The organism is Rhizobium sp. CIAT894 (assembly GCF_000172795.2).
Taxonomy (GTDB): domain Bacteria; phylum Pseudomonadota; class Alphaproteobacteria; order Rhizobiales; family Rhizobiaceae; genus Rhizobium.
In genome coordinates, this window is sequence record NZ_CP020947.1 from 3,620,172 (window position 1) to 3,675,876 (window position 55,705).

Below are 55,705 nucleotides of genomic sequence, written 5' to 3' on the forward strand. Positions count from 1 at the left end.
CCGATGAACGGACCGGCCGAACCGATCGTTGCCAGCGACCCGAGACGGGCGCCGAGAAATTCCGATTCGCGTGACAGCGTCACGTCCATCGCCCGGTCGATACGCATCTGCAGGCCGATCGGCGAACGGGCGCCGCGCTCGAAGGATTTCTTCCATTCACGCATGGCGGCTACGAAGATCGCTGCCAGCCCGGTATTGTTGCGTTCCGACAGCGAGCGGTAGAGCTCCTCCAGCGACTGGCCCGACCAGAAGACCTGCTCGAACTTGTCGAACTGGCGCCGTGCGCGGCCATAGGCCAAGTATTTGTCGATGACGATCGCCCAGGTCCACACCGAGGCCGCGATAAGCCCGAGCATAACGAGCTTGACGACGATGCCGGCCTGCATGAAAAGCGACCAGAGGCTGACGTCCGTCGTTGCTGCTGCCAATCCTACTTGTTCCATTGATCCAAAATCCCCGAATCCAAACGCCCGGTGCTGGACCGGGCGGCACAAAGTGATCTCGCAAGAAGTGTCCGGCGACCGCCGCCCAAAGCCCTGGTCAAGCTTCCAAGCTCATCTTCCGCCTTCTTGCCGTCAAATTTGGTCAAAGGAAGGCGTGCACCGCACAAACTCCGACTTTCCCAGTAAGACACTATTATGGTTAATAGATCGTTAGTGCTGGACTGTGACAGTAAGCCTGTATTTGGAAGATTTCATTCCATGGGTTACTTGACCGGAGCAAGATCCGGCTGCCGAAAGAGCGCTCATCCTGCGGCGCGGGAATTCCTTCACATAAGTTCAAGTTTTGACAAGCCTGAATTCCGGGCGATTCGTCGCTATAGCGGCGTGCTGCCTTCCAGGAATTTCGCCGCCAGTGTTTCCGGCAGCCGCCTCGGCCGCCCCCTGGCGTTGATGACGGCGATGATCACCTTGGCAGTGATCAGCAGCGTTTCGCCCGAACGGATCTGCTGGTTGAGCACCATCTTGGCGCCGCCGGCTTTTTCCGTGTGCGTCAGGATCGTCAGCACATCGTCCATGCGCGCCGGGCTCTTGAAATCGATCTCCATGCGATGGACGACGAAGACGAGACCCTCCTCGTCGGCGCTGACAAGCTCGCGCTGTTCGACGCCGAGGCAGCGCAGATAATCGGTCCGGCCGCGTTCGAGGAAATGCAGGTAGCGAGCGTGATAGACCAGGCCGGAGAAATCCGTGTCTTCATAATAGACCCGCTGGACGAGGCGGTGCCCGGCCTCCGTCAGCTCTCCCGAAATCGAAAAAGGGCGTTCCGTCATAATTTTCTCCAAACTTCGGCGCCCTCTTTGGCGCAACGCTTCCCGCCAGGCAAGCATTGAATGCCCGACCGGCAGGCATTGAATGCGCCGCCGCCAGGCATTGAATGATTGTCATAATTTCTAATTATTCCCGATAACGAACGAACCGATCAGGAGACGATGCGATGAAGATTGCGGTTATGGGCGGAGACGGTTTCATTGGTTGGCCAACATCGCTGCATCTCTCCGATGCCGGTCACGACGTCCATATCCTCGACAATCTGTCGCGCCGCTGGATCGACACGGAGCTTGGCGTTCAATCGCTGACGCCGATGGATTCGATCCAGGAGCGCACCCGCATCTGGCATGCCGAAACCGGACGCCGCATCCACTTCAATCTGATCGATCTCGCCAGAGACTACGAACTCCTGAAGAACTGGCTTTCAGAACACCGCCCGGATGCGATCATCCACTTCGCCGAACAGCGGGCCGCGCCCTATTCGATGAAGAGCGACCGCCACAAGAACTACACTGTTAACAACAATGTCAGCGCCACGCATAACCTGCTGAACGCACTGACCGAGCTCAATCTCGACGCCCATCTCATCCATCTCGGCACCATGGGCGTCTACGGCTATTCGACGGTCGGCGCTGCCATCCCCGAAGGCTACCTGCCGGTCGGCATCGAAACCGCGGCCGGCGAGACGGTCAGCCAGGAGATCCTCTACCCCTCCAATCCCGGCTCGATCTACCACATGACCAAGTGCCTGGATCAGCTTCTCTTCCAGTTCTACGCCAAGAACGATGGATTGAGGATCACCGACCTGCACCAGGGCATCGTCTGGGGCACGCATACCGAGCAGACGCGCCGCCACGCGCAGCTCATCAACCGTTTCGATTACGACGGCGATTACGGCACGGTGCTGAACCGCTTCCTCATCCAGGCGGCGATCGGCTATCCGCTGACGGTGCACGGCACCGGCGGCCAGACCCGCGCCTTCATCCATATCCAGGATTCGGTGCGCTGCATCGAACTGGCGCTGAAAAATCCGCCGGCCCGTGGCGCCCGCGTCGAAATCTTCAACCAGATGACGGAAACCCACCGGGTACGCGACCTTGCCGAGATGATCGCGAGGATCAGCGGCGCCAAGATCGCCTGGCTGCCCAATCCGCGCAAGGAAGCCGCCGAGAACGATCTGATCGTCCGCAACGAAAAGTTCCGCAATCTCGGCCTCGAACCGATCACCCTGGAAGCCGGCCTGCTCGGCGAGATCGTCGACGTGGCAAAGAAATTCGCCTATCGCGTCGACCGCGCCCGCGTGCCGGCCGTCTCCGCCTGGACCAAGGACATTGCCGCGACGATCAATCATGATCCGGAAGGCAAACGGCTGAAGTCGGTGTCGTGAGTGCTGCGCGATGACGAAGGCTAGAAAGGCCGCGGCTTGCTCCCTCTTCTCCCCAACGGGGGTCCGAAGGACGGGTCGAGACCTGTGGCTCGACCCCGGGCGGTGGCCCGAAGGGTCGGATGAGGGGGCCACACGGCACGCCCTTCATTGCCCTTCGCTCGCGCTCAGCGCACTCGCTCCTGTCGGCGCTCGCCCCCTCATCCGCCTGCCGGCACCTTCTCCCCGCAGGGGAGAAGAGACATACAGCAGCGCCTTGCCGTCTCTCCTCCGCCGGAGCAAGACATATCGAGGCAGTCGAAGCCGATGAACCGCTCGTCCGTATTCGCCTACGTCACCCTCGTCACCAACGCCGACTACGCCATGGGCGCCACCGCCCTCGCCCACTCCCTGAGGCGCACCGGCACCACCGCCGACATCGTCGTCCTCCACACCGGCGGCGTCGATGCCGCCGCCCTCGCCCCCCTCACGGCCCTCGGATGCCGGCTGATCGACGTCGAGCACCTGCCGCTGTCTGGCGCCTTCAACGAACGCCACGCCCGCAGCCATCTCCATTCGGCAGCCCCCTTCACCAAGGGCCGCAAGCCGGATTTCCATTCGCCGCTCGACAACTTCTGCAAACTCAGGCTGTGGCAGTTCATCGAATACGAACGCTGCGTCTTCATCGACGCCGACGCCCTCGTGCTGAAAAACATCGACAGGCTGTTCCTCTATCCGGAATTTTCCGCAGCTCCCAATGTCTATGAAAGCCTCGCCGATTTTCGCCGCATGAACTCCGGCGTCTTCGTCGCCACGCCCTCGCATGACACATTCCGACACATGCTCGAAAGGCTCGACAGGCCGGATGCTTTCTGGCGCCGCACCGATCAGACCTTTCTCGAGACGTTCTTCCCAGATTGGCACGGCCTGCCGGTTTATTTCAACATGCTGCAATATGTATGGTTCACCATGCCGGAGCTTTGGGACTGGAAGAGCATTTCAATCCTGCACTACCAGTATGAAAAACCCTGGGAAAAGAATCATCCCAAGGCGGCGCGGCTACAACCGTTGATCGATCTGTGGCACCGTTTCCATGATGGCGGCGATCTGCCCGAGATCGCGGCGCTGGACAATCCGGAAGGGGCAGCATGAAGGTACTGGTATCTGGCGGAACGGGTCTCGTCGGACGGTATATCGTCGAAGAGCTGCTGACTGCCGGCTACCAGGTGATCGTCGGCGGACGCCGTGCGCCGCATCCGCGCCTCTTCTCCCGCCCGGTCGAGTTCGCAGCCCTTTCGCTTGATCCCGACAAGGATCAGATCGACATTTTCGACGACGCCTATTTTTTCGTCCACGCCGCCTTCAACCATGTTCCAGGCAAATATCGCGGCGGCGAGGGCGACGATCCGAAAACCTTCCACAAACTGAATCTCGACGGCACCGTCCGGCTTTTCGAGGCCGCCAAACGCGCCGGCACGCGCCGCTGCATCTTCCTGTCCAGCCGCGCCGCCTACGGCGAACATGCCGGGGGAAGCGAGCTGACGGAGACGATGCTGGCCAAGCCCGAAACGCTCTACGGCCAGGTCAAGCTCGATGCCGAGCGAGCACTTGCCCACCTCTCCACGCCGGGTTTTGCCGGCGTGAGCCTGAGGGCGACCGGCATCTATGGCGATTTCTTTCCGAACAAATGGGACGGACTGATCGCCGATTACCTCGCCGGCCGACCGGTTGCTTCACGTGCGGGAACGGAAGTTCACGGCCGCGACCTCGGGCGGGCGGTACGTCTGATGCTGGAGACGGAAAGCAACCGCATCTCCGGCGAGATTTTCAATGTCTCGGACATCGCCCTCGACACCAGCGATATTCTGTCCTTCATCCGCCGTCAGACGGGCTGTCGGCATTCGCTGCCGAGCCCCGCCGACAAGACAGCGCTCGCTGCAATGAGCGCGGCGAAAATCCGTGCGCTCGGCTGGGTGCCCGGCGGGACTCCTCTGTTCGAGGAAACGATGCAACGGCTGGCCGTTGCGCAGCCGCAATCTTTCGCGCCTATTCCGCATCGGCAATGATGGCGGGTTTCCTAATCCGCACCCGCCACGGCGCGAAGTGGGTGCGGTGCTGTCGCAGCCGGCATTGCATCGAACACTGAGCCGTCTATGCTTGCCCGACCTTTCTGATATCCGGCCGATCGAATGACCGCTAGAGAATTGAAAGCGCAGTTGCGCAATGAACGGCTGTCCGCTCGCGACGCTATTTCCTCCGAGAACCGCGCGGCCAAAAGCGTGGCAATGGCCGATCATGCCGGCGAGGCCGTCGGCTTTGCGCCGGGCACGATCGTCTCCGGCTTCCTGCCGATCCGTTCGGAGGCCGATCTCAGGCCGCTCATGATGCGGTTTGCCGCGCGCGGCGCACGGCTCTGCGTGCCGGCGATCCTCGACAAGCAGACGATCGTCTTTCGCGAATTGGCGGAAGGCGCGCCACTCATCGAGACCGGCTTCGGCACCGTGGGTCCTGGAGCCGATGCCGCCATTCTCGACCCGGAGATCTTGCTGGTGCCGCTTTCGGCCTTCGATGCCAGAGGCCATCGTATCGGCTATGGCGCCGGCTATTACGACCGCGCCATCAGCCGTCTCAGGCAAAAAGGCCTGCATCCGAAGCTGATCGGCATTGCATTCGACTGCCAGGAAGTGGCACATGTGCCCAATGAGCCGCACGACATAAGCCTGGATGCCATCCTGACAGAAAGCGGCCTTCGCTTTTTTGCCTCTTGGATTGGATAGGGAATGCGGCTGCTTTTTCTGGGTGACATGGTCGGCAAGACGGGACGCACGGCGGTCTGGGACCGCCTTCCCGGCCTGATCTCTGACCTCAAGCTCGATTTCGTCGTCGTCAACGGCGAGAATGCCGCCGGCGGCTTCGGCATCACCGAAGACATCTTTCTGGAAACGATCAATGCCGGCGCCGACGTGGTGACGACAGGCAATCACGTCTGGGACCAGAAGGAAGCCGTTGCCTTTGCCGGGCGCCACGATCAATTCCTGCGGCCGGCCAACTATCCGCAAGGCACGCCCGGACGCGGCTCCGGTCTTTTCTATGCCAGGAACGGCGCGCGCGTGCTCGTCGCCAACGTCATGGGCCGGGTCTTCATGCATCCGGAACTCGATGACCCCTTCAAATCAGCGGAAGTGATCCTCGCCGCCTGCCCGCTCAAGGAGCAGGCCGATGCAATCATCTTCGATTTCCACGCGGAGGCGACCAGCGAGAAACAATGCTTCGGCCATTTCGTCGACGGCCGCGCCAGTTTCGTCGTCGGCACCCACACGCATGTTCCGACGGCCGATGCTCAGATCCTGAACGGCGGCACCGCCTATCTGTCGGATGCGGGCATGTGCGGCGACTACGACTCCTCCCTCGGCATGGATAAGGAAGAGCCGCTGAACCGCTTCATCTCCAAAATGCCGAAGGGCCGCATGGAAGCGGCGAACGGCCCCGCGACGATCTGCGGCGTCGGCGTGGAGATTTCCGATAGAACCGGATTGGCCGAAAAGATCGCGCCGCTTCGGCTCGGACCGCGGCTCGCCGAAACGGTGCCGGAATTCTGGCGGTAGAGCCTTTCCGCAACACGCAAATGTGAGCATCCCTGGTCTGGACCACTGCGACCTCATGCCGCATCCTCCCGCCGCCAAGTCAAAGTGATGGAGCGCCGGAGGGTGGCATGAAGCCGCAATATCTTGTTCTCGCTATCGCATGCCTTGCGGCCTTCGCCGCGCCAGCTTCAGCCGGAGCAGAGGAACAGCGAGCACCCGCCAGCCAGTGCCAGGCAATCGCGCAGAATACGCCCAAGGCGACCTTCGCTAGCTTTTCCGGCGCGGCACCGTTGACGCCTGCCGTCTCCGAGGGCGAAGACGTCAAATTGACCTTCCTCGGCCATTCCACCTTCGAGATCGAAACCGCCGGCGGCATCGTCATCGCGACAGACTATAACGGCTGGTACAGGCCAGCGACGATGCCCGATGTCGTGACCATGAACAAGGCGCACACGACCCATTTCACCTTGACGCCCGATCCCGACATCAAACATGTTCTGCATGGCTGGAGCGATGTTCCGGGCGCAAAGGCCGAGATCAAACTCGTCATCGGCGATGCCTATATTCGCAATGTCCCGACGGATATCCGCTTCAGCTATGGCCTTGGCGGCTCGCAGGAGAACGGCAATTCCATCTTCATTTTCGAAATCGCCGGTCTCTGCATCGGCCATCTCGGCCACCTTCACTATGAGCTGACAGACGCCCATTACATCGAGATCGGCCGCCTCGACGTCGTCATGGTCCCGGTCGATGGCGGCCTGACCATGGGCGCCGACAGCATGAGCCGCGTCATCAAGCGGCTACGCTCGTCGTTGATTTTACCGATGCACCGGCGCGGCCCGCCGGTCGAGGCCTTCGTCTCGATGTTCGGCAAGGATTTCGACATCGCCAATGCCCCCGATGACAGCATCACCGTCTCCCTGCGCACGCTGCCGAAAAAGCCTCTGATCTATGTCATGAAGGGTGTGCAGTAAAAGGCCGGCTGCTTTTCCCAGCTCCACACATCAAGCGAACTGCAGGTGACGTCTGATGCCGACATCCGGCATCTTGTCGTCGTCGAGATTGGCCTTGGCGATCTCCCAGCCGAATTTCAGCTTGTTGCCTGTGGAAACCCAGATCTCGGCATCGTCGACATGAAGGGCAAGCATGGTGAGCTTTGGATCCTGCTTGCCGCCGTCATACCAGGCCGCGACGATCGAACTCCAATACTCCTCGATCTTGGCAGGGTCGGGACGCACGTCGATCCTACCGGCAAGGCAGGCGTGATAGTCGTGATCCTTACCGATAACGCAGAAATGCGCCCGGCTGCCAGGCTTTATGGCCCGCACGATATCGGCATCGATCTTGGTATAGAACCAGATCGTGTTGGTGGTGGGATCGGCATGCGGCGCCATCGGCTGCATGTGCATATCAAGCCCGGAAATTCCGAGCATGCCGGCATGAACATCGTTGACCTGATCCCAGAGCTGACGTGCTGGCTGTTCCTGCGCATCGCTGATACTTGCCATGAGCGTTCCTTTCCGTTGGATGGAGTTCTTGAAACGTCATCCCCTCACCTTTGTTCCAAACTGCTTTTTCCTTGAACGGGTGCCGTTTCGCTCTTATAAGGCGGCCCATTCCGAACAATGAGACGTGAACAGGGGTGCCATGGCTGGCCATTCACAGTTTAAAAACATCATGCACCGCAAGGGCCGTCAGGATGCCGTGCGGTCGAAAATGTTCTCCAAGCTTGCGCGCGAAATCACCGTTGCCGCCAAGGCCGGCCTGCCCGACCCGACGATGAATGCCCGTCTTCGCCTGGCGATCCAGAACGCCAAGGCCCAGTCCATGCCGAAGGACAATATCGACCGCGCCATCAAGAAGGCAGCCGGCGCAGACGGCGAAAACTACGACGAAGTCCGCTATGAGGGCTACGGCCCCGGCGGCACCGCGATTATCGTCGAAGCTCTGACCGACAACCGCAACCGCACCGCCTCCAACGTCCGTTCGATCTTCACCAAGGCCGGGGGAGCGCTTGGCGAAACCGGTTCTGTTTCCTTCTCCTTCGACCATGTCGGCGAAATCACCTACAAGCTTTCCGTCGGCGACGCCGACAAGGTAATGGAAGCCGCGATCGAAGCCGGCGCCGACGACGTCGAGACCGACGACGACGGCCACTATATCACCTGCGGTTTTGAGGCCCTCGGCGAAGTGTCGAAGGCGCTGGAAGTAAGCCTCGGCGAAGCCGAAACCGTCAAAGCCGTCTGGCGCGCCCAGAACAACGTGCCGGTGGACGAGGAAAAGGCTCAGTCGCTGATGAAACTCATCGACAGCCTGGAAGATGATGACGACGTGCAGAACGTCTATTCCAACTTCGAGGTTTCGGAAGAAGTTCTGGCGAAGCTCTCGGCCTGATTTTTCCGGACAAGCGCATTAGAAAACCCGGCCATGACGCCGGGTTTTTCTGTTTTCGGGATGCAGTCTGCAATGCTACACGGCGGCCCGCGTGAAGTTTCCCAGCCCCGCAAACAGTTCCACCGATTTCAGCCGCGCCTCGATGTCGTGGATCGGCATCGAGATGATCACCTCATCGGCCTGCGTTTCGTTGAGAAACTCCGTCAGCTTCGCCTCCGCCGTCTTCGGCGACCCCACCACCGCACAACGCAGCGTGTGCTCGACGTTCATCTTCTCCATCGGCGACCAGAAGCCCTCCATATCGGTTACAGGGCGCGGGAATGGCCCGCGGACATTGCGGCGCAGGTTGACGAACTGCTGCTGGGCAGAGGTGAAATTGTATTGCGCCTCCCCGTCCGTTTCCGCCACCGCACCCATGACGCCGACCATCACATAGGGCTTGTCGAGCGTTGCCGAAGGCTGAAAACGGTCGCGGTAGATCGCGATGGCGTCGAGCAACATGTCGGGCGCGAAATGCGAGGCGAAGGCATAGGGAAGCCCGAGCATGGCGGCGAGCTGGGCGCTGTAGAGGCTGGAGCCGAGCAGCCAGATCGGAATATGCGAGCCATTGCCGGGAACCGCGAGGATCGCCTGATTCTCGACCGGCGTGCCGAGCAGTTGCTGCAGTTCGACCACGTCGTTCGGGAAGCTGTTGGCGCCGGCCTCGAGGTTGCGCCGCAGCGCCTGAGCAGTGTGCATGTCCGTTCCCGGCGCTCGCCCGAGGCCGAGATCGACGCGGCCGGGAAAGAGCGCCTCCAGCGTGCCGAACTGCTCGGCGATGACGAGCGGCGAATGATTGGGCAGCATAATGCCGCCGGAGCCGACACGGATGCGCGTTGTCGCGGCCCCGACGTGACCGATGACGACTGATGTGGCAGCACTGGCAACGCCCGGCATGCCGTGATGTTCGGCGAGCCAGAAGCGCTTATAACCGAACTCCTCGGCCTTGCGAGCCATCCGTGCCGAACTATCGAGAGACTGGCGGACGCTGCTGCCTTCGGCAACGGGGGAAAGGTCGAGTATGGAGAAGGGAACCATGGGGAACCTGCCGGGCAGTTTGAAGAATGCCGTCTATGTAGGTTGCCGTCCCTGCCATACCAAACCATGCACGCAACAAAAAGGGCCGCGCGAGCGCGACCCTTTTCAACCGTCGGAAACCACGGCTTAGCGGTGACGGCGCAGCACATGCACCTCGGCGCTTTGCTGGTGATGGCCTTGCGGCAGGGTGAAATTGCCGAGCTGGCGATCCATTTCCAAGGCCTCCGTGGCCAGCCGGTGGATCGCCTCCGTTGTTTCCTCGACCATCGAGGCATTCTGCTGCGTCATCGCGTCGAGTTCGGCGACGGCGCTGTTGATCTCCCGCAGCGTATTGGCCTCCTCGCGGGTCGCACCCATGATCTCGTTGATTTGTCCGTTGATCGCCTCGACATGCGCGCCGATGCCGGTCAGCGCAACGCCGGCCTTTTCCACAAGCGCCACGCCGCTTTCGACCTCATGCGTCGATTTCTGCAGCAGGCTGGAGATTTCCTTCGCCGCACTCGACGAGCGTTGAGCGAGTTCGCGCACTTCCATGGCGACGACAGCGAAGCCCTTGCCGGATTCACCGGCGCGCGCCGCCTCGACGCCGGCATTGAGTGCCAGGAGGTTGGTCTGGAAAGCGATGTCGTCGATGACCGAGATGATCGTGTTGATCTGGCGCGAAGAGGTCTGGATCGCCTCCATCGCTGCGATCGTCTCGCGCATGATCTGGCCGGAGCCGGTCGTCTCCTTCTTGGCATCGCGGGCGATGCGCTCGGCCTGTTCGGCCCGCTCGATCTGCTGGCGGACGGACTGGGTGATGGCGCTGATCGCATTCGCCGTCTCGGTGATCGAGCCGGCCTGGCGCTCGGTGCGCCCGGCAAGCTCATCGGCGCCGGTGCGCATCTCCTCGGAGCCGGCGCGCACCGCCATCGAGTTGCCGCCGATTGCGGTCATGGTTTCGCTCAGCGTCGCGAGCGCTTCGTTGAAATTGATGCGCAGGCTTTCAAGCTCGTTCGGGAAGCGAGTATCGATCTGATAGGCGAGATCGCCGCTGGCAAGATGATGCAGGCCCTCGTCGATCGCCTCGACCACCCGCTGCAGCGTCTTCGCCTCAGCCTCGCGCTCCGCCAGATTCTGCTGGCGGTCCTGCTCGGCCTGCAGACGCGTCTCTTCGCTGGCGGCTTCGAGTTCGCGGCTTTCGATCAGCGACTGGCGGAAACGAGCGAGCGCATTCGCCATCGTGCCGATCTCGTCCTTGCGGTTCAGACTGCCGATCTCGCTGTCGAGCTTGCCGTCGGCGACGTCACGGGTGACGCCGGCAAGCCGCGCAAGCGGTGAAAACAGGAAATTGGTCACGAGGCCGGTAGCAACCGCCATGACGACGAGCACGCCGATGCCGATCATCGTCAGCAAAGTGGCGATCTCGATCGAGCCGGCATTGAGCTCGCTCAGCAGCACGCTCTCGACCGCGAGGAAGCGGTCGCCGCGATAGTCGATGCCGCGGACATAAGCGCGGGCCGGCCCGTCCGCCCTGTCGAAATCGGCAACCGTCATCGCCGAACTGGCAAGCGCGTCCTTGATGAAGCTGAAGGGAGCCGCATCGAGCATCGCAAGCTTGCCGCTCTGGTCGAGACCGACGGCCGAGCCGTCGGCGGAGACGATCGCCGCCCGCGCCGTGCTGCCCTGAACGATGCCCTTGCCAAGGATACCGGTGACAATGTCGTCGCGCACCCTGAATAGGAAGATGCCCTTGGCCGCCCCGAGCTTGACGATCGGCACGGCATAAAAGATCGCCGACTTGCCGCTGGCGGCATCGACACGCAGGCCGGAAAAGCCTGTCGGCGCGGCGTCATCGGTCGCCTTGGCAGTGTTCTCGATTGCCTTGGCGAAAGCGATGCCGGCGCCGGTCGCCTTCCAGGCGTCCGACTTCAGGTTCTCGGCGAAGTCATCCTGCTTCTTGTAGGAATAGAGGACCGTACCGTCGAGATCGGCAATCAACAGATCGCTGAAGGCGGTATCCTCGAGGTCGCGGGCAACTTCGCCCTGTGTCTGCTCATGGTTCGAATAATAGAAACCGCTCGGCCCTTCGGGTTTCATCAGCTTCTCGCGCTGGTCGGCCGGGTTTGGATTGCCCGTGATGAAAACCTTCTTCAGCTCGCCGCGGGCATCGCCGGAAGTTTTCTGGATGGTCTTCCAGCCGCTCTTCAGGCTGGTGATCGACATCTGCAGCGCTTCGATGCGCGCGATGGAATTCGCCTGGTTTTCAAGCTGCGTCAGCTGGTCCTGCAGCATGTCGCCGCGAAAGATCAGCACACTTTCCTTGGCCTTCAGCGCCTGCTCGTCGGAGATCCGGCTGCTGGCGAAATAGGCAAGCACGTCGATCACGGCAATCGACAGCACGGTCAGCAGAATGAATGTGGCAATGACCTTGAAGGACAGGGACTGAAATCTCTGAGCCATGTGCGACGAACCCCTTCTGACACACCTGCCGGCGTGGGCACGCGGCGCATGCCTGATCGACCGATCTTTAAACAGAACATCAGGGGCTTATCTCCTTGCGACATGAGACCCCCTTCGTATTTGACATTAGAATTCAAGCATCTGTTTTAATTCCCGGTAAATGGAGCGACGTAAATCGCGGCATGTTTTTGTTTTGTTCACATATCGATGGCAGTTATTTCGCAATCGCTATAGGTTGAACCATGCAAAATACGATTCGCATCGTCGGCATCGATCCCGGACTTCGCCGCACCGGCTGGGGAATCATCGATACGGTGGGCAATTCCCTGAAATTCGTGGCTTCCGGCACGGTGACGTCAGATGGCGACATGGATCTCGCCTCCCGTCTCTGCCAGTTGCATGACGGCCTGGCTGAGGTCGTCCACGCTTACAAGCCGGATGAAGCCGCCGTCGAACAGACCTTCGTCAACAAGGATGCGGTGGCGACCCTCAAGCTCGGCCAGGCCCGCGGCATCGCCATGCTGGTGCCGGCGCGCGCCGGGCTGCACGTTTCAGAATATGCCCCGAATGCCGTGAAGAAGGCCGTCATCGGCGTCGGCCACGGCGAAAAACATCAGATTCACATGATGTTGAAGATCCTGATGCCAAAAGTCGAATTCAAGGGCGACGACGCCGCCGACGCGCTGGCGATCGCCATCTGCCATGCGCACAATCGCGGCAGCAACCGGATGCGACAGGCGCTGGCCGGCTAGCCTGTTCTTGACTTGTTCCCATTCGATGATAAGTAATACCTGGGAGGTATTACCATGCGCGTGACGGAAAAGGGCCAGGTGACGATTCCCAAGAACATCCGGGACCGCTTGAAGATCGGGCCGGGATCCGAGGTAGATTTCGTTGCCGATGAAAAGGGTGCCCGCTTGGTTGTTCTATCCAGCAGGATGGAGCCGTCGCAGGACGATTTTGAATCCTGGCTCGGCAGCATGAGCGGGACCCTCGACACCGGCGGCATGACGACCGACGAATTCATGGAATGGTTGAGAGGACCACGTGATGACCTCGGTCCTCGTTGATACGAACATTTTCATCGATATATTCGGGCCGGACAATCCTTTCAGGGAATGGTCCGTGCGGGCATTGAGCGCATTGCGTCCAGATTCGCAATTCGTCATGACACCCGTTGTTTGGGCAGAGCTGGCAAGCATGACCCCGCGCGAGGAAGCCCTTGCATTTCTGCTGTCGCGGTTAAATCTGGTCCGCGAGGCCCTGCCGTTTTCCGCCGCTTACCGGGCCGGCATGGCACATGCGCAGTACCGGAGGAGCGGCGGCCTGCGCGAGCGTACTCTGCCGGATTTTTTCATCGGTGCGCACGCCCTCGTTCGATCGCATCGCCTTCTGACGCGCGATGGCGCGCGCTACCGCTCTTATTTCCCGGAATTGGACATCATTTCTCCCGAAACGCACCCTTGAGAGACCACACCCCATGATCGGCAAGCTGAAAGGCACCATAGACGAAATCGGCGAAGACTATGTGCTCGTCGATGTGCACGGCGTCTGCTACGTCGCCCATTGCTCGGCCCGCACCCTGTCCAAGCTGGGCTCGGCCGGCGAAGCCTGCGTGCTGTTCATCGAGACCTATGTGCGCGAGGACCAATTGAAGCTCTTCGGCTTCATGACCGCGCTGGAGCGGGAATGGTTCAACCTGCTGCAGAGCGTCCAGGGGGTCGGCGCCAAGGTGGCGCTTGCCGTTCTCTCGACATTGACGCCGGGCGAACTCGCCAATGCCATCGCTCTGCAGGACCGCACCGCCGTCTCCCGCGCGCCGGGTGTCGGCCCGAAAGTGGCAATGCGCCTCGTCACTGAACTCAAGAACCGGGCGCCGGCCTTTGCCGGGGAGGCGATCAATATCGCTCTCAAACAGGAACTCGGCGAAGGTGTCGCCGCCGCACCCGTTGCCGATGCAGTATCAGCACTGACCAACCTCGGCTACAGCAGAGATCAGGCGGCAAATGCCGTTGCCGCGGCGATGAAAACAGCCGGTGACGGCGCCGATAGCGCCAAGCTGATCCGCTTGGGATTGAAAGAGTTGGCGCGGTGAACGCCGGAAAATCAATGAATGGATGTCGAGGCAGCCGACTTTTGGTGTATTGCTGTAACAGGTTTCAAAACGGAATGAGAGCATGAGTGAACCCGCGCGCCTGATATCGCCGGAAAAGCGGGGCGAAGATCTTGATGTCACGCTGCGCCCGCAATCGCTGGACGAATTCACCGGCCAGGCGGAGGCGCGCGCCAATCTTAAGGTCTTCATCGAGGCGGCGAAGAACCGCGGCGAGGCGCTTGATCATGTGCTTTTCGTCGGCCCGCCCGGCCTTGGCAAAACGACGCTGGCGCAGATCATGGCGAAGGAACTCGGCGTCAACTTCCGCTCGACGTCGGGTCCTGTGATCGCCAAGGCCGGCGATCTCGCCGCACTCCTCACCAATCTCGAAGAGCGCGACGTGCTCTTCATCGACGAGATCCATCGCCTCAATCCGGCCGTCGAGGAAATCCTCTATCCGGCCATGGAAGATTTCCAGCTCGATCTCATCATCGGCGAAGGCCCAGCCGCCCGCTCGGTGAAGATCGACCTGTCGAAATTCACGCTTGTCGCCGCCACCACCCGTCTCGGCCTGTTGACCACACCGCTGCGCGACCGCTTCGGCATCCCGGTGCGCCTGAGCTTCTATACCGTCGAGGAGCTGGAACTGATCGTGCGCCGCGGTGCGCGGCTGATGAATCTGCCGATGACCGAAGAGGGCGCCCGCGAGATCGCCAGGCGCGCCCGCGGCACGCCGCGCATCGCCGGCCGCCTGCTGCGGCGCGTACGCGACTTCGCCGAAGTGGCAAAGGCCGAAGCCGTGACGCGCGAGATCGCCGATGAGGCGCTGACCCGGCTGCTGGTCGACAATGTCGGCTTCGACCAGCTCGACAAACGCTACCTCAACATGATTGCCGTCAATTTCGGCGGCGGCCCGGTCGGCATCGAAACCATCGCCGCCGGCCTTTCCGAGCCGCGCGACGCGATCGAGGACATTATCGAGCCCTACATGATCCAGCAGGGTTTCATTCAGCGCACACCGCGCGGCCGCGTTCTGACCGCAATCGCGTGGAAACATCTCGGAATGCAACCGCCCAAGGAGATGGAGGCTGCGCAGTTCCGGCTGTTCCAGGAGGACGACTGAGTGATCACCCGCCGCGGATTTTTCAAGGTTCTTGGCGGCGGATTCGCAGGCGTCATGGCGCTCGGCGGTTATGCCTTTGCCTATGAACCGCTGGCGCGGCTCGGCATCGCCCGCTACCGGCTGACGCCGCCGGGATGGACGCCGGGGCTGAAGCTTCGCGTCGTCGCGCTCGCCGATATCCATGCCTGCGAACCCTGGATGTCGGCAAGCCGCATTGCCGCGATCTGCCAGCGGGCCAATGAACTCGAAGGCGACGTGACCGTCCTGCTCGGAGACTATGCCGCCGGCATGAACATGGTGACGCAATATGTGCATTCGAGCCAATGGTCGAAGGCCCTGGCCACCCTGCACGCCCCGCTCGGCGTCCATGCAATCATGGGCAACCACGATTGGTGGGAGGACAGGACAGCCCAGAAGAACGGCGGGATGGAAACCTTCGGCCACCGGGCACTCGCCGATGTCGGAATCCCGGTCTATAGCAACCGCGCCGTCCGGCTCGAAAAGGACGGCCGCGGCTTCTGGCTCGCAGGCCTCGAAGATCAGCTGGCGCTGTTGCCCGGCAGGAAGTGGGGCCGCAAGCGCATGCTCGGCCTCGACGACCTCGATGGAACGATGGCGCAGATTAGCGACGACGCGCCCGTCATTCTGCTCGCCCACGAGCCCGATATCTTTCCGCGCGTGCCCGAGCGTGTCTCGCTGACGCTGTCGGGCCACACCCATGGCGGACAGATCCGCTTCCTCGGCCGTTCGCCGATCGTCCCCTCGCGTTACGGCAATCGCTATGCCTATGGCCATATCGTCGAGGAGGGGCGCAACATTATCGTGTCCGGCGGGCTCGGCTGCTCCATTGCACCGGTGCGCTTCGGCGTCCCGCCGGAAATCGTGGTGATCGATCTTGGATAGGAATGACATGGCCAAGCGCACTCTCATCCGCCTGACTGCGGGCGCCGAGCGTTTCAACTATCGCATCGCCGGCCTCGGTTTTCGCGATGGCCACGTGCTCGTTCATCGCGCCGTGCACGAGCCCTTCTGGACCTTTCCGGGCGGCCGGGCGGAAATCGGCGAAACCTCGGAGGAGACGCTGAAACGAGAGATGATGGAGGAACTGGGGGTCGAGGTCACCGTCTCCCGCCTGCTTTGGGTCGTCGAGAACTTTTTCCATTACGAACAGCGCGACTGGCATGAACTCGGCTTCTATTATTTGATGGACATCCCGCCGGAATTCCCCTTCGAGCCACACGAGATCATCCATCGCGTCGAGGACGGCGATAATCATCTCGAATTCAAATGGGTGCTTGCGACGTGCCAGGCCCTGACCGCACTCGACATCCCGCCCTATTTCATCGCTGATGAAATCGAGAACCTGCCGGTAGCACCCCGCCATCTCGTCTGGCGCGACGGCAATCTCGACGACGACTGACGCTAGCTAGCTAGCCTATGGCTTTCTGTTCGAGGAACGGTTCCGTCTCCCGCTGAGGCGGTAGGCGCTGCGTTGCAGCTCGTCGGTGTCTGTGTTGAGGTCGCGGCGTTCAGCAGGCCGCGGACTTGCTTTTCAGAAAGCGGTTTAAACTCAGGCTGGTCTGACGTTTTCCGCTTTCGACTTCCCGGTCTTTTTCGCTCGATGACGCCGATCATCTGGCCCCAAGTGACCATGGGCAAAGTATAGGTGTGGCGGTAAATGCTGTCGATAGACCAAAGCCTGTCGGGCTGATCTCACGCTGTTGCGTAACGATACATTTTATTGTCGCGGCCGTATTGCCAGATTGCCTGAAATGACATTGCCTTCATCAAAATGACCATGGCCAAAGCGATGCCGTAGGGTATGGGATGGCCGTCAGGGATATACCGAAAAAGATAGAGACGCACGCAAACGCAAACAACCAGTAACGCGTAAATAGGATATATGAACGAATAGGTGCGCCACCAGAAGACCGATCCCACCTGGATTCTCGCTGCAAAGAGGCAGACAACTGCGCATTCGGGAAATGACATCAGCCAATCGAACCATTCCGCCATCGAAAGTGGCGAGGGGCTGAGATAAGTTGCATGTACTTTGCACATTTGGCCGATTAATACGGCTAGCGCTAAAATCCACCAAATGATTTGAGACTTCCTGCTCATACTGAATCCGCAGCGTGCGATATCCTTTGATCGTGGGCCACTATTTCATTCAACACGCAAAGGCAGATGAATAAACCAATTAAACCTTTAACGAAAAGCCCAGTTAAATCCGCGTTGGGACAAGACAGGCGCAATTCCGCTGAGGCAGTTGACTATCCCCGTTCGGCATCGTTCGCGGAAGTTCCATAGATATGCTTGAGCTTCAAACTCCATAATGCGGGGTACGCGCCTCAATAGGTGAAATTGTGAGGGGTGCCGATTCTAATCCCATCAAGGCGGTAGAGCTACCGTGGCGTCGATGCTGCTGAAGATCAGCGTAAGGCAGGCAATAAAGGAAGTGACGGCGAAAAGGTCAAAACGGACTGGCAGCGGGTCTTTTTTTAAAGATCCAGCCCCGCTTGCGAGGCCACACGTCAAGAGCACTGCGGCCGACCACGACAGACCGCTCCTCACTCAAGCGCAGGACCATTTCGTTGAGCGTGATGTCTTTCTCGTCATCGATCAGGCCGATGATAAAGGCCTCATGCTCATCCAGTCTGGAGCCTGAGCGTCGACCCTGTTTGCCCGCGGTCAGTTGATCCTGTCGCGCCTTGGCGATCCAGGCAATGGCCGTCGAAATCCCGGTCCCAAACCGCGCAGCCGCCGAACGCGCAGACATCCCGTCCGAAGACGCCGCCAGAACTCGAATGCGAAGATCATCACTGAACGCTCGTGACATTCATACCTCCTGATTCGAAGGCAGGGAATCACGGCAAACAAAGCATGTCACCAAAATTCCGATTCCGCGTTCAATGGACGTGCTCTAGGCTAACATTCCAGCAGCGTGTGAAGAGGAGATGCGCCGATGCCGACCTTCGATCCCGTCAGGTCATTTCGCAAACTCGCCTATAACAACGCCCTTGCCAACCACCGTCTGCTTCAGGCTTGCGCGGCATTGAAGCCCGGTGAATTCGAGGCGCCGCGCACGAGCTTCTTCCCCTCGATCAAGGAGACCTTGAACCACATCATCACGGTCGACTGGTTCTATGTCGATGGCATGGAAGGCGGCACGCTCGGCTTCCAGGCCTTCGAGGTCGACGAACCGTTCGACGACGTTCTATCCCTGGCGCAAGCCCAGGCGAAAGTCGATCAGCGCCTGACGACACTTTGCCAGACCTTGACGCCGGAAAGGCTGGTTTCGACCGTCCGCCTCCATCGCGGCGACCGCATTCAGGAAGAGCGGATGGACGACGTGCTCGCCCACCTTTTCCAGCACCAGACCCATCATCGCGGCCAGGTGCATGCGATGCTCGCCGGCACCAGCATCGCCCCGCCGCAATTGGACGAATTCATCGTCGCCGACGATGCGCGGTTTCGCGGCAGCGAACTCGCCGCTCTCGGCTGGAGCGAAGAAACGCTGATGAATTAATCCTGCAGCCGTCTTTTCAACCCGTCGATGATCGTCTTGGTAAGAAGGTCGTAATTCTCGTCAAAATGGTGGTCGCCGGGCAGTTCGACAACTTCCGCGCCACTCTCCTTCACCGCCGGACAGGCGACATCGTCATCATCGTCCTTACCGTAGACGCATTGCACCAGCTTCGGGTCGATGTTTTTCAGATCGGCGACGGGATCGCCTCCAGCCCCTTCCGTCTTCTGGCCGAGCCAGCCGAGAACGGAGATGACATAGTCGACCTGGTGCGAAAGCGACAGCAGCGACAATTGCGTCACCGCCGACTTTTCGGTTGGCTTAAGCAACTGATAGGTGGCCGGCACGACATCGGCGCCGAAAGAATATCCGACAAGCAGCACATGCTTTACCTTCCACTGCTTTCGGTAAAAATCGATGATCTTCGAAAGATCCGCGGCGGTCTCCTCCGGCTTGCGCTCCGACCAGAAATAGTGAAGCGAATCGACGCCGACGACCGGAATGCCTTCCTTCTGCAGCGTGCCGCCGACCTCCTTGTCGATATCGCGCCAGCCGCCGTCGCCGGAATAGATCACCGCCATCGTATCGAGGGCAGGCGTCGCCTCGAGTATCGCCAGCGGCAGGCCGAGCGGATTGCCGAAGGCGCCGGAGGCGGTGACGAGATCGTCAAGCGTATCGGCAAACACCGTTTGCGCATCGTCGGTGGAATCGCGGATCTCGATCGTCGCATGGATCTTCTTCAGCGCTTCGGCATGGGCCCTGCCATCCTTGTCGGCACTGGGCGAGAAGACGGTGACGATCGGATCCGGCAGGGCGCCGTCGCTGAGGCCATACACGATGCGTTGGCCGACCACCTTCTTGGAAGCCGGCGTGCAGAGCTCCTGGGCAAGCGGAATGCCGGCCTTCGGATCGACGGCGAGCGTCTGGCCGATCGTCGCATCCGGCGTCTGGGCAGCGATTGCCAGCGCCAATGCCCCGCCCTCGCCGATGCCGGCGACAATCGGCAGATGATAGGCGCTATTTCCGGTCGCACGCTGCACCTGCTGGCTCAGCGATTCGATGTCCGAGACCATGTAGACGCAGCCGTCGTTGAGGCTGACGTCGTAGCGGCTCAGCGCCTGGATATAGGAGGGGAAGTCGACGCCGATGACGACCGCGCCCTCGGAAACCAGTCTGTCGGCCTCGGCCTTCTCGAAGTCGCCCCAGCCGGCGGCATCCGATATCAGCATCACCGTGCCTTTCACCTCCCCTTCCGGCAGGAAGATGTGCGGCGACGGGATGAGCCCGGCTTCGAAGCTCTGCGTGGTTTCCTCGGCGGCATAGGCCGGTGCGGTCGCGAGCATGCAGGCGCATGCCGTGGCAAGAAGGATTGTCCTGATCATTTTCTCACTACCCCTTTCAATCCGCCCCCGATCAGAAATGTCGCGTCCATCAACGCGATCATCGGATTGCCCCCTCCGGATACCGCAAGATAGCGCGGTTGCCAGTGCGGATGAAACTTGGATTTGAACGCCCGAAGGCCTTTGAAGTTGTAGAAGCGCTCGCCATGTTCGAAGACGGTGCTGCCGATGCGGTCCCAGACGGGCGCCGCCTCGCGTTTCGACATGCCGGAGAGGGGCGCCATGCCGAGATTGAAGTGGGTGAAACCCTGGCCGCGCAGGTATTCCATGATCTGCACGAAGAGAAAATCCATCGAGCCCTTCGGCGCATCCGGCGAGAAGCGCATGAGATCGATCGTGCCCTCCTCCCTGGACTCCGTGACGAGGATATTGGCGAAGGCGACGATCCTGCCGTCCTTTTTCAGAATGCCGACCGGCTGCGAGGAGACGTAGTCGGGATCGAAGGCGCCGAGCGAAAAGCCCTTTTCCTTGGCGTTGTGATGTTCGAGCCAGGCGGTGGAAACGGCGGCGAGATCATCGATGATCGAGGACACGTGCTCCGGTTCGACGACGGCAAATTCCAGCCCGTCGCGCTGGGCCCGGCTTGCCGTCTGGCGAAGGTTCGCCCATTTGCCGCCCTTCATCTCGAAGGTTCTAAGATCGGCCACCGCCAGCTCACCGAGTTTGAAGGCGCGGAGGCCGGCATCGGCGCAATGGGAAAGCAGGGCCGGCGAGATCTGGTAGAACACGGCGCGGCAGCCGGCGGCACGCGCTGCTTCGACGAACCGCCAGACCAGTTCCTGCACGGCGCGATGTTCGCCGACCGGGTCGAACAGCGCGATCCAGGAACGGCCCTGCCGGCCGTACATGATAAAGGCATCGCCCTTTTCGGAAAACATGATGCTCTTGTCGCCCATGCGCACCAGATTGGCGTCGGCATTGCCCTGTTTGATGACGATATCAACGGCACGCGCCAGCGCCTCGTCCGTCGCCGGTTCCGGTCGAAAGGTCGCCGGCCGAAGCAGGCTGAAGATGGCGATCGCCGACGAGATGATGGTGATACCGAGCACGGCACGCAGTCCGCGCGGCGCTTCGGCGGTGAATTCGAACTGCCACCAGAGCTGGTTGCTGTATTCGACGTCACGATAGACGAAGAGCAGGATGACGACGGAACCGACAACGATGACGGCGATCGCCATCAGCCAGGACGCCGTCAGCGCCTGGTTGAGCAGCGAGGCGTGGCGGGTGAAAAGCCGGCGGCTGACGAAGAGCCCGAAGATGAGGAAGGCGAGAAAGGCAGCTTCGACAAGCGCGATCGCCTTCAAAAGCGACAAGGTCAGCGCCGCGACGGCCGAAAACACGGCCACCCACCAGGCTCCGTCGAGCCGCTGGCCGAGACCGCGGGCGGCGACGACGAGCGCGAGCCCGAGCAGGCTGGAGAGGAAATGCGCCCCTTCCACCATCGGCAGCGGCAGATAGTTGGACAGGAATTCAAGGTTCTGGTCCGGCGTCGGCGTGACGCTCGAAAATATCAGCATGACGCCAAGCAGCAGCGCAAGAGCCGACAGCAGCTGCGGCATCAGCCTTCCGCCGATGCGCCGCACGCTCGAGGCGGCCGGATGGTCGACGAAACGACGCAGCTCCGTCGCCGAAACCGCGAGCACGGCGATCAGCAGCGGCAGCACATGGTAGATCAGCCGGTAAAGCACCAGCGATCCGAGCACGGCATCAATGTTCACTGCGCTGCCGAGCGATGCGATGATCACCGTCTCGAATACGCCGAGCCCGGCCGGAACGTGGCTGAGCACGCCGAGACCGACGGCGATCGCATAGACGGCGAGAAAGACCGGCCAGCCGATCGCCGTCTGCGGCAAGAGCACGTAAAGCACTGACGCCGAGGCGGCGATATCGAAGGCGGTGACGAGGAACTGCCGAGACCAGGTGCGCGAATCAGGCAGGCGGATGGCCACGGGCCCGAGATCGAGTACGCGCCCGTCACGGCCGATGATCATCACCGCGCCCAGAATGGCGACGATCGAACCGGCGATCAACCGCAGCAGGAAGGCGCTGACCCCGATAAGCGGGCCGATCTCATCGGCGATGACGATGAGAGCGATCGCTGCGACCCCCGCAAGCCCGAGACCGAAGGACAGTGTGACGAAGGCGATGATGCGACCGATATCCTCCGGCGAAAGCCCGAGACGGGTATAGGCGCGGTAGCGGATCGCGCCGCCTGAAAGTGCGCCGAAGCCGGCAGTATTGCCAACCGCATAGGCACTGAACGCCGTCAGAGCCACATGCGGAAAGGGCAGCTTCTTGCCGATATAGTCGATAGCGTTGAGATCGTAGAAAATCAGCGAGAGGAAACTTAGCGCGGTGAAAAACAACGCGAGCAGGATCGCGCTCGGTCTGGTCGCCGCCAGCGCATCGACGACGTCGTCGTAGCGCACCTCGTTGGTGAGCTGCATGATCGCATAGCCGACAAGGCAGAAGACCACGAGTGTCGCGGCCGCGGTCAGCGGTGTTCTATAACGTCTGAACAATGCGCGAAAAGAAAATCCGTCCGCGTCTTCGATCTCTTTCAAATTGTCGTGGCCCGACATCTCTTATCCTGCTGCAATTGCCAGCTCGGCGGGAATCATTTTGGAAAGACGTAACATGACAGGCACGTAAGCTCCATGAAGCCATGCCGCCGCTACCCAGCCCCGCCGCTTGGCCTCCATCACCCTCAATTGGGGCGAATTTGCGCAGGCCGAGCTTCCCGCGCATTGCATTTTCGTAAGCTTGCGACGAGCTTTAACGGAACGGCGATTTGAGACGCGGGAGAACGGTTCGATATGCACGATAGCCCGGCCCTGATGATGATCGTTCTCGGCCGTCTGTTGCTGGGCGGCCTCTATGTCGCTGGCGGCATTCATCATTTTTTCGTTATCGTGCCGCTGACCGACGCGATCGAAGCCCGCGGCATCCCTTTTGCGAAATGAGTGCTGCTCTCAGGCAGCCTGTTCCAGATCGTCGCCGGCACAATGCTGACACTGGGTCTCTTCGTCGCGGCAGCGGCATTCGGTCTCATCGTCTTCACCCTTGCCGCCACGATCATGCTGTTGAATTTCTGGGATATGCAGGGAACGGCCCGCGAAAGCGCGATCAATACCTGGAAAACCAATATGGCGGTCATCGGCGGCCTGCTGGTGACAGCCGCCGGCGCGATGTGAAGCGTTTATGCCGCCGGCTCGCCATTCGCCCGCGCATGGGCGGCGTAGCGCGCGACGGCTGCATCGACCTCCGCGTCGCGATCACCCGCCACCTGGACCGTCGGCACGGCGAATTCGATGCCATTTTCCTTAAAGGCATTGCGGATCATCGCCAGCGCATTGCGGCGGATAACGAACTGCTCGCCGGGCTTGGTCATCATCGACAGCCGGATTTCGATCGCGAATTCGCCGAACTGCTCGACACCCTTCATCTTCAGCGTCTCGATGATATGCGGGCCGAATTCCGGATTTTCGAGCAGCGTCTGGCCGATCTGCTTGATCACCTTCTTCGCCTTGACGAGATCGGTGTCGTATTTGACGTTGAGGCTGATCTTGTCGATCGTCCAGTCGCGGTTGAGGTTCTTCACCGCGCCGAGTTCGCCGAACGGCACCGTCGTCAGCGGCCCACGATGATGCCTGAGCTTCACCGAGCGCAGGCTGAAAGCCTCGACCACGCCCTTGTGGCTGCCGCTTTCGATATATTCGCCGATTCGGAAGGCATCGTCCCAGAGGTAAAACATGCCGCTGATGACATCCTTGACGATCGTCTGCGCGCCGAAGCCGACCGCAACGCCGACGACACCGGCACCGGCGATCAGCGGTCCGATCTCGATACCGAGGCCGGAGAGCACCATCAAAACCGCAATGACGGCAATGACCACGGCCAGGATATTGCGAAAGATCGGCAGCAGCGTCTGTATCCGTGCGCGTCTGGCCTTCTCCTCGTCCGTTGTCCCGCCGTCCACGGATGAGTCGAGCAGCTTGCCGTCGATATAGGCCTTGATGACATGCCAGAGCAGATCGGCGGCAAGCAGGATAACAATGCCTCCGATGACGCCGCGGGCGATCTTGTCGACCATGGTATCACCGGCGGCCATCGTATCGGCGCCGACGCCGAGCATATGCCCGAGCCAGATGGCGGCAACCGCAATGATCAGCGCCCGCACACCACGGTCGAGAAGCACGGCCGCAATGCGGCGTGCGGCAAGGAAACTCGCTTCGGTCTGCTGCAGCGATTTCACCGCTAGCGTCGAGACGGCAAGCACGCGCGGCAGCAGCAGCACATAGATGCCGAGCCAGAGCAGCCAGTTGAAACCTGCCACCCACAGGCTCCAGAGCAACAGGAAATAAACGGTGAGCGCCCAGGAGATCCCGTGACCGCGCTTCTCGTCCTTGTGCGGCCGCGACCAGACCGCTTCGATGGCTATCAACAGCAGGCCGATCCCCAGGATATAGCCGATAAGGAGCCGGACGCTTGGGGAATAGCCGAGTGGCTCCATCGACTGGATCATCGCCCAGCCGAAAATGAAATAGATGACGAAGGTGGCGCAACGGCGGTACCAGAAGAGCGCAACGGCGCGCCCCGGCATAAGCGGAGCGCTGATGCCCTGTCGTTCTTCTTCGGTCCGAGCCGCTCCGATCAGATCGACCAGCACGCCGCCGAGGCAGATCGTGAAGCGCTGGACGATGAGCGCGACGACGCAGACGATCGCGATACTCTGGCTGAGGGGCGGCCAGCCGAGGCTGAGAAGCGCAAGCACCGTTGCCGCCGCGAAAATCAGCGCCGGGATGACCCGCGGCGCCAGATGCATGCCGGCCTCAGCCAGCCGACGACGGCGGCGGCGGAAGGCATAGCGGGCAATACTTTCGACGATCCCCCCAACCAGAAAAATCGCCAGAAACTGCCCCACCATGCGCGGCCAGCCGGTGGCAGCGATTTCACCGAAGAACAGCGAGGACGCATTGCCGATCTGAATGGGTAAAATCATCGCGGCATCGGAGACCATGGAGACATGCCGACGGGCGTGCTGCAGCAGACCCGACAGCACCGACATCTGATTTTCAGACGTGGCGTTGGCCGCAGGCGTCGCTGCCATCTGCGTCGACATCCACTGCTTGACTTCGGGCGTCTGCATGAGCTGCATCATCTCACGCACCTGCGCTGGCGGAGCGGCCGCGACCGGCGCTTGCGCCGGCGTCTGGGAAAAGCCAGGCGCAGCCGCAGAAAAAAACGCAATGAATGCCAGTATGCCTGATATGGCGGCCGTCCAGCCTCCTGCCCTGTCACGCCTCATGACCGCCCTCCAATGAAGTGTCGGCGCTTGCACAAAGCAAGGCCGACATTTCCCAATGGATACTCGCGACTGTTGCCGCCAGCAAGCGGTAGGAAAACCATACCGATGGCTAGGAGGATCCGGCGTCACCGCCTGCCGGAAGCGGACCTTCAGCCCACCATTTGCAGGGTGACGATCGCATTCCGCTCGATGAAGACGGTGGCCCGGCCTTCAGGATTTCGGGGCCGGCTTTTCTACATGGCCGCCGAAGCCCGCGCGCATCGCCGACAGCACCTTGTTGGCGAATTCGTCATTATCGCGCGAGGAGAAGCGGCCGTAGAGCGCAGCACTCAGCACCGGCGTCGGCACGCTTTCATCGATCGCCGCCATGATCGTCCAGCGGCCTTCGCCGCTGTCGGAGACGCGGCCGGCATATTTCGACAGCGCCGGATCGGCATACAGCGCATCGGCCGTGAGATCGAGCAGCCAGGAGGTGATGACGCTGCCGCGGCGCCAGACTTCGGCTACATCCTGCAGGTTGAAGTCGTATTGAAAATGTTCGGGATGGGCGAGCGGCGCGGTTTCCGCGTCGGCCACATGCGCGGCAGCGCCGATATTGGCGTGTTTCAGGATGTTGAGGCCTTCGGCATAGGCAGCCATCAGGCCATATTCGATGCCATTATGCACCATCTTGACGAAATGGCCGGCGCCATGCGGGCCGCAATGCAGGTAGCCTTGTTCGGCGGGGCTGGCCGCAGTTGCCTCGGCAGTGCGGTTCGGCGAAGCTTCCGTCGTGCCGGCGCCGGGCGCCAATGTCGCGAAAATCGGCGACAGGTGCTGGACGGTGCCCTTCTCGCCGCCGATCATCAGGCAATAACCGCGCTCCAGGCCGAACACACCGCCGCTGGTGCCGACGTCGACATAGTGGATGCCCTTGGTGATGAGTTCGGCGCCGCGGCGGATATCGTCGTGGTAATAGGAGTTGCCGCCGTCGATGACGATATCGCCGTTCTGCAACAGCGGCACCAGACTGGCCAACACCTTATCGACAATCGCCGCCGGCAACATCAGCCAGATGGCTCTGGGATGGGCAAGCCTCGAGACGAATTCCTCGAGCGAAGCACTGCCAGTCGCACCGAGGCCCGCGAGTTCGGCAACGCTTTCCGGCCTGGCGTCGTAAACGACGCATTCGTGACCGCCTCGCATCAACCGCTGGACCATGTAATTGCCCATGCGGCCCAAACCAATCATGCCAAGCTGCATAATGAATCTCCTGGAAATCGAGATGAAGTATCGAATCCGGAAATTAGCACCGGCAGTGTGACAGGCAAGCGAAGTCTCGTCCGTATCGGCGAATGCGACGATTGTGCCTCCGCCCGCCGGGACCAATGCACGCGTCAGATATCAGGCGCGCTGGCCGGCTCACCCTTCATTTCGCTGAGGAACATGCCCTCGCGCAGATTGATGTCATATTCGACGAAGCCCTTCATGCAGCAAAGCATCTGCGTCCAGCCCTCGCAGTTGAGATAAGTGCCGCGGCGGCCGGCATCGTCGTCGCGCCAGCCGGTCTCGGCGATGGTCACCAGCGTGCCGCCATCGTCCAGCGGCTTGAAGTTCATTTCCACCATCGTCTTATAGGTCGTCTTATCTTCGGCGGTCCCGCCGTCCCAACGCAGCACGATGCGGCTTTCAGGCACGAGCTCGACCACCTCGACCGCCGCATCCTTCCACCAGGTTACCGTCGTACCCTGGACAAGCGGCGCGCTCGCCCCGCCGATCGTGGTGAAATAGCTGCTAAGCTTCTTCGGGTTGACGACAGCGTCGAAGACCTCTGCGACGGGACGGCCGATGCGGCCGGAAACACGGATTCCGAGAGACATGGCACTTCTCCTCTTCTCCAGTGCACTGTTTTTCATTGTACCTGGCACCATTATGTTATAAAAACATAACATGTCAAGCGAATCAAACGACGACCCTGTTTTCAAGGCTCTGGCGCACCATCGCCGTCGCGAAATCCTCGACCTGCTCAAGGATGGCCCGCGGACCACAGGAACGCTTTGCGAGATGTTTCCGCAGACGGACCGCTGTACGGTGATGCAGCACCTGAAAGTGCTGGAGGAAGCCGATCTGGTCATCGCCAGGAAGGAGGGCCGCGAGCGCTGGAACCACCTGAACAGCTTGCCGATCAAACACATCTACGACCGCTGGATCAGCGCCTATGCCGGCCACGCCCTGTCGATCCTCGACCGGTTGAGAAGCAACCTCGAGGGCCAGCCGGAATAATCCCGCGATCAGATCGCCCCCGCCCAATCGACCATCGCGGAGCCCGCAGCTTTCCTGCATCCCCATGCATGATTTACGCGTTGTCCGGGACTACCGGTCTTTATAGCCTTCGCCGCCGAAACACTGAGGAGGCGGCGCGATGACGATATTGGTGACGAGAAGTGCCGGCCATCTCGGCGAGGCGCTGATGCGCACGCTGAGAGCGAAACGCCCGCGGGCGCGCGGCATAGGTCTTTGCCGAAGGGTCCTCTCCCTTGGGATAGAGGAGAAAGCTGGAAGCGGACACGCGAAAATGCAGCATTTTCTCCGCATGGCCTTTTCGCTGCGAAGCGTTACCAGATCTCAAGGAAGGTGCGATCCACGACCACCGATGGATGTTTACGATCCTGGGTGCCTACAAACGTAGGTGGGCACCGTGTGTCCAGGCCCACGGGCCTGGCCAGGGACAGCTCCCTTTGGATCGAGTATGGCCCCAGGGATTGTGGTTCCTGTCGAGAGGCGCAGACCGCATCGCGATATATAAGGACGTTTGCGCTGGCGCGCCAGTGGTGGCGGCAGGTCGTTCTTATTTAATTGAGATCAATTGAGTTCGGGGCCGGGCCGGCCGTTCAGCTTATCGGTGATGCCGCGGATGCGGCTCGAAACCTCACTGAGCGCCGCCGCCAGATTTTCTTCGGTACGGGCGGTGGCCGCAAGCACCGTGTCGCGATTACCGCGCAAAGACTCGAGCTCGGATTCCAGCCCGGCGACGCGACGCGTCAACTCGGCAATCTCGTCCATGATCATGATACCGGCCATAACAGTGATCCTGAGATCGCCGATTTCCCCGAACTGCCCCTTGAGATGACCGACATAGCGGTCGAAACGGGTGGCGAGATCGGTCAGGTGATCCTCCTGCCCTTCCTCGCAGGCCATGCGATAGGCCTTGCCGTCGATCGTTACCGTCACCTGCGCCATGCCAAATTCTCTCTTAATCAGCGATCCAGAACCGCGCGGATCGTTTCCATGGCCGTCACCAGCCGCCGCGACACCTCGCGGTTGACCTCTTCCAGCCGGTTGGCGCGGAATTCAGCCTGGTCGAGCTCCTGTGCCAGCCGGGAGCGGTCGGCGTGCACGCGCCGTACCTCGCCTTCGATCTCGCCCTGCTCGCGCTGTCGCTCGATGCGCATGTCGACGGCGTTTTCGAGGCTCGAAATCGCCTGTCTCAGCTCGTTCAGCGCTGCTTCCATGGTTTTGCCTGTGGGCATCATGCCTTCCCGATTCCCGCGCAGGACCCGCGAATCGACACGCGGCGCCGATCCTGTGATTTCAAAAAGGATATGCAGCTCGCCGACGGCCCGTCAATAAACCCTGTCACCCCTCTGCCGGCCTATCCTGTGGATGAGCATCTAACAGACATCAGTCGCAGCAGATTTGTCATTTGTACAATCGCGCGATCAAATGTCAAAAAACGCCACGCCACGCCCGGATTTGGCGTCCCATTTATTGACTTGCCAGCCCCAACTGCTATGTGTCTGCCGCTTTCACTCGATGGTCTTGGAGGCTCGAGGCCATCCCCCCGACACCCGGAACTTGCGGAAAAGCCATGACCTCTCCCGAACAACATGACCGGATGGCGAATGCGATCCGTTTTCTCGCCATGGACGCCGTCGAAAAGGCGAACTCCGGTCACCCTGGCATGCCGATGGGCATGGCTGACGTGGCGACGGTCCTGTTCACCAAATATCTGAAGTTCGATCCGAAGAAGCCGCACTGGCCGAACCGCGATCGCTTCGTGCTCTCGGCCGGCCACGGCTCGATGCTGCTCTATTCGCTGCTCTATTTGACCGGCTATCCCGACATGACGGTCGAAGACCTGAAGCAGTTCCGTCAGCTCGGTTCGAAGACCGCCGGTCATCCGGAATACGGTCACGCCACCGGCATCGAAACGACGACCGGTCCGCTCGGCCAGGGCATTGCCAATTCCGTCGGCATGGCGATTGCCGAACGCAAGCTGCGTGAGGAGTTCGGCTCCGATCTTCAGGATCACTATACCTATGCCATCTGCGGCGACGGCTGCCTGATGGAGGGCATCAGCCATGAAGCCATCGCGCTCGCCGGCCACCTGAAGCTGAACAAGCTGATCCTGTTCTGGGACAACAACTCGATCACCATCGATGGCGCCGTGTCTCTGTCGGATTCGACCGATCAGATCGCCCGTTTCAAGGCCGTTCATTGGAACACGATCGAGATCGACGGTCACGATCAGGCTGCCATTGCCGCCGCGATCGAAGCGGCCCACAAGTCCGACCGCCCGACCTTCATCGCCTGCAAGACGATCATCGGCTTCGGCGCCCCGAACAAGCAGGGCACCCACAAGGTTCATGGCAACCCGCTCGGCGCCGAGGAAATTGCAGCGACCCGCAAGGCGCTGAACTGGGAATCCGAAGCCTTCGTCATCCCGTCGGACGTCTTGGACAGCTGGCGTGCAGCCGGAGCCCGCTCCGTCGATCTCGTCAAGGCATGGGAAGACGGCCTTGCCAAGGCTCCCGCGAGAGCCGAATTCAGCCGCCGCATGGCGGGCGAGCTGCCTGAAGGCTTCGATGCCGCGATCAGCGCCTACAAGAAGAAGCTCGCCGAGACCAAGCCGACGCTTGCCACCCGCAAGGCTTCGGAGGACGCACTCGAGGTGATCAACGGCTTCCTGCCGGAAACGCTCGGCGGCTCCGCCGACCTGACACCGTCGAACAACACCAAGACCAGCCAGATGCACTCGATCACGCCGACGGATTTCGCCGGTCGTTACATGCATTGGGGCATCCGCGAGCACGGCATGGCCTCTGCCATGAACGGTATTGCGCTGCATGGCGGCCTCATCCCCTACAGCGGCGGCTTCCTGATCTTCTCGGATTATTGCCGCCCGCCGATCCGCCTTGCTGCGCTGATGGGCATCCGCGTCATCCACGTGCTGACGCATGACTCGATCGGCGTCGGCGAAGACGGCCCGACGCACCAGCCCGTCGAACAGCTCGCCGGCTTGCGCGCCATCCCGAACCTGCTGGTCTTCCGTCCGGCCGACGCCACGGAAACGGCCGAATGCTGGCAGATCGCCGTCAAGACGCACAACCGTCCTTCCGGCCTTGCTCTGACGCGCCAGAACCTGACTGCGTCCCGCACCGAATACAGCGAAAAGAACCTCTGCGAACAGGGCGCTTATACGCTCGCCGGCAATGCTAACTCCAAGGTGACGATCTTCGCTTCCGGCTCGGAAGTTGAAATCGCCCTCGCCGCCCGCGCAGCCCTTGAAGCCAAGGGCGTGACCGTCCGCGTCGTATCGGTTCCCTGCACGGAGCTGTTCTTCGAGCAGCCGGACGCCTATCGCAAGGAAATCCTCGGCAACTCGCCGGTCAAGATCGCCGTCGAAGCCGCCGTCCGCGAAGGCTGGGATGCCTTCATCGGGCCGGAAGGCACTTTCATCGGCATGAAGGGCTTCGGCGCTTCCGGTCCGGTGAAAGACGTTTACAAGCATTTCGGCATCACCGCAGACGCCGTCGTTGCAGCCGCGGAAGCAAAGCTTTAATGAGAGCGCCTTGAGGCGCTCTCCATCTCCTCAATTCCAGGCCCGGCCTATCGGGCCCTATTCTATCGGGAGTGAATGAACATGACAGTCAAGGTTGCCATTAACGGTTTCGGTCGCATCGGCCGTAACGTCCTCCGCGCTATCGTCGAATCTGGCCGCACCGACATCGAAGTCGTCGCCATCAACGATCTCGGCCCGGTCGAGACCAACGCCCATCTGCTGCGTTACGACTCGATCCACGGCAAGTTCCCGGCCGACGTGAAGGTCGAAGGCGACACGATCATCGTCGGCGGCGGCAAGCCGATCAAGGTCACGGCAATCAAGGATCCGGCAACGCTTCCGCACCGCGAGCTCGGTGTCGACATCGCCATGGAATGCACGGGCATCTTCACCGCCCGCGACAAGGCCGCCGCCCACCTGACCGCCGGCGCCAAGCGCGTCATCGTCTCGGCTCCCGCCGACGGCGCTGACCTGACGGTCGTTTTCGGCGTCAACCATGACCAGCTGACCAAGGAGCACCTGGTCATCTCCAACGCCTCCTGCACCACCAACTGCCTGGTGCCGGTCGTGAAGGTTCTCGACGACGCGGTCGGTATCGACCACGGCTTCATGACGACGATTCACTCCTACACCGGCGACCAGCCGACGCTCGACACGATGCACAAGGACCTGTATCGCGCCCGCGCCGCCGCCCTTTCGATGATCCCGACCTCGACGGGCGCAGCCAAGGCCGTCGGCCTCGTTCTGCCACACCTGAAGGGCAAGCTCGACGGCACCTCGATCCGCGTTCCCACGCCGAACGTCTCGGTCGTCGACTTCAAGTTCGTCGCCAAGAAGGCGACCACGGTCGGCGAAATCAACGAAGCCATCAAGGCTGCTGCCAACGGCAAGCTGAAGGGCGTCCTCGGCTACACCGACGAGCCGCTCGTCTCGCGCGACTTCAACCACGACAGCCACTCCTCGATCTTCGCAACCGATCAGACAAAGGTCATGGAAGGCAACTTCGTGCGCGTCCTGTCCTGGTACGACAACGAGTGGGGCTTCTCCAGCCGCATGTCCGACACGGCCGTGGCCTTCGCCAAGTTCATCTGAGCGCTGGATCACTGAAATCATGGACGGCCCGGGAAACCGGGCCGTTTTGTTATAGGCGCCTGAAGCCAGTCATGGCATCGTTGATGACCCCCGGAGCCGCATCGCCATCCGGAGGAGATAAAGAGGGACGGATGGATTACTTTACCGTTGAAATCGCTGGCCGCGCCGTCGCCAGCTTTCGCTCGAAAAACCATGAGGAAGCGACGCATTTCTTCGAGGCGGAAGATTTTCGCGACGACCTGACCATTCTCGAGTCCGAAGGCAAGCCGCTTTGGGATCGCAAGGCGACGCTCAGCCTGCGCAAGGCGACCGCTGAGGAAGCCAGCGAAGTCGAGCACGCCTATGAATTCGACGACGATCCCGAACGGACCATCGACGACGAGTTCGTGGTTTTCCTGGTCCCGGTCGAAGATCTGACCGATGAGGACGAGGACACCGAAGACTGAACGGCGATCCGCGTTTTTCCGGTTTCGAAAGCCACATCGAAGCGACGGCTTCGATGTGGCGTTGCCGCTCGCAGGCCAGGATGGCGGTGCAATTTCCCCGTTGCTTCGAGAATTGGCAATCCACTGCCCAAGCGTGATAGATTGAGAAAATACGCAGCGCTGCACACTGGCTGAAATGATCCAAGTGGAGGTGATAAATGGCAGAGGCACAAAAACGCTTGTCCCAGACCACCCTCAAGCGGCGGCAGCGATTTCACCCCAAGCGGGATGTCCGACCTGCTGTGTTGGCAAAGGCCAATCGCCTGGTCATCTGGGTTGCCGCGTTCATCGGCCTCTCGTTTCTAGCCATCCTCATACTTCAGGCAGTGTTGGGATAGCAGAGCACCGGTCGGCCGCTTCTGGCACAAAACGACAGCCGGTTGCCCTCGCCGGGCGGCCGGCATTTTCCCACCCGATATCCTCTCCGCATCCGCCCACGACAAAACGGCAACCGCAATATGGAATGGATTATAGAGATTGGGACTATAAAAGATGTTGAGCCATGGGCGCAGCTTCGTGTTGCGCTATGGCCGCATCACTCGCTTGAAGATCACCGAGCCGAGTTGCGCCGGGCGTTTCTTTCAGGAAGTGGAGATGCCGTCGCGTTCATCGCTCGAAATGCAGCGAATGAAACCGTCGGCTTTGCTGAGGCCACTTTGCGGCATGATTACGTGAATGGCTGCAGTAGCTCGCCCGTTCTATTCCTCGAAGGGATTTATATCAGGCCCGTTGACAGGCGAAAGGGTATCGCAGGATTGCTTTGCAATGCCGTTGCCGATTGGGGGAGGTCGCTTGGGTGTGTTGAGTTTGGCTCTGACGCGCCACTTGAGAATTCGGCAAGCCATGCGCTCCATACCGCTTTAGGATTTCAGGAGACACAGCGCGTCGTGTTCTTCCGAAAGCCACTCTAGAGCATGATGCCGAAAGTGTGAGCGGTTTTCGGACGACATCATGCTCTAACTCTTTAATTGAGAACAGGATGATTTTAGGCCGACCGGGCCTAAAATCATCCTGTTCTAGGGCTGGGCGTGAAAGGAGGAGCGTGTCTGATCCTGTTGCCATTTGCAGAGACCGGCAGGAAAAATTCGAGCCTTTCTCTTTTGCCCTGCTCTCGCCTGATTTTCCTATACATTCTTTATAGAGAATTTTTCCCGTAGCATTCCAATTCGGCTGGCCGTCCGGCAGCCGTCCAGCAGCATGATGCAGCATCGCGACGAGGTTAAGCCGCAAGGCCTACCCTTCTCTGGCGTTTTGCCGTTTACTGTTGGGCCGCCGCGCGCGAGGGAGAGTTTCGAATAAAGCGGATCGGTCCGGGGTGGCTATATTCGCAAAGCAGTCGTTGGAAAGGGGTGGGCATGGAAGCGTTCTATATCGTGGTGCTGGTCTCGACGGCGCTCGTGCTTCTTGCCGCTTTTTCAAGCCTGCTCGCCTTTCGCTTCGGCGCGCCCCTGCTGCTGCTTTTCCTGATGATCGGTCTTGCTGCCGGCGTCGACGGCCTCGGCATCGAGTTCAGCAACAATTACCTCGCCTATATTCTCGGCTCCATCGCGCTGGCCGTCATCCTGTTCGATTCCGGCTTCGGCACGCCGATGCAGGCCTTCCGGCTGGCGGCCGTACCCTCTCTGGCCATGTCTTCGGTCGGCGTGCTGATCACTGCTTCGCTCTTTGCCTTCGCCGCCACATGGCTTTTGAACTTCACCTGGCTGGAAGGCCTGCTGCTCGGTTCGATCGTCGCATCGACCGATGCCGCCGCCGTCTTCTTCCTGCTACGCATCGGTGGCATCAACATCCGCGACAAAGTGCGCTCGACGCTGGAGGTCGAGTCCGGCACCAACGATCCGATGGCGATCTTCCTCACCATCGCTCTTGTCGAAGTGCTGGCGAGCGGCGAGCGCTATGCCGGGATCAATATCGGCATGCTGGCCATGTTCGTGCAGCAGATGGGCCTCGGCGTCATTCTCGGCCTGCTCGGCGGCATGATGATCGTGCTGATCGTCAGCAAGCTCGATACCGATCGCGGTCTGACGCCGATCTTCGTGCTGGCGCTTGCCCTGCTGGTCTTCTCCTTTACCGGTGCTGTCGGCGGCAGCGGTTTCCTCGCCGTCTATGTCGCCGGCATCTATGCCGGAAATCGGAAGATGCAGGCGATCGGCACCATCAAGCGCTTCCAGGACGGGATGACGTGGCTCGCGCAGATCATCATGTTCCTGGTGCTCGGCCTGCTCGCCACACCGTCGCAATTCCCTGCAATCATCGTCCCAGCAATCCTGCTTGCCCTCTTCCTGATCTTCGTCGCCCGGCCGCTGGCGGTCTGGCTGTCGCTGCTTCCCTTCGATTATACGCAGCAGGAAATCGGTTTCGTCGCCTGGGTTGGTCTGCGCGGTGCAGTCTCCATCCTGCTGGCGATCATGCCGATCCTCGGCAAGCTGGAAAACGGCCAGATCTATTTCAACACCGCCTTCATTATCGTGCTCGTCTCCCTGCTCGTCCAGGGCTGGACGATCAAGCCCGTCGCCAAAAAGCTCGGCCTGATCATCCCGCCGCGCATCGGCGCCGTCGACAAGGTCGAGGTCGACCTGCCGGGGGCCGCCAACCACGAACTGCTTTCCTATCGCGTCATCAAGGATAGCCCGGTGCTGCGCGGCGAGCGCATTCCGCGCTGGGCGACACCCTCGCTCGTCATCCGCGACGGCAAGTCGATGCGCTATCAATATGCCGGGCGGCTGCGGGAGCACGATCTCGTCTATCTCTTCATCGTGCCGAGCTATTCCCGCCTGCTCGACCGGCTCTTTGCCAGCCGTGCGCCGGTGGATGAAGACGATGCCGAATTTTTCGGTGCCTTCGCGCTCTCCCCCGCCCGCCCCGCCGCCGACCTCGATGCCGCCTATGGCCCGGGCCTGCTGAACGAATCCGAAAAGGGCCTGACGATCGCCGAGCTGATGCGGCAGCGCCTTGGCGGCAAGGCCGATTATGCCGACCGCATCCGCCTCGGCTCGATCATCCTCATCGTCCGCGATCTCGATGAGCATGACCACATCACCTCCGTCGGCATGTCTCTCGAAGCGGTCGAACCGGCGATCACGCTACCGATCTTCATCAATCTCAAGGACATCATTCAGCGCGTCCGCGACCGGCTGAAGGGACGCCGGAGCCGCGAAACCAAGGCCTCCGAAACCACCCCGAAAGCGTCGGCCGGACGCGACGAAGCCACACGCGAAAACGGCCGCTGAACGCCTTGCGTCTGGAATGATCCTTGCTATGGTCGGCGCAACTTTCGCCAACCAAGACTGGATCTGCCCATGCCTTCTTTCAAGACCCTCGACGATCTCAACGACATCCGCGGCAAGCGCGTTCTCGTCCGCGTCGACCTCAACGTCCCGGTCAAGGACGGCAAGGTCACCGATACGACGCGCATCGAGCGTGTGGCGCCGACGATCCTTGAACTATCAGGCAAGGGCGCCAAGGTCATCCTGCTGGCCCATTTCGGCCGGCCGAAGGATGGCCCCTCGCCGGATCTGTCGCTGTCGCTGATCGCCCCTTCCGTCGAGGAAGTGCTCGATCATGCGGTGCTGACGGCCTCCGACAGCATCGGCGAAGCCACCGCTGCCGCCGTCGCGGCGATGAATGACGGCGACATCCTGCTTCTGGAAAACACCCGCTTCCACAAGGGCGAGGAAAAGAACGATCCCGATTTCACCAAGGCGCTTGCCGCCAACGGCGATATCTATGTCAACGATGCCTTCTCCGCCGCCCATCGCGCCCATGCCTCGACGGAAGGCCTTGCTCATCACCTGCCGGCCTATGCCGGCCGCACCATGCAGGCCGAGCTGGAAGCGCTGGAAAAGGGCCTCGGCGCTCCCGCCCGCCCGGTTGTCGCGATCGTCGGCGGCGCCAAGGTCTCGACCAAGATCGACCTCCTGATGAACCTCGTGAAGAAAGTCGACGCGCTCGTCATCGGCGGCGGCATGGCCAATACCTTCATCGCTGCCCGCGGCACCAATGTCGGCAAGTCGCTCTGCGAACATGATCTCGCCGAAACCGCCCGGCAGATCATGATCGAGGCCGCGACAGCAGGCTGCGCCATCATCCTGCCGGAAGACGGCGTGATTGCCCGCGAGTTCAAGGCAGGTGCGGCCAATGAGACGGTCGATATCAACGCCATTCCGGCCGATGCCATGGTGCTCGATGTCGGGTCGAAATCGGTCGAAGCCATCAACGCCTGGATTGAGCGCGCTTCGACCCTCGTATGGAATGGCCCGCTCGGCGCCTTCGAGATCGAACCTTTCGACGCCGCAACCGTCGCTGCCGCGAAATACGCCGCAGAGCGCACTGCGGCCGGCAAGCTCACCTCCGTTGCCGGCGGCGGCGACACCGTCTCGGCGCTCAACCATGCCGGCGTTGCCGACGATTTCACCTATGTCTCCACAGCCGGCGGCGCTTTCCTCGAATGGATGGAGGGCAAGGAGCTTCCGGGCGTCGCCGTCCTTAACGCCGGCCGATAGCACCAAAACCCGATTTGACAGGTTTTACATGTGGATAGATCGCGGGAGCTAAGGCGCTTCCGCGGTCATTTGCTCAAGAGCCGGAAAAAATCCCATTTTTTCAAACGATTGAATTGATTTCAATCGTTTCAGTGACTTAGCCTTCCATTTTCCTCCCTATAAACTTCTGTTATCGCCGTCCTATATTCTTAAACCGCCGATGTTTCATGCTGTGGAGAGAACGAGATGAGCGAACGACTGGAAGACATTGCAGTGCAGATGGTTGCAGGCGGCCGGGGACTGCTTGCGGCAGATGAATCCACCTCCACCATCAAGAAGCGCTTCGACACGATCAACCTTGAATCGACGGAAACGAGCCGCCGCGACTACCGCGAGATGCTCTTCCGCTCCGACGAGGCAATGAAGAAATATATCTCCGGCGTCATCCTCTACGAAGAGACGCTGTTCCAGAAGGCTGCCGACGGCACGCCCTTCGTCGACATCATCCGCGCTGCCGGCTCCATTCCCGGCATCAAGGTCGATACCGGCGCCAAGCCGATGGCCAAATATCCCGGCGAAACCATCACCGAAGGCCTTGATGGCCTCGGCGAACGCCTTGCCCGCTATTATGAAGCCGGCGCCCGTTTCGCCAAGTGGCGCGGCGTCATCGCCATCTCCTCGACGCTGCCGACCCGCGGCTCGGTCCGCGCCAACGCTCAGGCGCTCGCCCGCTATGCGGCTCTTTGCCAAGAAGCCAAGATCGTTCCGATCGTCGAGCCGGAATGCCTGATGGACGGCAAGCCGGGCGACCACAATATCGACCGCTGCGCCGAAGTCACCGAATCCACGCTGCGCATCGTTTTTGAGGAACTGGCCGATGCCCGCGTCAGCCTCGAAGGCATGATCCTGAAGCCGAACATGGTCATCGACGGCAAGAACGCCCGCAAGGCCTCGGTCGCCGAAGTCGCCGAACGCACCGTGCAGGTGCTGAAGCGCACCGTTCCGTCAGCGGTTCCCGGCATCGCCTTCCTCTCCGGCGGCCAGTCGACCGAAGAAGCGAGCGCGCACCTTTCCGCCATCAATGCCACGGCCGACCTGCCCTGGTTCGTCACCTTCTCCTACGGCCGCGCCCTGCAGGACAGCGCGCTCAAGGCCTGGAACGGCAAGCCGGAAAACGTCGCCGCCGGCCAGCGCGAATTCACCCACCGCGCCGAGATGAACAGCCTTGCCGCCAAGGGCAGCTGGAAGAAGGACCTGGAAAAGGCCGCCTGAGTTTTTGCATTTGAGATTCGGGCGGGGCGGCAACCACAACGTTGCCGCTCTTGCCTAATCCCCTCGCCTCCCTCGCAACTTCTGTGTCCGTGACATTGAGGGAGGAACTCAGCGCCGCCACATACCCCTTCTCCCCAGCGGGGAGAAGATGCCGGCAGGCAGATGAGGGGGCCACACGGCACAGCATTGATTGCCCTGCTCGCTCAGCACAAATAACAAATGTTCTGCCGTGCGGCCCCCTCATCCGACCCTTCGGGCCACCTTCTCCCCGCTGGGGAGAAGGGAGTAACCAACCCAACGCACCAGCTCCCATCTCCTCATTGTCTCGGCGACAAGAAACCGCTTCGTCCCGCGAAAAATCGTGATTATTCATAACGGCCCGCCACAACAGGAGCCGCGATGAACACCCTCCCCTACGTCACCGTCGATGTCTTCACGTCCACCCGTTTCGAGGGCAATCCGCTTGCCGTCATATCGGATGCCCGCGGTCTGAGCGATGCGGCGATGCAGAGGATCGCCACCGAGTTCAACTATTCCGAAGTCACCTTCGTCCTGCCGCCTGAAGACCCAGAGAATTCCGCCCGCGTGCGCATCTTCACTCCGACGATGGAGATCCCCTTTGCCGGCCATCCGAATGTCGGCACTGCCTATGTGCTCGGCCAGCAGGTGGAGATCTTCGGCAAGCCGGTCGGCGACAAGCTGCGCTTCGAGGAAGAAGCCGGCATCGTTGAGGTTGAGCTGAGACGCGGCGAAGGAAGGGTCGCGGCAACAGCCATCCGCGCGCCGCAGCCGCTGACGGTCGGCGATACCATTGCCGAGGAAATCATCGCCCGCTGCATCGGGCTCGAACCCGGCGTCATCGTCAAAACCATCCACGCCCCGGTCTTCGCCTCGGTCGGCCTGAACTTCGCTGTCGCCGAATTGAGCGGGCTCGAGGCGCTCTCCGCCGCCCGCCCGAACCTTGCCGGTTTCCAGGCCGCCGCCGGCCGGCAGACGACGAGCGGCCACGACTTCTCGCTCTTCGTCTATGCCAGGGCACCCGAAAATCCGTGGGCTATCCGCGCCCGCATGTTCGCGCCGCTGGACAACGTGCCCGAAGATCCGGCAACCGGCAGCGCTTCGGCCGCTCTCGGCGCCTATCTCGTCACGCTGGCGCCGGAGGCCGATATGAGTGCCCGCATGACCATCGAACAGGGCGTCGAAATGGGCCGCCGCAGCGTCATCACCCTCGACGTCGCAAAATCCGGCGGCATCGTCACCGATGTCGTGATCTCGGGAAGCTGCGTTTCCGTCATGCGCGGCGAAATCATCCTGCGGGACTGACGGCCGCATAGAGGCTTGAATCCGGGACTTACATCAGGAAATCGCGCGAAAGCAGGGCCAACGCCCAGATGGCGAAAGCGATCAGCGCGATCTTCCAGAAATCCATTCGCCGCCTGAGGCCTGGAAGCCCGAGCGGCTTGATCACCTGTATCGCCATCGCAAGGATGAGCAACAAGGCTATCAGCTTCGTCATGCTTTATTTTTCCGTTTTTTTGGAATGTCACAGGACGGACATTTTTCCGCGCCAACACAGGATATCCACACGCCGTAAAGGCATTCCGGGGCACAATCAATCATCTTGAGGCTGGGCTGACGCGGCTTGCGCCTTATGTCCATGTCAAAATCACTGAGACCGAGTCTGGGGAAATGAAGAGAAACCTGCTGTCCGTCGCCGCTTTGCTCTTTGGCACGCTCTTTCTTTTCATGGGCAATGGTCTGCAGGGCATCCTGCTCCCCGTGCGCGGCAATCTCGAAGGTTATGCAACGACGACGCTCGGTCTGCTCGGCACCTCGTGGGCGGGGGGCTTCGTCATCGGCTGCCTGGTGGCGCCGAAACTGGTGCGCCGCGTCGGCCATGTCAGAGCCTTCTCCGGCTTCATTTCGATCATCGCCATCATCGCGCTGGTCAGCGGCATCATCATCCATCCGGTCTGGTGGGTGGTGCTGCGCGCCGTCACCGGCTTCTCCACCGCCGGCACCTCGATGATCATCGAAAGCTGGCTGAACGAGCGCGCCAGCAATGAGAGCCGCGGCGCGATCTTCTCGCTCTATATCGGCATCACGCTGCTCGGCGTCGTCGGCGGCCAGATGATGATCCCGCTCGAGGATGTGCGCACGCCGGTGCTGTTCATGATCTGCGGCATTTTCTATTGCATCGCCATGCTGCCGACGACGCTTTCGACCGCCGCTTCGCCGCAGCCGCTGAAGGCGGTGCGCCTCGACCTCCCGGCGCTCTATCGCAATTCGCCCGTCTCCTGCCTCGGCATCCTGCTCGTCGGCATCGCCAACGGTGCCTATGGCACGCTCGGCGCCGTCTTCGGCGCCGGCGCCGGCCTCTCCGACACCAGCATCGCCGTCATGATGAGCGCAACCATCTTCGCCGGCGCGTTGATGCAGCTGCCGGCCGGCCGGCTTTCCGATCGCATCGACCGGCGCTACGTGCTCGCCGCCATGTCGGCGATCGCAGCCGTTGCCGGCTTGCTGATCTTCCTGCTCCACCCGACATCTCCAGCCTTGCTGATCGGGCTCGTCGTTCTCTACGGCGCGGTGGCGAACACGCTCTATCCGATCGCCGTCGCCCATGCGAACGACTTCGCTGCGGCGGAGGATTTCGTCAAGGTCTCCGGTGGCCTGCTGCTGCTCTACGGCATCGGCACGGTGATCGGTCCGACGATCGGAGGCCCCGTCATGTCGGTGATCACCCCGCATGCGCTCTTCCTCGTTACCGCCGTCGCCCACGTGCTGATCACCGTTTATGCCATCATCAGGAGCCGCATCCGCGCCGCCGTCCCGGCCGGCGATCGCGACGCCTACACGACGATCCCGACCGGCACCTCGCCGATGCTGACGCCGCAGAGCATGTCGCTTGCCGATCGCGGCCCCAAACCTCCTGAAACCGGCAAGGCTGCTGAAACCGGGAAGTCTCCCGAAAGCGGCGATCCTGCTGTAAAGTTCGGCTAGCTAGAGCAATTCCACGCAAGCGCGAAGCGCTTTTCCCAGGCAAAGCGCGAAGCGCTTTTGCCCCGAATTGCGTGAAAGAACGACAGAGCAGCAAACGGAGGACGAACCATGAGCTTCATCGACGACGACCGGCCGCAGAAAAAACTCGCCCACGAGATCGGCACCGATCTCTCCATGCTTTCGGTGGACGAATTGAAGGCGCGAGTGGAATTGCTGAAGACGGAAATCGCAAGACTCGAAGCCGAGGCCGCGCGCAAAGCTTCCGGGCGGCAGGCGGCGGAAAACTTCTTCCGCTCCTGATCTGCAAAAAAGCCTGAAAACAAGGCTATAGGCTTATAAAATGAGCCCGCCTCAAGTCTTAATCCGGCACAATGTTAATAGAATATTAAGCTTTATAAGATATTACTGTACCCATCCAGATTTTCTCTGGATTTCAGACAGTTTTCCAAGCGGTGAATTGGTCTGATTTTTCTCCCTGTTTTACCTTGAGAGCCGCTTTTGCGGCTCTTCTTTTTCCCATAGCCGGCGCCTTTCCACGAAACTGTGGAGATTAACCCTTTCTTAAGAAACGGCTTGCGCATTTGGGCTAATGATACCATCTTAAAGTCATAAAGACCGGCACAGGAAACTTTTCCGTCTGGGTCGGCGTTACCTGAATTATAAGTAGCTGCGTGCAACAGGGACTATTGCGATGTCGGAAGTTGGATTGAACACGATCAGTTTTGCGGGCCGCGCCGCTGCATCCTCGCAGTTCAAGGCACTTTATGCGGAAGGCATGTCGCTGGTCGAAGAAACTGCCGCCTATCTGGATGGCCAGGGTCGCGCCGCTTCCAAGGTTCTGCCGCGGATGGCCTCGGTTCTCTACGCTGCGGAATCGATGCGTCTCACCACCCGCCTGATGCAGATGGCCTCCTGGCTGCTGCTGCAGCGCGCTGTCAACAATGGCGAAATGTCCCGCGACCAGGTCCTAGCCGAAAAGAACAAGGTCCGCCTCGACGGCTTCAACGTCGACCGCGCCGCGCCCGGCTGGGGCGACCTGCCGGAATCCTTCCGCGACCTCGTCGAGCGCTCTCTGCGTCTGCAGAACCGCATTGCTTTGCTCGACCGCGAGATCTACCGCCCGTCCGAAGCCGTGATCGTTCATGATAATCAGAACAGCGTCCAGGCCCAGCTTTCCCTGCTGCAGACTGCCTTCGGCAACAACTGACCAGATCTGCGGGTATTTCATACAAACCGGCCGCGTCCGACGCGGCCGGTTTTTCTTTGCCTGAAAAAGCCACCTCCCGAACCACGCAAAAAAGCCCGGCAAAACCGGGCTCTCTTCGAATTCCGTCGAGCCGAAGCGATTAGAGGCCGAGGCCGCCGAAACGCTTGTTGAACTTGGATACGCGGCCGCCGCGGTCCATGAGCTGCTGGTTACCGCCGGTCCAGGCCGGGTGCGACTTGGAATCGATTTCGAGGTTCATGACAGCGCCTTCCGAACCCCAGGTCGAGCGGGTTTCGTATTCGGTGCCATCGGTCATGACCACCTTGATCATGTGATAGTCGGGATGGATGCCTGCCTTCATAACAATCTTCCTGCGATACCGGAGTTCAATTTGCCGCATGCAGTTGCGGCCACCGAACCGATTGAATAAATGAAGCCGCAGTCGTGATGGCTACGGCTTCCCATTAGGATGGCGTGCCTATACATGAAGGACGCCTAGATAACAAGAGCCAACAGGCCGCATTGCGCGGGTCCTGAGGGTGATCGGAGACGATTTGGCAGAGCAGGCACGGGCTGAGGAAAACAAAAGGCGGTCGTTGCGGCCGCTCGGCAGGCTGACGCCTTACGTCATGCGCTATCGCGGCATGGTGACCGGGGCGCTGATATCGCTAGCGCTTGCCGCCATCACCTCACTGACGCTGCCGCTCGCCGTGCGTCGGATGATCGATCACGGCTTCACCCAGTCCGACGGCCGCTTCATCAACAGCTATTTCGCCATGCTGATGGTCATGGCCATGGTGCTCGCGATCGCAAGCGCCATGCGTTATTATTTCGTCATCACCATCGGCGAGCGCATCGTCGCCGATCTCCGCCGTGACGTCTTTGCCCATGTGACGAGGCTGTCGCCCTCCTTCTTCGACGTCAACCAGTCCGGCGAGATCGTCTCGCGCCTGACCGCCGATACGACGCAGATCAAATCCGCCGTCGGCGCCACCGCCTCGGTGGCGCTCAGAAACCTCATCCTCTGTCTCGGCGCCATGGGCATGATGATCGTCACCTCGCCGAAGCTTTCGAGCCTCGTCATAGGAGCGATCCCGCTGATCGTCTTCCCGCTCGTCGCCTTCGGCCGCTCGGTGCGCAAGCGTTCGCGCGCCGCTCAGGACACGCTCGCCGATGCATCCGCTTTCGCCAACGAGACGGTCGCCGCCACCCGCACCGTCCAGGCTTTCAACGGCGAGGACGCGGCAGCGGAACGCTACGGCGCCGCCGTCGAATCCGCCTATGACGCGGCCCGCGCCGCTATCCGCTCGCGCGCGCTGCTGACAGGGATTGCCATCACGCTGATCTTCGGCAGCGTCGTCGCCGTGCTCTGGGTCGGCGCCCACAGCGTGCTTGCCGGCACGCTTTCGGCCGGCACGCTCGGCCAGTTCCTGCTCTATGCCGTCATATCGGCCGGTTCGCTGGGCGCACTGTCGGAGGTCTGGGGCGAACTCTCGCAGGCAGCCGGCGCCGCCGACCGGCTGACAGAACTCCTCGACGAGGTCTCGCCGATATCAGCCCCCGCCAACCCGCGGCCTCTGCCTTCGCCCGGCCGTGGCCGCGTCGAATTTTCCGATGTGCATTTCACCTATCCCTCGCGCCCCGGCAAATCGGCCCTGCATGGCTTAAGTTTCGCCATCGCGCCCGGAGAAACGGTCGCGATCGTCGGCCCGTCCGGTGCCGGCAAGAGCACCGTCTTCTCGCTGCTCTTACGCTTTTACGATCCGCAGCAGGGCAGCGTGAAAATCGACGATGTCGACGCGCAACTGACGACGCCCGACGAGTTGCGCCAGCGCATCGCCATCGTGCCGCAGGACGTCACCATCTTCGCCGCCTCGATCCATGACAACATCGCCTTCGGCCGTCCCGGCGCCTCGCGCGACGAGGTCCGTGCCGCAGCAATCGCCGCCCAGGCCGACGAATTCGTCACCCGGCTGGACAGGGGCTACGAGACCGAGGTCGGCGAACGCGGCGTAACGCTTTCCGGCGGCCAGCGCCAGCGCATCGCCATTGCCCGCGCCATCCTGAAGAATGCCCCCGTGCTGCTGCTCGACGAAGCGACCTCCGCACTTGACGCCGAAAGCGAGACGCTGGTGCAGAAGGCACTCGACGGGCTGGTGGACGGCCGCACGACGCTGGTCATCGCCCATCGCCTGGCAACCGTGTTGAAGGCCGACCGCATCCTCGTCATGGATCAGGGCCGTGTCGTCGAAGAGGGCACGCATCAGAGCCTGATCCGCCACGGCGGCATCTATGCACGGCTGGCGAAACTGCAATTCGATGCAGCCAACGAGGACGTGCTCGCCGCCGCGAAATAGCCGGCGGCTCTTCTCCTGCAGACCGCGACTAAAGTCTGAGCCCGATTGCGCTCCCTGCGGTTGTCTTTCGCACCTCCCGCCCTACCCTCTTCATTCCCCGGGGTGGGGATATTGCCGTTGAAATTCTTGGGAGGAGATAGGAATGGCGCTTTCCGATATGACGCGACGCATGGGCCTTGCGCTCGCTCTTGGCCTGACTGCAACGATCGGTATCGGCATGTCTGCCACGGCTGCGGATTTCCCCGATCGCGCAATCACCATGGTCGTGCCCTTTGCAGCGGGCGGCTCGACCGATGTCGTTGCCCGCATCGTCGCGCAGAAGATGTCGGAAGATCTCGGCCAGCAAGTGATTGTCCAGAACGTTGCCGGCGCCGGCGGCAATCTCGGCGCCGGCAACGTCGCCCGCGCCGAACCTGACGGCTACACCATTCTGATGGGCACCGTCGCAACCCACGCCCTCAACCCGCTGATCCTCAAATCGACCCCCTATGATCCCGAGAAGGATTTCGCGCCGGTCTCGCTGCTTGTCGTCGTGCCGAACGTGCTGGTCGTCAATCCGCAATTGCCGGCGAAGACCGTGCCGGAACTGATCGCGCTGCTGAAGGCCGAGCCCGATAAATACAGCTACGCCTCGTCGGGCAACGGCACGCCGCTGCATCTGTCCGGCGAACTGTTCAAGTCCATGGCCGGTGTCAGCATGCAGCATATTCCCTATAAAGGCGCCGGCCCGGCCTTGAACGATGTCATCGGCAACCAGGTGCCGATCATGTTCGATAACCTGCCCTCGTCATCGAGCCATATCAAGGCTGGCACTTTGCGGGCGCTGGCGGTAACCACGGCCGCGCGCGCGCCCTCCTTCCCCGACGTGCCGACGGTCGCCGAGTCAGGCATACCGGGTTACGAGACCTATACCTGGAATGCGCTTTTCGCCCCGGCCAAGACGCCGAACGAGGTCGTCATGCGTCTCAACGCCTCGGCCAGCAAGGCGCTTAAAGACCCCGCCGTTGCCGAACGGATGAAAGAATTCAGCGCCACCATTGTCGGCTCGACACCGGATGAACTCGCCGCCCATGTGAAGGCCGAACTCGCCAAATGGGGACCGGTGGTGAAGGGCGCAAACATCCAGATGGAATGATGCCGGCGGCGGCACAGGCGCCTTCGCTTGCGGCCGATGGGAACAGTGACAATTGGACGCTAGAACAGGATGATTTTAGGCCGGTTGGCCTAAAATCTGAATCCTGTTCTAAATTAAAAAGCTAGAGCATGATGTTGTCCGAAAACCGCGCACACTTTTCGGCATCATGCTCTAAGCAGCCAATTCTAATTAAGGCAGTGGAAAAGCTCGCCATTTTGATCTAGCCTCCCTGACGCTGATGGTTGCAATTCAGCGTTTCGGGAGACATCCATGTATAAATTCGAAGTTTATAAGGATAAATCAGGCGAGTTCCGCTTCCGCTTCAAGGCATCGAACGGGGAAGCCATGTTCTCGTCCGAGGGCTACAAGGCGAAGGCGTCCGCCTTGAGTGCCATCGAATCCATCAAGAAGAACACGCCCGGTGCCGACGTCGTCGATCAGACGAAGGCCGAATCCTGATCAGATAGGCAGCGGCGGCTTGAATGCCGCCCTGCCTTTCTGCGCGCCCTGAGCAGCACGGCTACCCTTGAGCCCGCCCGGCCTGGTTGCTTGTCATTTTCGGCGACATTTTTCTTTTTCGTATATTTTTTGAAAGCCATGTCGAAACGGCCCGTTGCCGCGCCTCATTGTATCGGAACGGCGGAACCGTTCTGCCGGGCCTCACAGCTTTCGGGATATCGCCCCCGATATCGGATGCCCGGATCAACGCCACAACGAGATCAGGAGTTTTCCATGCAATATGCTCTCATCATTCGTGAAGCCGCCGAGGATTTCGCCAACCGCAGCGATCCTGCCTATCGCGACGGCTGGGTCGCCTACAGCAAGGCGCTTGCCCAGGCGGGGATCATGACCGGCGGCGCCGGGCTGACGGCGCCCGAGACCGGCACGGTCGTACGCCGCAGAGGCCAGGAACACGACGTTCAGGACGGCCCCTATCCGGAAGGCAAGGAACAGCTTGGCGGCTTTTATCTGATCGACGTTCCCGACATCGACACCGCGCTGGAATGGGCGACCCGCGTACCGATCTCCGACAAGGGCTCGGTCGAGGTGCGCCCACGCCTGCAGATGTGAGGCGGCAATGCCGCCCGATGCCGGACCCGCCGCCGAAAAGGTGGCACGTCAGTCCTACGGCAAGCTGATCGCCTTCCTCGCCGCCCGCTCGCGCGACGTGCCGGCGGCGGAAGACGCATTGTCGGAAGCGCTGGCTTCGGCCCTTCGTGTCTGGCCGGAGCGCGGCGTCCCCGGCAACCCGGAAGCCTGGCTGCTGGTGGCCGCACGCCGCAATCTCATGCAGGCCGCCCGCCATCGCACCGTCGCGGCCAAGGCGCAAACGACGATATCGCTGGCCTTCGAGGAAGCGGAGGAACGCATGAACGAGGCCGGCAAAGCCGTCTTTCCCGATGAGCGGCTGAAGCTGCTGTTTGCCTGCACACATCCGGCCATAGACAGCTCCGTCCATACCGCGCTGATGCTGCAGACAATCCTCGGCATCGAAGCGAGAACCATTGCCCGGGCATTCGTCGTCTCACCGGAGGCGATGAGCCAGCGGCTGGTGCGGGCCAAGGTGAAAATCCGCGATGCCGGCATTCCCTTCGCCGTCCCGCCTCGCCCAGCTCTCTCAGGGCGGCTCGCCGCCGTACTTTCGGCGATCTACGCCGCATACGGCCTCGGATGGGACGGTCTCGACGGCGAGGAAGAGCACCATTCGCTTGCCAGCGAGGCGATCTGGCTCGGCCGCGCGCTTCTCGCCGTACTGCCCGATGAACCGGAAGCGATCGGTCTCCTGTCGCTGATGCTTCACTGCGAAGCCCGCCGCAGCGCCCGGCGCGACAGCGATGGTCGATATGTACCGCTGGACGAGCAGGATACGGCGGTCTGGAATGCGATCATGATTGCAGAAGCTGATGCGCTGCTGCGCAAGGCCGGAGGTTTCGAGCGTTTCGGCCCCTTCCAGTGCCAGGCCGCGATACAGTCCGTGCATGCCGCCCGCCGGCTGTCGGGAAAGACCGATTGGCAGGCGTTGACAACACTCTATACGGCGCTGGTGATGATGAAGCCGACTCTGGGTGCACGGGTCAGCCAGGCTGCGGTGATCGGCAGGGCCTCAAGCGCCGCCGCCGGCCTGGAGCGGCTCGACCAGCTCGATGCTCGCACGGTCGCAAGCTACCAACCCTACTGGGCGGTGCGCGCCTTTCTCCTGGCTGAGGCCGGTGAAGATACCGCGGCGGCCGACGCCTACATCGCGGCAATCGGCCTCAGCGACAGTCCCGCCGTGCGTGACTTCCTGACCGGCCGGCTGAAGAAGGCGCGGCAGGCGATGTCAGGCTGATCATTTCTCGGTCAGCTTCAGTTCGATCCGGCGGTTGGTGGAGCGCGCATCCGGCGTATCGCCCGGCGCGATCGGCTGGAATTCGCCGAAGCCGGCGGCAACGAGCCGATCGGCCGGCACACCCTGGCCGATCAGGAACTTGACGACCGAAATCGCGCGCGCGGAGGAGAGTTCCCAATTGTCGCGATAACGGCCGGTTCCGGCGAGCGGCACATTGTCGGTATGGCCGTCGACGCGCAGCACCCAGTTGATCTCCGGCGGAATTTCCTTGGCGAGATCGAGAAGGGCGGCCGCAAGCTTTGCCATCTCCGTCTGCCCCTCCGGATTGAGATCGGCGCCGCCCGAGGGAAACAGCACTTCCGACTGGAAGACGAAACGGTCGCCGACGATGCGGATATTCTCGCGGTCGGAAAGGATCTCGCGCAGACGGCCGAAAAAGTCGGAGCGATAGCGGTTCAACTCCTGCACGCGCGCGGCAAGCGCAACGTTCAGGCGACTGCCGAGATCGGCGATCTTCGTCTGCGAGACCCGGTCTTTCTCCTCCGACGCCTGAAGGGCTGCTTCGACGGCAGCGATCTGGCTGCGAAGTGCGGCGATCTGCTGATTCAGCAGCTCGACCTGGCTGAGCGCCCGCTCGCTCACCTGCTTCTGCTCGTCAAGCTCCTGCGTCATCGCGCCGATCCGCTTCTGCGCCGCATCCTGGCCGCCGGAGCCGGCGCTCAGCAAGGCCTGCAGCCGCGAACGCTCGCTTTCGGCACCGGCAAGCGAGGCCTGCAGGTTGGCAACCGAATCCTGAAGGTCCTGGTTGCTGCCCTTTTCAAGCGCGAGAAGCTGCGTCAGTTCGTTGATCTGGCTGTTGAGGCGATTGAGCACCTCATCCCGCCCGGTGATCTCGCGGCTGAGAATGAACTGCCCGACGACGAAGACCGTCAGCAGGAACATGATCGAGATGAGCAGCGTCGACAGCGCATCGACGAAGCCCGGCCAGTAATCCACCGTGCGTTCGCGGCGCCGGTTGCGGGCAAGAGCCATGGCCTACTTGCCCTCGCTCGTTTCTGCCTGGCTGGCGCGGTCGCGCAAACGCTCGCCCCGCTCGCCTGCGCGCTCCTGCACGCCGATACGTTCGGCAAGCCTGTCGAGCGTCCGGCGCATGGCCTTCGCCTCGTCCTGCTGCGCCTCGATCCAGTCGCGCAGCATCTGCTGCTCGTTGCGCATGTTTTTGACCAGACCTTGAATGCCTTCGGCAAGGCTCGCCATCGCGGCGACGGAGCGTTGGGTGCCGCTGCCGCCCTCTTCCGAAACCTTGCGCAGATAATCGGAGAGCGCACGCATGTCGTCGGAGGAAGCGCCGGCAACGGCGTCGAGGGCAGGCGCAAGGTCGGAGCCGACATCTGTGACCGAGGAGAGCCAGTTTTCCAGCTCCATGTAGAAACGGTTCTGCGCGCGCCCGGCCTGCAGGTCGAGGAAGCCGAGAATGAGCGAACCGGAAAGGCCGAGCAGCGAGGAAGAGAACGCCTGGCCCATGCCCGAAAGCGGCGTGGAAAGCCCTTCCTTCAGCGCCGAGAGCACGTCCCCCGTGCCGTTCGAGCCGGCATCGAGCGACTGGATGACGATGCTGATCGAACCGATCGTGCCGATGAGACCCCAGAAAGTGCCGAGCAGGCCGAGGAAGACCAGCAGGCCGATCAGGTAGCGCGAAACGTCGCGCGATTCGTCGAGACGGGTGGCGATCGAATCGAGGATCGAGCGCAGCGCCGTCGTCGACAGCGCCAGGGAGGTCTTGCGGCTGCCGATCAGCGCCCGCATCGGCGCCAGCAGCCGCGGATTACGATTGACCTTGTCGGCGCTGCCGGCGGCGCGGAAGGAGTTGAACCAGCGCACTTCGGGGCGAAGCGCCAGTACATGATTGAAAACAAGAATGATTCCGACCGCGAGGACGCCGACGATCAGGCCGTTGAGGCCTGGATTGTGCATGAAGGCGGTCTGCGTTTGCCGGAAGAGGATGGCGGCGATAAAGCCGACGATAACGAGGAACAGCAGCATCGTCCAGAGGAAGGGCATGGGGCTCGAGAGCCTGTAGGCATAACCGCCGGGCGTCTTTTCGGTGGAGCCGATCTCCGCCACATTCACATTTTCCATAGGTTCAGCTGCCTCCGAACTCACTGCTGGCGGAGACTAGATCAACATTGTGCCGAATTGAAGTATGCCGGGGCGAAAACCGTGACTTTACAACAGCCGGTTTTTCACCCGCTCACTTGGCCGGGATCGGTCGCTTGATAACTTCGACCAGGGCCTTGTGGATGGCTTCGTTGCCGGCGACGATCGCGCCGCTCTCCAGAATGGCCGTGCCGCCGTCCCAGTCGGTGGCGAAACCGCCGGCTTCGCGGATGAGCAGGATACCGGCCGCCATGTCCCAGGGCGCAAGCTCGGCCTCCCAGAAACCATCGAAGCGCCCGGCCGCGACATAGGCAAGGTCGAGCGTCGGCGAGCCCAGGCGGCGGATGCCCGCCACTTCGCCCATCACATGCCGAAGCTCGACCAGGAACTTGCCGTGATTGCGCTTGCCGAGCGCCGGCACACCGCAGCCGATGACGCAATCCGACAGCACGCGGCGCGCGGCGACGCGCAGGCGCCGGTCGTTGAGGAAGGCGCCGCCGCCGCGCTCGGCGGTATAGAGTTCGTCGGTCGCCGGGTTGAAGACGACGGCGGCCACTATCTCGCCGTTGCGTTCGAGCGCGATCGAGACGGCGAAGGCCGGGATGCCGTGCAGGAAGTTCGTCGTGCCGTCGAGCGGGTCGACGATCCAGCGATGTGCTCCGTCCGTTCCCTTGATCTCTTCGCTCTCCTCGCCGAGGAATCCATAGGTCGGACGGGCCTTTAGCAACTCTTCTCTGACGATCTTCTCGGCCTTGCGGTCGGCGCTGGAAACGAAGTCGCCGGGCCCCTTCACCGAAACCTGCAGGTTCTGCACTTCGCCGAAATCACGTCCCAGCGATTTTCCTGCCTTGAGGGCAGCCTGAACCATGACATTGAGAAGAGCTGAACGGGCCATCGGCGCATTTTCCTTGGGACTGATACGAGGTGCGCGCTGCCAGGGGCGGGAAGTGTCCCTGAACATGCATGACAGACAGCGCTGCAAAGATTGGCGGCCTCAAGACCACAAAATCGGGGAAATTTCAAGGGGACGCATGCATGGCTGCCCTGCGGCACCGGAAACCGGCATTTATTCCGGTCGGATCATCAGAAACTGTCTCAGAACTTCTGCTGCGTCAGCATCACTTCACGGGCCATCTGGTCGAGCGGCAGGATGCGGTCGACGCCGCCCTTGGCAATCGCCTCTTTCGGCATGCCGAACACGATTGAACTCGCCTCGTCCTGCGCCACCGTGTAGGCGCCGGCCTGATGCATTTCCAGCATGCCGCGCGCGCCGTCGTCGCCCATGCCGGTCATGATGATCCCCATGGCGTTCGAGCCGGCCGAGCGCGCTGCCGAACGGAAGAGCACGTCGACGGAGGGCCGGTGACGCGACACCAGCGGCCCGGCCTTCACGCTCACATAGTAACGTGCGCCCTGGCGCTCGAGAAGCATGTGCTTGTCGCCGGGCGCAATCAGCACGTGCCCGCGCAGCACCGGGTCGCCGTCGACGGCCTCTTTCACCTCGACCTCGCAGAGCCCGTTCAGCCGCTTGGCGAAGGCGTCGGTGAATCTTTCCGGCATATGCTGGACGATCACCATGCCGGGCGCATTGGCCGGCAATTCCTCCAGAAATTCGCGCAGTGCCTCCGTGCCGCCGGTGGAGGCGCCGACGCAGACGACCATCTCGGTCGTCTTCGCCATGGCCCGTCCCGTCGGCGGCGGCAGCATGACATCCGCCGTCAGCTTCTTGGCCGGCCCGTCGGCCGAGGCCGAGCGGATGGTTCCGGCGGCGCGGCGGACGGTGGGAAGCCGTGCATGCGAGGCACTCTTGACGATTTCGCGAATGCGCATCGCATCATCGGAAAGACTGTCGGCGGCCCCGATCTTCGATTTCAGAATGACGTCGACGGCGCCCGCCTCCAGCGCCTGGATCAGCGTTTGCGAACCTGCTTCCGTCAGCGACGAGCACATCACCACGGGTATCGGCCGCTGCGCCATCAGCTTGCGCAGGAAAGTGATGCCGTCCATGCGCGGCATCTCAACGTCGAGCGTGATGACATCGGGGGTCTCCTCCAGCAGCTTGCGCGCTGCCGCGAAGGGATCGGAAGCCACCGCCATGATCTCGATATCGGGATCCTGCTCCAGCACATGCGTCAGCGTCTGACGGATGCTGGCGGAATCGTCGATAATGAGAACGCGGATTTTCTTGGCCATGAATGCTCCTAGAGCAATTCCAGGAAAAGTGCGAAGCGGTTTTCCATCCGGAATTGCGTAAAAACAAAAAGCGAGAGCGGTTCTGCGCTTCCATCAAAAGCTGAACCGCTGCGCAGAATTCCAGGAAAAGTGGGAAGCGGCTTTCCCAGGATTGCCCGGAAAAATCGACATGTACTAGATACGCTGAAAGACCGTATTGGAGACCTGCTTCAACGGCAGATCGAAGCCGGTGATCGATTCGGAATGACCGATGAACATGTAGCCTCCCTTCGCCAGGCAATCGCAAAGGCGGTTGAGCACGCCTGCCTGGGTCTGCTTGTCAAAGTAGATTAGCACGTTGCGGCAGAAGATGACGTGCATCGGCTCCCCGATCGAATATTTCTCGTCCATCAGGTTCATGCGGGCAAAGCCAATCTTGCTGCGCAGTTTCGGCGTGATGCGCACCTCCCGCCGATCCGGCTGCTTGGCCGTCAGCACATATTTGCGCTGCAGATCACGCGGCACCGGCGCGATGAGATCTTCCGGATAGATGCCCCGGCGCGCCGTCTGCAGCACGTCGGTGGAAAGATCGGTCGCCAGCACGCTGTAGGAGACGTCGTTGCGGCCCTCGGTGAATTCCGCCAGCACCATCGCCATCGTATAGGGTTCCGCCCCCGTCGAGCAGGCCGAACTCCAGGTGCGGATGGTGCGAACGCCGCTGCTGGCGATCGCCGGCAGCGCCGCGCTCTGCAGGTAGTCGAAATGCTTGGCTTCGCGGAAGAAGTCGGTTTTGTTCGTCGTCACCACGTCGATCAGGTAGATTGTTTCCTGGGCGAGGCCGTCGTGGTTGAACAGGAAGTCGCAATAATCGTCGAAGGTCGAATGGTTGGTTGCGCGAAGGCGGCGTCTCAGCCGCCCTTCGAGCATCGTCAGCTTGGTCGGCGGCATCTTGATGCCGCTATAATCATAGATGAACCGGGCAAGCTTTTCGAAATTGCGCTTGCTGATCCGGTCGCCCGGCAATTGGGTTTCCACCGCTGCCATACTCATAGAACGCAGTACTCCGGGGTGACGCGCGGTCAAGCGGCCGATTGCAGTGCCGAGGTGTCCTCGCGCGACAAGAGCCGCGCGAGATCGATGATGACGACAAAACCGTTTTCACGACGAACGACGCCGGCAATATAGTCCGAGCGCCAGCGCACGCCGATGTCGGGTGCCGTCTCGATCTGGTCACGCCGGAACGGCGTGACCTCGAAGACGCGGTCGGCGACGAGGCCGAGGGTGAGCAGCCGATTTTCCAGCGGCACGTCGAGGACGAGCACCCGCGTATGCGGCGTCGGCTCGGTCTTCGTCATGCCGAGCTTCAATCGAAGATCGATCGTCGGCACGCCCTGCCCGCGCACGTCGCGCAGGCCGAGCAGATAGTCGGGACCGTTCGGAATCTTGAAAGCTTCCGCATAGTCGAGGATTTCCCGCACGACCTCGACCGGCACGGCAAAAATCTCCTCGCCGAGGCTGAAGGTCACGAATTGCGCTTCCAGAGGTGTTGGAGCCATGTTCAGGCGCTTTCCTTGAATTCGGCGTCCCCATCATCGGGACCACCCATGGAGAGATCGAGAGCGAAACCCTTTGCCCGCGCCTGCTGGCCGGCGACGCTGTTGGCCGCCGGTTTCCTGACACCGAGCTTGCGGCCGGCGAGGGGAGCCGAACTGCGGACAGTCACCTTTGCAGCCGGCGCGCGGGACTGGTGGTCACCAGCCGTATCTATCTTGAAGAAGGCGATCGAAGTCTGCAACTCTTCGGCCTGGGCGGCGAGTTCCTCGGAGGTTGCCGACATCTGCTCGGAAGCGCCGGCATTCTGCTGCGTCACCCGGTCGAGCTGCTGGATCGCTTCGTTGATCTGCGAGGCGCCGATATCCTGTTCGCGGCAGGCAGCGCTGATCTCGGAGACCAGCTCGGCCGTCTTGCGGATGTCGGGCACCAGCCGGCCGAGCATGTCGCCGGCGTCCTGGGCGGCCTTGACCGTATCACCCGACATCGAGCTGATTTCGGCGGCGGCCGACTGGCTGCGTTCGGCAAGCTTGCGGACTTCCGAAGCGACCACCGCAAAACCCTTGCCGTGTTCGCCGGCACGCGCCGCTTCGACGGCGGCGTTGAGCGCCAAGAGATCGGTCTGACGGGCAATTTCCTGGACGATGCTGATCTTTTCGGCAATGGTCCGCATCGCCTGCACGGCGCGCGACACCGCTTCGCCGCTCATCTCGGCATCCTTGGCCGACTGCCGGGCGATCTTTTCCGTCTGGGCGGCGTTGTCGGCGTTCTGCTTGATATTGGCGGCCATCTGCTCCATCGAAGCGGAAGCCTCTTCGGCGGAAGCCGCCTGTTCGCTGGCGCCCTGCGACACCTGCTCGGAGCTTGAGGACAGTTCCTGACTGCCGGCCGAAACATTTTCTGCGGCAGCAGCCGCATCGGCGACGACGCCACGCAGGCGCTCGACCATCTGCTCGAGCGCAATGCCGAGTGTATCCTTCTCCGAAAGCGGCTTCGGAGCCACCGTCAGATCGCCCTCGGCGATCTGCGCGGCAATGTTGGCGGTGATGCGAAGGTTCTC

At 61.5% G+C, this 55,705-nt stretch carries 56 protein-coding genes, 1 other RNA gene and 2 pseudogenes (2 of these 59 only partly in view); 34 read left to right on the forward strand and 25 right to left on the reverse strand.

Annotated elements, in window-relative coordinates:
- A protein-coding gene (gene tolQ / locus RHEC894_RS17890; protein WP_003582115.1) for a protein TolQ crosses the window boundary here: on the reverse strand, positions 1-443 show its 5' portion. Its footprint begins 277 nt before the window's first position; the window shows 443 of its 720 coding nt (coding positions 1-443); it begins with the start codon at positions 441-443; its stop codon lies off the left edge, out of view.
- Between the two features lie 374 nt (positions 444-817).
- Entirely contained in the window at positions 818-1,273 is a 456-nt protein-coding gene (gene ybgC / locus RHEC894_RS17895) for a tol-pal system-associated acyl-CoA thioesterase (RefSeq protein ID WP_085738274.1), read from the reverse strand.
- Positions 1,274-1,437: 164 nt separating this feature from the next.
- Here ybgC and RHEC894_RS17900 point away from each other — a divergent pair, with 164 nt between their 5' ends.
- From RHEC894_RS17900 to RHEC894_RS17925, 6 genes are all read left to right on the forward strand, one after another.
- Positions 1,438-2,658 carry an NAD-dependent epimerase/dehydratase family protein gene (locus RHEC894_RS17900; protein ID WP_085738275.1) on the forward strand — a complete coding sequence of 407 codons (1,221 nt, stop codon included), beginning with the start codon at positions 1,438-1,440 and terminating at the stop codon, positions 2,656-2,658.
- Positions 2,659-2,961: 303 nt separating this feature from the next.
- Positions 2,962-3,786 (forward strand): glycosyltransferase, encoded by an 825-nt coding sequence (locus RHEC894_RS17905; RefSeq protein WP_085738276.1) that lies wholly within the window; start codon positions 2,962-2,964, stop codon positions 3,784-3,786.
- A complete protein-coding gene (locus RHEC894_RS17910; RefSeq protein ID WP_085738277.1) occupies positions 3,783-4,700 on the forward strand; it encodes an NAD(P)-dependent oxidoreductase in 918 nt (305 codons plus the stop codon). The genes RHEC894_RS17905 and RHEC894_RS17910 overlap by 4 nt, the downstream gene beginning before the upstream one ends.
- A 123-nt stretch (positions 4,701-4,823) precedes the next feature.
- Positions 4,824-5,411, forward strand: coding sequence for a 5-formyltetrahydrofolate cyclo-ligase (locus tag RHEC894_RS17915; RefSeq protein WP_085738278.1), 588 nt, complete (start codon positions 4,824-4,826; stop codon positions 5,409-5,411).
- 3 nt (positions 5,412-5,414) lie between these two features.
- Positions 5,415-6,239: a TIGR00282 family metallophosphoesterase gene (locus RHEC894_RS17920; RefSeq protein WP_085738279.1), complete on the forward strand. Its 825-nt coding sequence runs from the start codon at positions 5,415-5,417 to the stop codon at positions 6,237-6,239.
- Between the two features lie 107 nt (positions 6,240-6,346).
- Positions 6,347-7,192: an MBL fold metallo-hydrolase gene (locus tag RHEC894_RS17925; RefSeq protein WP_085738280.1), complete on the forward strand. Its 846-nt coding sequence runs from the start codon at positions 6,347-6,349 to the stop codon at positions 7,190-7,192.
- Positions 7,193-7,222: 30 nt separating this feature from the next.
- Here RHEC894_RS17925 and RHEC894_RS17930 read toward each other — a convergent pair whose 3' ends face one another.
- Positions 7,223-7,726 carry a pyridoxamine 5'-phosphate oxidase family protein gene (locus RHEC894_RS17930; RefSeq protein WP_010065527.1) on the reverse strand — a complete coding sequence of 168 codons (504 nt, stop codon included), beginning with the start codon at positions 7,724-7,726 and terminating at the stop codon, positions 7,223-7,225.
- A gap of 139 nt (positions 7,727-7,865) precedes the next feature.
- Here RHEC894_RS17930 and RHEC894_RS17935 point away from each other — a divergent pair, with 139 nt between their 5' ends.
- Complete coding sequence (locus RHEC894_RS17935; RefSeq protein WP_085738281.1) at positions 7,866-8,612, forward strand: YebC/PmpR family DNA-binding transcriptional regulator; 747 nt, start codon at positions 7,866-7,868, stop codon at positions 8,610-8,612.
- A 75-nt stretch (positions 8,613-8,687) separates the two neighbouring features.
- Here the strand turns inward: RHEC894_RS17935 and RHEC894_RS17940 are convergent, their stop codons facing one another.
- Both RHEC894_RS17940 and RHEC894_RS17945 read right to left on the reverse strand, forming a co-directional pair.
- Positions 8,688-9,689 (reverse strand): LLM class flavin-dependent oxidoreductase, encoded by a 1,002-nt coding sequence (locus tag RHEC894_RS17940; protein WP_085738282.1) that lies wholly within the window; start codon positions 9,687-9,689, stop codon positions 8,688-8,690.
- 126 nt (positions 9,690-9,815) lie between these two features.
- Positions 9,816-12,131 (reverse strand): methyl-accepting chemotaxis protein, encoded by a 2,316-nt coding sequence (locus tag RHEC894_RS17945; protein WP_085738283.1) that lies wholly within the window; start codon positions 12,129-12,131, stop codon positions 9,816-9,818.
- Positions 12,132-12,373: 242 nt separating this feature from the next.
- On the opposite strand from RHEC894_RS17945, the gene ruvC reads away from it, so the two are divergent.
- The 7 genes from ruvC (at position 12,374) to RHEC894_RS17980 (ending at position 16,769) form a co-directional block, all read left to right on the forward strand.
- Positions 12,374-12,883: a crossover junction endodeoxyribonuclease RuvC gene (gene ruvC, locus RHEC894_RS17950; RefSeq protein WP_085738284.1), complete on the forward strand. Its 510-nt coding sequence runs from the start codon at positions 12,374-12,376 to the stop codon at positions 12,881-12,883.
- A gap of 54 nt (positions 12,884-12,937) precedes the next feature.
- A complete protein-coding gene (locus RHEC894_RS17955; RefSeq protein WP_085738285.1) occupies positions 12,938-13,201 on the forward strand; it encodes an AbrB/MazE/SpoVT family DNA-binding domain-containing protein in 264 nt (87 codons plus the stop codon).
- A complete protein-coding gene (locus tag RHEC894_RS17960; protein ID WP_010067777.1) occupies positions 13,182-13,598 on the forward strand; it encodes a type II toxin-antitoxin system VapC family toxin in 417 nt (138 codons plus the stop codon). Before RHEC894_RS17955 ends, RHEC894_RS17960 begins: the two co-directional genes overlap by 20 nt.
- Before the next feature lie 13 nt (positions 13,599-13,611).
- Complete coding sequence (ruvA, locus tag RHEC894_RS17965) at positions 13,612-14,226, forward strand: Holliday junction branch migration protein RuvA (RefSeq protein WP_003566367.1); 615 nt, start codon at positions 13,612-13,614, stop codon at positions 14,224-14,226.
- Positions 14,227-14,308: 82 nt separating this feature from the next.
- Positions 14,309-15,349, forward strand: a complete 1,041-nt coding sequence (ruvB, locus tag RHEC894_RS17970; RefSeq protein WP_085738286.1) for a Holliday junction branch migration DNA helicase RuvB — start codon at positions 14,309-14,311, stop codon at positions 15,347-15,349.
- Entirely contained in the window at positions 15,350-16,252 is a 903-nt protein-coding gene (locus RHEC894_RS17975) for a metallophosphoesterase (protein ID WP_085738287.1), read from the forward strand.
- Positions 16,253-16,259: 7 nt separating this feature from the next.
- Complete coding sequence (locus RHEC894_RS17980) at positions 16,260-16,769, forward strand: NUDIX hydrolase (protein WP_085738288.1); 510 nt, start codon at positions 16,260-16,262, stop codon at positions 16,767-16,769.
- A 293-nt stretch (positions 16,770-17,062) separates the two neighbouring features.
- Here RHEC894_RS17980 and RHEC894_RS17985 read toward each other — a convergent pair whose 3' ends face one another.
- Together RHEC894_RS17985 and RHEC894_RS17990 are read right to left on the reverse strand one after the other, a co-directional pair.
- Positions 17,063-17,470: a hypothetical protein gene (locus tag RHEC894_RS17985; RefSeq protein ID WP_085738289.1), complete on the reverse strand. Its 408-nt coding sequence runs from the start codon at positions 17,468-17,470 to the stop codon at positions 17,063-17,065.
- A 376-nt stretch (positions 17,471-17,846) separates the two neighbouring features.
- A pseudogene (locus tag RHEC894_RS17990) lies at positions 17,847-18,188 on the reverse strand (transposase); the annotation flags it as partial.
- A 126-nt stretch (positions 18,189-18,314) separates the two neighbouring features.
- On the opposite strand from RHEC894_RS17990, the gene RHEC894_RS17995 reads away from it, so the two are divergent.
- Positions 18,315-18,878: a DinB family protein gene (locus RHEC894_RS17995; protein ID WP_085738291.1), complete on the forward strand. Its 564-nt coding sequence runs from the start codon at positions 18,315-18,317 to the stop codon at positions 18,876-18,878.
- On the opposite strand, the gene RHEC894_RS18000 is transcribed toward RHEC894_RS17995, so the two are convergent.
- Positions 18,875-20,257 carry an AcvB/VirJ family lysyl-phosphatidylglycerol hydrolase gene (locus RHEC894_RS18000; RefSeq protein ID WP_085738292.1) on the reverse strand — a complete coding sequence of 461 codons (1,383 nt, stop codon included), beginning with the start codon at positions 20,255-20,257 and terminating at the stop codon, positions 18,875-18,877. The two genes, RHEC894_RS17995 and RHEC894_RS18000, sit on opposite strands and share 4 nt — an antisense overlap.
- Positions 20,254-22,857 (reverse strand): bifunctional lysylphosphatidylglycerol flippase/synthetase MprF, encoded by a 2,604-nt coding sequence (gene mprF / locus RHEC894_RS18005; RefSeq protein WP_085738293.1) that lies wholly within the window; start codon positions 22,855-22,857, stop codon positions 20,254-20,256. Before mprF ends, RHEC894_RS18000 begins: the two co-directional genes overlap by 4 nt.
- 234 nt (positions 22,858-23,091) lie before the next feature.
- On the opposite strand from mprF, the pseudogene RHEC894_RS18010 reads away from it, so the two are divergent.
- Positions 23,092-23,469: pseudogene (locus RHEC894_RS18010) on the forward strand (DoxX family protein).
- A gap of 5 nt (positions 23,470-23,474) precedes the next feature.
- Here the strand turns inward: RHEC894_RS18010 and RHEC894_RS18015 are convergent.
- From RHEC894_RS18015 to RHEC894_RS18025, 3 genes are all read right to left on the reverse strand, one after another.
- Entirely contained in the window at positions 23,475-25,583 is a 2,109-nt protein-coding gene (locus RHEC894_RS18015) for a mechanosensitive ion channel family protein (protein WP_085738294.1), read from the reverse strand.
- A gap of 210 nt (positions 25,584-25,793) precedes the next feature.
- Positions 25,794-26,825, reverse strand: a complete 1,032-nt coding sequence (gene gnd / locus RHEC894_RS18020; protein ID WP_085738295.1) for a phosphogluconate dehydrogenase (NAD(+)-dependent, decarboxylating) — start codon at positions 26,823-26,825, stop codon at positions 25,794-25,796.
- 134 nt (positions 26,826-26,959) lie between these two features.
- Positions 26,960-27,442: an SRPBCC domain-containing protein gene (locus tag RHEC894_RS18025; RefSeq protein WP_085738296.1), complete on the reverse strand. Its 483-nt coding sequence runs from the start codon at positions 27,440-27,442 to the stop codon at positions 26,960-26,962.
- 70 nt (positions 27,443-27,512) lie between these two features.
- On the opposite strand from RHEC894_RS18025, the gene RHEC894_RS18030 reads away from it, so the two are divergent.
- The gene (locus tag RHEC894_RS18030) at positions 27,513-27,845 is read left to right on the forward strand and encodes a metalloregulator ArsR/SmtB family transcription factor (protein WP_085738297.1); all 333 of its coding nucleotides are present in this window, start codon (positions 27,513-27,515) and stop codon (positions 27,843-27,845) included.
- 90 nt (positions 27,846-27,935) lie between these two features.
- Here the strand turns inward: RHEC894_RS18030 and RHEC894_RS33050 are convergent, their stop codons facing one another.
- The 4 genes from RHEC894_RS33050 to RHEC894_RS18045 form a co-directional block, all read right to left on the reverse strand.
- On the reverse strand, positions 27,936-28,073 hold the full coding sequence (locus RHEC894_RS33050) for a hypothetical protein (protein ID WP_164517695.1): 138 nt from the start codon (positions 28,071-28,073) through the stop codon (positions 27,936-27,938).
- Between the two features lie 123 nt (positions 28,074-28,196).
- A non-coding RNA gene (ssrS, locus tag RHEC894_RS18035) (6S RNA) lies at positions 28,197-28,355 on the reverse strand.
- 69 nt (positions 28,356-28,424) lie between these two features.
- Complete coding sequence (locus tag RHEC894_RS18040; RefSeq protein ID WP_085738298.1) at positions 28,425-28,802, reverse strand: cell division protein ZapA; 378 nt, start codon at positions 28,800-28,802, stop codon at positions 28,425-28,427.
- A 17-nt stretch (positions 28,803-28,819) separates the two neighbouring features.
- On the reverse strand, positions 28,820-29,095 hold the full coding sequence (locus tag RHEC894_RS18045; RefSeq protein WP_009994078.1) for a DUF4164 domain-containing protein: 276 nt from the start codon (positions 29,093-29,095) through the stop codon (positions 28,820-28,822).
- Positions 29,096-29,430: 335 nt separating this feature from the next.
- Here RHEC894_RS18045 and tkt point away from each other — a divergent pair, with 335 nt between their 5' ends.
- The 9 genes from tkt to RHEC894_RS18090 all read left to right on the forward strand — a co-directional run bounded on the left by tkt (position 29,431) and on the right by RHEC894_RS18090 (position 40,057).
- Positions 29,431-31,404 (forward strand): transketolase, encoded by a 1,974-nt coding sequence (tkt, locus tag RHEC894_RS18050; protein WP_085738299.1) that lies wholly within the window; start codon positions 29,431-29,433, stop codon positions 31,402-31,404.
- 81 nt (positions 31,405-31,485) lie between these two features.
- Positions 31,486-32,496, forward strand: coding sequence for a type I glyceraldehyde-3-phosphate dehydrogenase (gene gap, locus RHEC894_RS18055; RefSeq protein ID WP_085739037.1), 1,011 nt, complete (start codon positions 31,486-31,488; stop codon positions 32,494-32,496).
- 131 nt (positions 32,497-32,627) lie between these two features.
- On the forward strand, positions 32,628-32,942 hold the full coding sequence (locus RHEC894_RS18060) for a hypothetical protein (protein WP_010068738.1): 315 nt from the start codon (positions 32,628-32,630) through the stop codon (positions 32,940-32,942).
- A gap of 197 nt (positions 32,943-33,139) precedes the next feature.
- Positions 33,140-33,319: a hypothetical protein gene (locus RHEC894_RS18065; RefSeq protein WP_010068739.1), complete on the forward strand. Its 180-nt coding sequence runs from the start codon at positions 33,140-33,142 to the stop codon at positions 33,317-33,319.
- Between the two features lie 120 nt (positions 33,320-33,439).
- Positions 33,440-33,892, forward strand: coding sequence for an aminoglycoside 6'-N-acetyltransferase (aac(6'), locus tag RHEC894_RS18070; protein WP_085738300.1), 453 nt, complete (start codon positions 33,440-33,442; stop codon positions 33,890-33,892).
- A 444-nt stretch (positions 33,893-34,336) separates the two neighbouring features.
- Complete coding sequence (locus tag RHEC894_RS18075) at positions 34,337-36,211, forward strand: potassium/proton antiporter (protein ID WP_085738301.1); 1,875 nt, start codon at positions 34,337-34,339, stop codon at positions 36,209-36,211.
- Between the two features lie 69 nt (positions 36,212-36,280).
- Positions 36,281-37,483 (forward strand): phosphoglycerate kinase, encoded by a 1,203-nt coding sequence (locus RHEC894_RS18080; protein WP_085738302.1) that lies wholly within the window; start codon positions 36,281-36,283, stop codon positions 37,481-37,483.
- A gap of 225 nt (positions 37,484-37,708) precedes the next feature.
- A complete protein-coding gene (locus RHEC894_RS18085) occupies positions 37,709-38,734 on the forward strand; it encodes a class I fructose-bisphosphate aldolase (RefSeq protein WP_085738303.1) in 1,026 nt (341 codons plus the stop codon).
- Between the two features lie 399 nt (positions 38,735-39,133).
- Positions 39,134-40,057 (forward strand): PhzF family phenazine biosynthesis protein, encoded by a 924-nt coding sequence (locus RHEC894_RS18090; protein ID WP_085738304.1) that lies wholly within the window; start codon positions 39,134-39,136, stop codon positions 40,055-40,057.
- A 28-nt stretch (positions 40,058-40,085) separates the two neighbouring features.
- Here the strand turns inward: RHEC894_RS18090 and RHEC894_RS33055 are convergent, their stop codons facing one another.
- Positions 40,086-40,250, reverse strand: a complete 165-nt coding sequence (locus RHEC894_RS33055) for a hypothetical protein (RefSeq protein WP_089152717.1) — start codon at positions 40,248-40,250, stop codon at positions 40,086-40,088.
- A 173-nt stretch (positions 40,251-40,423) separates the two neighbouring features.
- On the opposite strand from RHEC894_RS33055, the gene RHEC894_RS18095 reads away from it, so the two are divergent.
- The 3 genes from RHEC894_RS18095 to RHEC894_RS18105 all read left to right on the forward strand — a co-directional run bounded on the left by RHEC894_RS18095 (position 40,424) and on the right by RHEC894_RS18105 (position 42,944).
- Positions 40,424-41,737 (forward strand): MFS transporter, encoded by a 1,314-nt coding sequence (locus RHEC894_RS18095; protein WP_085738305.1) that lies wholly within the window; start codon positions 40,424-40,426, stop codon positions 41,735-41,737.
- Positions 41,738-41,845: 108 nt separating this feature from the next.
- Positions 41,846-42,037, forward strand: a complete 192-nt coding sequence (locus RHEC894_RS18100; RefSeq protein ID WP_010069425.1) for a DUF1192 domain-containing protein — start codon at positions 41,846-41,848, stop codon at positions 42,035-42,037.
- A gap of 391 nt (positions 42,038-42,428) precedes the next feature.
- A complete protein-coding gene (locus RHEC894_RS18105) occupies positions 42,429-42,944 on the forward strand; it encodes a DUF1465 family protein (RefSeq protein WP_003542804.1) in 516 nt (171 codons plus the stop codon).
- A 139-nt stretch (positions 42,945-43,083) separates the two neighbouring features.
- Here RHEC894_RS18105 and rpmE read toward each other — a convergent pair whose 3' ends face one another.
- Positions 43,084-43,305 (reverse strand): 50S ribosomal protein L31, encoded by a 222-nt coding sequence (gene rpmE / locus RHEC894_RS18110; protein ID WP_003566413.1) that lies wholly within the window; start codon positions 43,303-43,305, stop codon positions 43,084-43,086.
- Between the two features lie 193 nt (positions 43,306-43,498).
- Here rpmE and RHEC894_RS18115 point away from each other — a divergent pair, with 193 nt between their 5' ends.
- The 5 genes from RHEC894_RS18115 (at position 43,499) to RHEC894_RS18135 (ending at position 48,765) form a co-directional block, all read left to right on the forward strand.
- Complete coding sequence (locus RHEC894_RS18115; protein ID WP_085738306.1) at positions 43,499-45,301, forward strand: ABC transporter transmembrane domain-containing protein; 1,803 nt, start codon at positions 43,499-43,501, stop codon at positions 45,299-45,301.
- 142 nt (positions 45,302-45,443) lie between these two features.
- A complete protein-coding gene (locus tag RHEC894_RS18120; RefSeq protein WP_085738307.1) occupies positions 45,444-46,436 on the forward strand; it encodes a tripartite tricarboxylate transporter substrate binding protein in 993 nt (330 codons plus the stop codon).
- Between the two features lie 270 nt (positions 46,437-46,706).
- A complete protein-coding gene (locus RHEC894_RS18125) occupies positions 46,707-46,895 on the forward strand; it encodes a YegP family protein (protein ID WP_085738308.1) in 189 nt (62 codons plus the stop codon).
- Positions 46,896-47,168: 273 nt separating this feature from the next.
- Complete coding sequence (locus RHEC894_RS18130) at positions 47,169-47,507, forward strand: YciI family protein (RefSeq protein WP_085738309.1); 339 nt, start codon at positions 47,169-47,171, stop codon at positions 47,505-47,507.
- 7 nt (positions 47,508-47,514) lie between these two features.
- The gene (locus tag RHEC894_RS18135; RefSeq protein ID WP_085738310.1) at positions 47,515-48,765 is read left to right on the forward strand and encodes a DUF6596 domain-containing protein; all 1,251 of its coding nucleotides are present in this window, start codon (positions 47,515-47,517) and stop codon (positions 48,763-48,765) included.
- Here the strand turns inward: RHEC894_RS18135 and RHEC894_RS18140 are convergent, their stop codons facing one another.
- From RHEC894_RS18140 to RHEC894_RS18170, 7 genes are all read right to left on the reverse strand, one after another.
- Complete coding sequence (locus RHEC894_RS18140; RefSeq protein ID WP_085738311.1) at positions 48,766-49,797, reverse strand: peptidoglycan -binding protein; 1,032 nt, start codon at positions 49,795-49,797, stop codon at positions 48,766-48,768.
- A 3-nt stretch (positions 49,798-49,800) separates the two neighbouring features.
- A complete protein-coding gene (locus tag RHEC894_RS18145; protein ID WP_085738312.1) occupies positions 49,801-50,904 on the reverse strand; it encodes a MotA/TolQ/ExbB proton channel family protein in 1,104 nt (367 codons plus the stop codon).
- A 112-nt stretch (positions 50,905-51,016) separates the two neighbouring features.
- Complete coding sequence (locus tag RHEC894_RS18150; RefSeq protein ID WP_085738313.1) at positions 51,017-51,817, reverse strand: inositol monophosphatase family protein; 801 nt, start codon at positions 51,815-51,817, stop codon at positions 51,017-51,019.
- Between the two features lie 200 nt (positions 51,818-52,017).
- Positions 52,018-53,115: a chemotaxis response regulator protein-glutamate methylesterase gene (locus RHEC894_RS18155; protein WP_085738314.1), complete on the reverse strand. Its 1,098-nt coding sequence runs from the start codon at positions 53,113-53,115 to the stop codon at positions 52,018-52,020.
- 174 nt (positions 53,116-53,289) lie between these two features.
- Positions 53,290-54,144, reverse strand: coding sequence for a CheR family methyltransferase (locus RHEC894_RS18160; RefSeq protein WP_085738315.1), 855 nt, complete (start codon positions 54,142-54,144; stop codon positions 53,290-53,292).
- Between the two features lie 29 nt (positions 54,145-54,173).
- The gene (locus RHEC894_RS18165; protein WP_085738316.1) at positions 54,174-54,650 is read right to left on the reverse strand and encodes a chemotaxis protein CheW; all 477 of its coding nucleotides are present in this window, start codon (positions 54,648-54,650) and stop codon (positions 54,174-54,176) included.
- Between the two features lie 2 nt (positions 54,651-54,652).
- Positions 54,653-55,705 carry the 3' portion of a methyl-accepting chemotaxis protein gene (locus RHEC894_RS18170; protein WP_085739038.1) on the reverse strand. It continues 756 nt past the right edge of the window, so the window shows 1,053 of its 1,809 coding nt (coding positions 757-1,809); the start codon falls outside the window, past its right edge; it ends in the stop codon at positions 54,653-54,655.

Coding starts and splice junctions, on each gene's coding strand:
- ybgC (WP_085738274.1), bottom strand. CDS start 1,273: ATGACGGAACGCCCTTTTTCGATTTCGGGAGAGCTGACGGAGGCCGGG.
- RHEC894_RS17900 (WP_085738275.1), top strand. CDS start 1,438: ATGAAGATTGCGGTTATGGGCGGAGACGGTTTCATTGGTTGGCCAACA.
- RHEC894_RS17905 (WP_085738276.1), top strand. CDS start 2,962: ATGAACCGCTCGTCCGTATTCGCCTACGTCACCCTCGTCACCAACGCC.
- RHEC894_RS17910 (WP_085738277.1), top strand. CDS start 3,783: ATGAAGGTACTGGTATCTGGCGGAACGGGTCTCGTCGGACGGTATATC.
- RHEC894_RS17915 (WP_085738278.1), top strand. CDS start 4,824: ATGACCGCTAGAGAATTGAAAGCGCAGTTGCGCAATGAACGGCTGTCC.
- RHEC894_RS17920 (WP_085738279.1), top strand. CDS start 5,415: ATGCGGCTGCTTTTTCTGGGTGACATGGTCGGCAAGACGGGACGCACG.
- RHEC894_RS17925 (WP_085738280.1), top strand. CDS start 6,347: ATGAAGCCGCAATATCTTGTTCTCGCTATCGCATGCCTTGCGGCCTTC.
- RHEC894_RS17930 (WP_010065527.1), bottom strand. CDS start 7,726: ATGGCAAGTATCAGCGATGCGCAGGAACAGCCAGCACGTCAGCTCTGG.
- RHEC894_RS17935 (WP_085738281.1), top strand. CDS start 7,866: ATGGCTGGCCATTCACAGTTTAAAAACATCATGCACCGCAAGGGCCGT.
- RHEC894_RS17940 (WP_085738282.1), bottom strand. CDS start 9,689: ATGGTTCCCTTCTCCATACTCGACCTTTCCCCCGTTGCCGAAGGCAGC.
- RHEC894_RS17945 (WP_085738283.1), bottom strand. CDS start 12,131: ATGGCTCAGAGATTTCAGTCCCTGTCCTTCAAGGTCATTGCCACATTC.
- ruvC (WP_085738284.1), top strand. CDS start 12,374: ATGCAAAATACGATTCGCATCGTCGGCATCGATCCCGGACTTCGCCGC.
- RHEC894_RS17955 (WP_085738285.1), top strand. CDS start 12,938: ATGCGCGTGACGGAAAAGGGCCAGGTGACGATTCCCAAGAACATCCGG.
- RHEC894_RS17960 (WP_010067777.1), top strand. CDS start 13,182: ATGACCTCGGTCCTCGTTGATACGAACATTTTCATCGATATATTCGGG.
- ruvA (WP_003566367.1), top strand. CDS start 13,612: ATGATCGGCAAGCTGAAAGGCACCATAGACGAAATCGGCGAAGACTAT.
- ruvB (WP_085738286.1), top strand. CDS start 14,309: ATGAGTGAACCCGCGCGCCTGATATCGCCGGAAAAGCGGGGCGAAGAT.
- RHEC894_RS17980 (WP_085738288.1), top strand. CDS start 16,260: ATGGCCAAGCGCACTCTCATCCGCCTGACTGCGGGCGCCGAGCGTTTC.
- RHEC894_RS17985 (WP_085738289.1), bottom strand. CDS start 17,470: ATGAGCAGGAAGTCTCAAATCATTTGGTGGATTTTAGCGCTAGCCGTA.
- RHEC894_RS17995 (WP_085738291.1), top strand. CDS start 18,315: ATGCCGACCTTCGATCCCGTCAGGTCATTTCGCAAACTCGCCTATAAC.
- RHEC894_RS18000 (WP_085738292.1), bottom strand. CDS start 20,257: ATGATCAGGACAATCCTTCTTGCCACGGCATGCGCCTGCATGCTCGCG.
- mprF (WP_085738293.1), bottom strand. CDS start 22,857: ATGTCGGGCCACGACAATTTGAAAGAGATCGAAGACGCGGACGGATTT.
- RHEC894_RS18015 (WP_085738294.1), bottom strand. CDS start 25,583: ATGAGGCGTGACAGGGCAGGAGGCTGGACGGCCGCCATATCAGGCATA.
- gnd (WP_085738295.1), bottom strand. CDS start 26,825: ATGCAGCTTGGCATGATTGGTTTGGGCCGCATGGGCAATTACATGGTC.
- RHEC894_RS18025 (WP_085738296.1), bottom strand. CDS start 27,442: ATGTCTCTCGGAATCCGTGTTTCCGGCCGCATCGGCCGTCCCGTCGCA.
- RHEC894_RS18030 (WP_085738297.1), top strand. CDS start 27,513: ATGTCAAGCGAATCAAACGACGACCCTGTTTTCAAGGCTCTGGCGCAC.
- RHEC894_RS33050 (WP_164517695.1), bottom strand. CDS start 28,073: ATGCCGCGCGCCCGCGGGCGTTTCGCTCTCAGCGTGCGCATCAGCGCC.
- RHEC894_RS18040 (WP_085738298.1), bottom strand. CDS start 28,802: ATGGCGCAGGTGACGGTAACGATCGACGGCAAGGCCTATCGCATGGCC.
- RHEC894_RS18045 (WP_009994078.1), bottom strand. CDS start 29,095: ATGATGCCCACAGGCAAAACCATGGAAGCAGCGCTGAACGAGCTGAGA.
- tkt (WP_085738299.1), top strand. CDS start 29,431: ATGACCTCTCCCGAACAACATGACCGGATGGCGAATGCGATCCGTTTT.
- gap (WP_085739037.1), top strand. CDS start 31,486: ATGACAGTCAAGGTTGCCATTAACGGTTTCGGTCGCATCGGCCGTAAC.
- RHEC894_RS18060 (WP_010068738.1), top strand. CDS start 32,628: ATGGATTACTTTACCGTTGAAATCGCTGGCCGCGCCGTCGCCAGCTTT.
- RHEC894_RS18065 (WP_010068739.1), top strand. CDS start 33,140: ATGGCAGAGGCACAAAAACGCTTGTCCCAGACCACCCTCAAGCGGCGG.
- RHEC894_RS18075 (WP_085738301.1), top strand. CDS start 34,337: ATGGAAGCGTTCTATATCGTGGTGCTGGTCTCGACGGCGCTCGTGCTT.
- RHEC894_RS18080 (WP_085738302.1), top strand. CDS start 36,281: ATGCCTTCTTTCAAGACCCTCGACGATCTCAACGACATCCGCGGCAAG.
- RHEC894_RS18085 (WP_085738303.1), top strand. CDS start 37,709: ATGAGCGAACGACTGGAAGACATTGCAGTGCAGATGGTTGCAGGCGGC.
- RHEC894_RS18090 (WP_085738304.1), top strand. CDS start 39,134: ATGAACACCCTCCCCTACGTCACCGTCGATGTCTTCACGTCCACCCGT.
- RHEC894_RS33055 (WP_089152717.1), bottom strand. CDS start 40,250: ATGACGAAGCTGATAGCCTTGTTGCTCATCCTTGCGATGGCGATACAG.
- RHEC894_RS18095 (WP_085738305.1), top strand. CDS start 40,424: ATGAAGAGAAACCTGCTGTCCGTCGCCGCTTTGCTCTTTGGCACGCTC.
- RHEC894_RS18100 (WP_010069425.1), top strand. CDS start 41,846: ATGAGCTTCATCGACGACGACCGGCCGCAGAAAAAACTCGCCCACGAG.
- RHEC894_RS18105 (WP_003542804.1), top strand. CDS start 42,429: ATGTCGGAAGTTGGATTGAACACGATCAGTTTTGCGGGCCGCGCCGCT.
- rpmE (WP_003566413.1), bottom strand. CDS start 43,305: ATGAAGGCAGGCATCCATCCCGACTATCACATGATCAAGGTGGTCATG.
- RHEC894_RS18120 (WP_085738307.1), top strand. CDS start 45,444: ATGGCGCTTTCCGATATGACGCGACGCATGGGCCTTGCGCTCGCTCTT.
- RHEC894_RS18125 (WP_085738308.1), top strand. CDS start 46,707: ATGTATAAATTCGAAGTTTATAAGGATAAATCAGGCGAGTTCCGCTTC.
- RHEC894_RS18130 (WP_085738309.1), top strand. CDS start 47,169: ATGCAATATGCTCTCATCATTCGTGAAGCCGCCGAGGATTTCGCCAAC.
- RHEC894_RS18135 (WP_085738310.1), top strand. CDS start 47,515: ATGCCGCCCGATGCCGGACCCGCCGCCGAAAAGGTGGCACGTCAGTCC.
- RHEC894_RS18140 (WP_085738311.1), bottom strand. CDS start 49,797: ATGGCTCTTGCCCGCAACCGGCGCCGCGAACGCACGGTGGATTACTGG.
- RHEC894_RS18145 (WP_085738312.1), bottom strand. CDS start 50,904: ATGGAAAATGTGAATGTGGCGGAGATCGGCTCCACCGAAAAGACGCCC.
- RHEC894_RS18150 (WP_085738313.1), bottom strand. CDS start 51,817: ATGGCCCGTTCAGCTCTTCTCAATGTCATGGTTCAGGCTGCCCTCAAG.
- RHEC894_RS18155 (WP_085738314.1), bottom strand. CDS start 53,115: ATGGCCAAGAAAATCCGCGTTCTCATTATCGACGATTCCGCCAGCATC.
- RHEC894_RS18160 (WP_085738315.1), bottom strand. CDS start 54,144: ATGAGTATGGCAGCGGTGGAAACCCAATTGCCGGGCGACCGGATCAGC.
- RHEC894_RS18165 (WP_085738316.1), bottom strand. CDS start 54,650: ATGGCTCCAACACCTCTGGAAGCGCAATTCGTGACCTTCAGCCTCGGC.